Annotated in this window: 46 protein-coding genes and 1 pseudogene; 20 read left to right on the top strand and 27 right to left on the bottom strand. The window is 73.9% G+C overall.

Translation table 11 applies throughout. The features are described from left to right. The first annotated feature begins 78 nt into the window (after positions 1-78). The 7 genes from ACFYMP_RS09885 to ACFYMP_RS09855 all read left to right on the top strand — a co-directional run bounded on the left by ACFYMP_RS09885 (position 79) and on the right by ACFYMP_RS09855 (position 5,603). A complete protein-coding gene (locus tag ACFYMP_RS09885) occupies positions 79-972 on the top strand; it encodes a DMT family transporter (protein ID WP_388853446.1) in 894 nt (297 codons plus the stop codon). Positions 973-1,042: 70 nt separating this feature from the next. Beyond that, entirely contained in the window at positions 1,043-1,609 is a 567-nt protein-coding gene (locus tag ACFYMP_RS09880) for an NUDIX hydrolase (RefSeq protein ID WP_388853444.1), read from the top strand. Positions 1,610-1,703: 94 nt separating this feature from the next. Continuing rightward, positions 1,704-2,048, top strand: coding sequence for a YidH family protein (locus ACFYMP_RS09875; RefSeq protein ID WP_388854252.1), 345 nt, complete (start codon positions 1,704-1,706; stop codon positions 2,046-2,048). Then, the gene (locus ACFYMP_RS09870; RefSeq protein ID WP_388853441.1) at positions 2,045-2,350 is read left to right on the top strand and encodes a DUF202 domain-containing protein; all 306 of its coding nucleotides are present in this window, start codon (positions 2,045-2,047) and stop codon (positions 2,348-2,350) included. Before ACFYMP_RS09875 ends, ACFYMP_RS09870 begins: the two co-directional genes overlap by 4 nt. 4 nt (positions 2,351-2,354) lie before the next feature. Beyond that, on the top strand, positions 2,355-3,218 hold the full coding sequence (locus ACFYMP_RS09865; protein ID WP_388853438.1) for a phosphotransferase family protein: 864 nt from the start codon (positions 2,355-2,357) through the stop codon (positions 3,216-3,218). Between the two features lie 144 nt (positions 3,219-3,362). Then, entirely contained in the window at positions 3,363-4,385 is a 1,023-nt protein-coding gene (locus ACFYMP_RS09860) for a phosphotransferase family protein (protein ID WP_388853435.1), read from the top strand. A gap of 3 nt (positions 4,386-4,388) precedes the next feature. Then, positions 4,389-5,603 (top strand): acyl-CoA dehydrogenase family protein, encoded by a 1,215-nt coding sequence (locus ACFYMP_RS09855; RefSeq protein ID WP_388853432.1) that lies wholly within the window; start codon positions 4,389-4,391, stop codon positions 5,601-5,603. 53 nt (positions 5,604-5,656) lie between these two features. Here the strand turns inward: ACFYMP_RS09855 and ACFYMP_RS09850 are convergent, their stop codons facing one another. The 3 genes from ACFYMP_RS09850 to ACFYMP_RS09840 all read right to left on the bottom strand — a co-directional run bounded on the left by ACFYMP_RS09850 (position 5,657) and on the right by ACFYMP_RS09840 (position 8,821). Then, positions 5,657-6,250, bottom strand: a complete 594-nt coding sequence (locus ACFYMP_RS09850) for a TetR/AcrR family transcriptional regulator (protein ID WP_388853429.1) — start codon at positions 6,248-6,250, stop codon at positions 5,657-5,659. A gap of 82 nt (positions 6,251-6,332) precedes the next feature. Then, the gene (locus ACFYMP_RS09845) at positions 6,333-8,075 is read right to left on the bottom strand and encodes a class I adenylate-forming enzyme family protein (protein ID WP_388853426.1); all 1,743 of its coding nucleotides are present in this window, start codon (positions 8,073-8,075) and stop codon (positions 6,333-6,335) included. Continuing rightward, entirely contained in the window at positions 8,057-8,821 is a 765-nt protein-coding gene (locus ACFYMP_RS09840) for an SDR family oxidoreductase (RefSeq protein WP_388853422.1), read from the bottom strand. Before ACFYMP_RS09840 ends, ACFYMP_RS09845 begins: the two co-directional genes overlap by 19 nt. Before the next feature lie 222 nt (positions 8,822-9,043). On the opposite strand from ACFYMP_RS09840, the gene ACFYMP_RS09835 reads away from it, so the two are divergent. Then, positions 9,044-10,306: an exo-beta-N-acetylmuramidase NamZ domain-containing protein gene (locus ACFYMP_RS09835; protein ID WP_388853419.1), complete on the top strand. Its 1,263-nt coding sequence runs from the start codon at positions 9,044-9,046 to the stop codon at positions 10,304-10,306. 747 nt (positions 10,307-11,053) lie between these two features. Here the strand turns inward: ACFYMP_RS09835 and ACFYMP_RS09830 are convergent. Continuing rightward, positions 11,054-13,924 (bottom strand): penicillin acylase family protein, encoded by a 2,871-nt coding sequence (locus ACFYMP_RS09830; protein ID WP_388853417.1) that lies wholly within the window; start codon positions 13,922-13,924, stop codon positions 11,054-11,056. Between the two features lie 207 nt (positions 13,925-14,131). On the opposite strand from ACFYMP_RS09830, the gene ACFYMP_RS09825 reads away from it, so the two are divergent. After that, positions 14,132-14,737, top strand: a complete 606-nt coding sequence (locus ACFYMP_RS09825; RefSeq protein WP_388853414.1) for a hypothetical protein — start codon at positions 14,132-14,134, stop codon at positions 14,735-14,737. 173 nt (positions 14,738-14,910) lie between these two features. Here the strand turns inward: ACFYMP_RS09825 and ACFYMP_RS09820 are convergent, their stop codons facing one another. Next, the gene (locus tag ACFYMP_RS09820; RefSeq protein ID WP_388853411.1) at positions 14,911-15,297 is read right to left on the bottom strand and encodes a VOC family protein; all 387 of its coding nucleotides are present in this window, start codon (positions 15,295-15,297) and stop codon (positions 14,911-14,913) included. A gap of 311 nt (positions 15,298-15,608) precedes the next feature. Beyond that, positions 15,609-16,079 carry a redox-sensitive transcriptional activator SoxR gene (soxR, locus tag ACFYMP_RS09815; RefSeq protein ID WP_388853408.1) on the bottom strand — a complete coding sequence of 157 codons (471 nt, stop codon included), beginning with the start codon at positions 16,077-16,079 and terminating at the stop codon, positions 15,609-15,611. A 128-nt stretch (positions 16,080-16,207) separates the two neighbouring features. On the opposite strand from soxR, the gene ACFYMP_RS09810 reads away from it, so the two are divergent. Further along, positions 16,208-16,669 carry a MaoC family dehydratase gene (locus ACFYMP_RS09810; protein ID WP_388853405.1) on the top strand — a complete coding sequence of 154 codons (462 nt, stop codon included), beginning with the start codon at positions 16,208-16,210 and terminating at the stop codon, positions 16,667-16,669. A gap of 213 nt (positions 16,670-16,882) precedes the next feature. Here ACFYMP_RS09810 and ACFYMP_RS09805 read toward each other — a convergent pair whose 3' ends face one another. The 3 genes from ACFYMP_RS09805 to ACFYMP_RS09795 all read right to left on the bottom strand — a co-directional run bounded on the left by ACFYMP_RS09805 (position 16,883) and on the right by ACFYMP_RS09795 (position 19,383). After that, positions 16,883-17,551 (bottom strand): TetR/AcrR family transcriptional regulator, encoded by a 669-nt coding sequence (locus tag ACFYMP_RS09805; RefSeq protein ID WP_388853402.1) that lies wholly within the window; start codon positions 17,549-17,551, stop codon positions 16,883-16,885. 116 nt (positions 17,552-17,667) lie between these two features. Further along, a complete protein-coding gene (locus ACFYMP_RS09800; protein WP_388853399.1) occupies positions 17,668-17,967 on the bottom strand; it encodes a YiaA/YiaB family inner membrane protein in 300 nt (99 codons plus the stop codon). A gap of 264 nt (positions 17,968-18,231) precedes the next feature. Further along, on the bottom strand, positions 18,232-19,383 hold the full coding sequence (locus ACFYMP_RS09795; RefSeq protein ID WP_388853396.1) for an acyl-CoA dehydrogenase family protein: 1,152 nt from the start codon (positions 19,381-19,383) through the stop codon (positions 18,232-18,234). A 100-nt stretch (positions 19,384-19,483) separates the two neighbouring features. On the opposite strand from ACFYMP_RS09795, the gene ACFYMP_RS09790 reads away from it, so the two are divergent. Continuing rightward, entirely contained in the window at positions 19,484-20,152 is a 669-nt protein-coding gene (locus ACFYMP_RS09790) for a TetR/AcrR family transcriptional regulator (protein WP_388853393.1), read from the top strand. 160 nt (positions 20,153-20,312) lie between these two features. On the opposite strand, the gene ACFYMP_RS09785 is transcribed toward ACFYMP_RS09790, so the two are convergent. After that, a complete protein-coding gene (locus tag ACFYMP_RS09785; RefSeq protein ID WP_388853390.1) occupies positions 20,313-21,401 on the bottom strand; it encodes a Zn-dependent alcohol dehydrogenase in 1,089 nt (362 codons plus the stop codon). Positions 21,402-21,716: 315 nt separating this feature from the next. Here ACFYMP_RS09785 and ACFYMP_RS09780 point away from each other — a divergent pair, with 315 nt between their 5' ends. Further along, positions 21,717-22,901 (top strand): type ISP restriction/modification enzyme, encoded by a 1,185-nt coding sequence (locus tag ACFYMP_RS09780; protein WP_388854249.1) that lies wholly within the window; start codon positions 21,717-21,719, stop codon positions 22,899-22,901. Between the two features lie 420 nt (positions 22,902-23,321). On the opposite strand, the gene ACFYMP_RS09775 is transcribed toward ACFYMP_RS09780, so the two are convergent. Beyond that, positions 23,322-23,597: a hypothetical protein gene (locus ACFYMP_RS09775; protein WP_363148264.1), complete on the bottom strand. Its 276-nt coding sequence runs from the start codon at positions 23,595-23,597 to the stop codon at positions 23,322-23,324. 267 nt (positions 23,598-23,864) lie between these two features. Further along, positions 23,865-24,677 carry an SGNH/GDSL hydrolase family protein gene (locus ACFYMP_RS09770; RefSeq protein WP_388853386.1) on the bottom strand — a complete coding sequence of 271 codons (813 nt, stop codon included), beginning with the start codon at positions 24,675-24,677 and terminating at the stop codon, positions 23,865-23,867. Between the two features lie 546 nt (positions 24,678-25,223). Between ACFYMP_RS09770 and ACFYMP_RS09765 the strand changes: the two genes are divergently transcribed. Continuing rightward, entirely contained in the window at positions 25,224-26,330 is a 1,107-nt protein-coding gene (locus tag ACFYMP_RS09765) for a DUF5925 domain-containing protein (protein WP_388853383.1), read from the top strand. 31 nt (positions 26,331-26,361) lie between these two features. On the opposite strand, the gene ACFYMP_RS09760 is transcribed toward ACFYMP_RS09765, so the two are convergent. Then, positions 26,362-26,736, bottom strand: coding sequence for a GntR family transcriptional regulator (locus ACFYMP_RS09760; protein WP_388853380.1), 375 nt, complete (start codon positions 26,734-26,736; stop codon positions 26,362-26,364). 104 nt (positions 26,737-26,840) lie between these two features. On the opposite strand from ACFYMP_RS09760, the gene ACFYMP_RS09755 reads away from it, so the two are divergent. Both ACFYMP_RS09755 and ACFYMP_RS09750 read left to right on the top strand, forming a co-directional pair. Next, a complete protein-coding gene (locus ACFYMP_RS09755) occupies positions 26,841-27,776 on the top strand; it encodes a GNAT family N-acetyltransferase (protein WP_388853377.1) in 936 nt (311 codons plus the stop codon). Then, positions 27,757-28,278, top strand: coding sequence for a DUF402 domain-containing protein (locus ACFYMP_RS09750; protein ID WP_388853374.1), 522 nt, complete (start codon positions 27,757-27,759; stop codon positions 28,276-28,278). Before ACFYMP_RS09755 ends, ACFYMP_RS09750 begins: the two co-directional genes overlap by 20 nt. Positions 28,279-28,590: 312 nt before the next feature. Here the strand turns inward: ACFYMP_RS09750 and ACFYMP_RS09745 are convergent, their stop codons facing one another. The 3 genes from ACFYMP_RS09745 to ACFYMP_RS09735 form a co-directional block, all read right to left on the bottom strand. Continuing rightward, positions 28,591-29,805 (bottom strand): methyltransferase domain-containing protein, encoded by a 1,215-nt coding sequence (locus ACFYMP_RS09745; protein WP_388853371.1) that lies wholly within the window; start codon positions 29,803-29,805, stop codon positions 28,591-28,593. A 1,470-nt stretch (positions 29,806-31,275) separates the two neighbouring features. Beyond that, the gene (locus ACFYMP_RS09740; protein ID WP_388853368.1) at positions 31,276-32,244 is read right to left on the bottom strand and encodes a hypothetical protein; all 969 of its coding nucleotides are present in this window, start codon (positions 32,242-32,244) and stop codon (positions 31,276-31,278) included. A gap of 37 nt (positions 32,245-32,281) precedes the next feature. Next, a complete protein-coding gene (locus tag ACFYMP_RS09735; RefSeq protein WP_388853365.1) occupies positions 32,282-35,884 on the bottom strand; it encodes a DNA polymerase III subunit alpha in 3,603 nt (1,200 codons plus the stop codon). A 174-nt stretch (positions 35,885-36,058) separates the two neighbouring features. Between ACFYMP_RS09735 and ACFYMP_RS09730 the strand changes: the two genes are divergently transcribed. After that, on the top strand, positions 36,059-37,192 hold the full coding sequence (locus ACFYMP_RS09730) for a DUF3533 domain-containing protein (protein ID WP_388853362.1): 1,134 nt from the start codon (positions 36,059-36,061) through the stop codon (positions 37,190-37,192). Positions 37,193-37,290: 98 nt separating this feature from the next. On the opposite strand, the gene ACFYMP_RS09725 is transcribed toward ACFYMP_RS09730, so the two are convergent. Beyond that, a complete protein-coding gene (locus ACFYMP_RS09725) occupies positions 37,291-38,376 on the bottom strand; it encodes a S1 family peptidase (protein WP_388853359.1) in 1,086 nt (361 codons plus the stop codon). A 622-nt stretch (positions 38,377-38,998) separates the two neighbouring features. Between ACFYMP_RS09725 and ACFYMP_RS09720 the strand changes: the two are divergent. Further along, a pseudogene (locus ACFYMP_RS09720) lies at positions 38,999-39,658 on the top strand (aminoacyl--tRNA ligase-related protein); the annotation flags it as partial. A gap of 78 nt (positions 39,659-39,736) precedes the next feature. Here the strand turns inward: ACFYMP_RS09720 and ACFYMP_RS09715 are convergent. The 7 genes from ACFYMP_RS09715 to ACFYMP_RS09685 form a co-directional block, all read right to left on the bottom strand. Next, entirely contained in the window at positions 39,737-40,636 is a 900-nt protein-coding gene (locus tag ACFYMP_RS09715; protein ID WP_388853357.1) for a S1 family peptidase, read from the bottom strand. Positions 40,637-40,839: 203 nt separating this feature from the next. Further along, a complete protein-coding gene (locus tag ACFYMP_RS09710; RefSeq protein WP_388854246.1) occupies positions 40,840-41,643 on the bottom strand; it encodes a DUF1684 domain-containing protein in 804 nt (267 codons plus the stop codon). A 50-nt stretch (positions 41,644-41,693) separates the two neighbouring features. After that, positions 41,694-43,043 (bottom strand): NtaA/DmoA family FMN-dependent monooxygenase, encoded by a 1,350-nt coding sequence (locus tag ACFYMP_RS09705; RefSeq protein WP_388853354.1) that lies wholly within the window; start codon positions 43,041-43,043, stop codon positions 41,694-41,696. After that, the gene (locus ACFYMP_RS09700) at positions 43,040-44,119 is read right to left on the bottom strand and encodes an LLM class flavin-dependent oxidoreductase (RefSeq protein ID WP_388853351.1); all 1,080 of its coding nucleotides are present in this window, start codon (positions 44,117-44,119) and stop codon (positions 43,040-43,042) included. Before ACFYMP_RS09700 ends, ACFYMP_RS09705 begins: the two co-directional genes overlap by 4 nt. 147 nt (positions 44,120-44,266) lie before the next feature. Next, a complete protein-coding gene (locus tag ACFYMP_RS09695) occupies positions 44,267-45,088 on the bottom strand; it encodes an amino acid ABC transporter ATP-binding protein (protein ID WP_388853348.1) in 822 nt (273 codons plus the stop codon). Continuing rightward, on the bottom strand, positions 45,085-46,926 hold the full coding sequence (locus ACFYMP_RS09690; RefSeq protein WP_388853345.1) for an FAD/NAD(P)-binding protein: 1,842 nt from the start codon (positions 46,924-46,926) through the stop codon (positions 45,085-45,087). The genes ACFYMP_RS09695 and ACFYMP_RS09690 overlap by 4 nt, the downstream gene beginning before the upstream one ends. Then, positions 46,923-47,807 carry an amino acid ABC transporter permease gene (locus ACFYMP_RS09685; RefSeq protein ID WP_388853342.1) on the bottom strand — a complete coding sequence of 295 codons (885 nt, stop codon included), beginning with the start codon at positions 47,805-47,807 and terminating at the stop codon, positions 46,923-46,925. The genes ACFYMP_RS09690 and ACFYMP_RS09685 overlap by 4 nt, the downstream gene beginning before the upstream one ends. Positions 47,808-48,614: 807 nt before the next feature. On the opposite strand from ACFYMP_RS09685, the gene ACFYMP_RS09680 reads away from it, so the two are divergent. Beyond that, a complete protein-coding gene (locus ACFYMP_RS09680; protein WP_388853339.1) occupies positions 48,615-49,595 on the top strand; it encodes an ABC transporter substrate-binding protein in 981 nt (326 codons plus the stop codon). A gap of 94 nt (positions 49,596-49,689) precedes the next feature. Here the strand turns inward: ACFYMP_RS09680 and ACFYMP_RS09675 are convergent, their stop codons facing one another. Beyond that, entirely contained in the window at positions 49,690-50,901 is a 1,212-nt protein-coding gene (locus ACFYMP_RS09675) for a DUF5685 family protein (protein ID WP_388853336.1), read from the bottom strand. Positions 50,902-51,223: 322 nt separating this feature from the next. On the opposite strand from ACFYMP_RS09675, the gene ACFYMP_RS09670 reads away from it, so the two are divergent. Continuing rightward, the gene (locus ACFYMP_RS09670; protein WP_388853333.1) at positions 51,224-51,679 is read left to right on the top strand and encodes a cell division protein SepF; all 456 of its coding nucleotides are present in this window, start codon (positions 51,224-51,226) and stop codon (positions 51,677-51,679) included. 54 nt (positions 51,680-51,733) lie between these two features. Here the strand turns inward: ACFYMP_RS09670 and ACFYMP_RS09665 are convergent, their stop codons facing one another. Both ACFYMP_RS09665 and ACFYMP_RS09660 read right to left on the bottom strand, forming a co-directional pair. Next, a complete protein-coding gene (locus ACFYMP_RS09665; protein ID WP_388853330.1) occupies positions 51,734-52,927 on the bottom strand; it encodes an acyl-CoA dehydrogenase family protein in 1,194 nt (397 codons plus the stop codon). 125 nt (positions 52,928-53,052) lie between these two features. Beyond that, positions 53,053-54,648: an MFS transporter gene (locus ACFYMP_RS09660; protein WP_388853327.1), complete on the bottom strand. Its 1,596-nt coding sequence runs from the start codon at positions 54,646-54,648 to the stop codon at positions 53,053-53,055. A gap of 381 nt (positions 54,649-55,029) precedes the next feature. Between ACFYMP_RS09660 and ACFYMP_RS09655 the strand changes: the two genes are divergently transcribed. Next, positions 55,030-56,061 (top strand): phosphatase PAP2 family protein, encoded by a 1,032-nt coding sequence (locus ACFYMP_RS09655; RefSeq protein ID WP_388853324.1) that lies wholly within the window; start codon positions 55,030-55,032, stop codon positions 56,059-56,061. The last annotated feature ends 183 nt before the right edge of the window (positions 56,062-56,244 follow it).

Here is a 56,244-nt window from a genome sequence, read left to right as displayed (position 1 = left end):
TAGCCGGAGGGCAGGCGGGCCGTCGGGACGATATCGTCTGCCCAGTGGCCGCCCCCGCCAGGTCTTGAGGTGCGCTCCGTGTCCGTACTGGTTGTCGTCCTGGCCGTGACCGCGGCGTTCTGCCTCGGCACGGGCTTCGTCTTCCAGCAGAACGCCGCGCGCCACGCCCCGCTCAACGACTTCCTCTCGCCGCGCATCCTGCTGGACCTGATGCGCAAACCGCGCTGGCTGGCCGGGCTCGGGCTGATGGTCGTCGGCATGGTGCTCAGCGCCCTCGCCCTGGGCGACGGCGAGATCTCCCTCGTGGAGCCGCTCCTCGCGACGAACCTGCTGTTCGCGATGGCCCTGTCGCGCTGGCAGACCGGTCAGCCGCTCGGCCGTCAGGGCTGGGGCGGTCTCGCCCTGCTGACCGGCGGGGTGACCGCGTTCATCCTCGCGGGTCAGGCGCGCGGCGGGGACGCGATCACCGATCCGCTGCGCCGCTGGCTCATCATCGGCATCATGCTGGGCCTCGCCCTGCTGCTCGCCGCCTTCGCCGGCCGCTCCCGGCTCACGGCGGCGCCCGCCCTGCTGGCCACGGGCGCGGGTCTGCTCTACGGCGTCCAGGACGCGCTGACCCGGGTCAGCGGCGAGTACTTCGGCTCGGGCGGCTGGGCGGCGCTGCTGACCACCTGGGAGCCGTACGTCGTGCTGGCGCTGGGGATCTGCGGGCTCATCCTCGTGCAGAGCGCCTTCGAGGCGGGGCCGCTGCGCAACTCCCTGCCGGCGCTCTCGGCGACGCAGCCGCTGGCCGGGATCGTGTGCGGGGTCGGTTTCCTCGGCGACCGGCTGCGCATGGACACCGGCGCCCTGGCCTGGCAGGCGGTCGGACTGGCCGCGATCGTCCTGGGCATCGTGCTGCTGGGCCGCCACCCCGCGATGCCCTCGGGCTCCTCCCCGCCGCACGCCGCCGAGGACCTGCGGGCGGGCTGAGGGCCGGCACCGCTCCGCCCGGCCCACCGCCCCGCCGGGCGGCCCGGAGCGTCGGTGATTGGATGACGGTATGACTGCGAACCCCGCTGAGGAACTGCTCGACATCGTCGACGAACAGGACCGGGTGGTGACACAGGCCCGCCGGGGCGAGGCGTACGCGCGCGGACTGCGGCACCGGTGCGCCTTCGTCCAGGTCCGGGACGGGCAGGGCCGGCTGTTCGTGCACCGCCGCACCCCGGTCAAGCTCGCGTACCCCTCGATGTACGACATGTTCGTCGGCGGCGTGGTCGGTGCCGGGGAGAGCTACGACGACGCGGCGCTGCGCGAGGCCGAGGAGGAACTGGGCGTGTCCGGTCTCGACCGGCCCGTGCCCCTGTTCCGCTTCCTGTACGAGGAGCCGGCCGCTCCCGGCGAGGGGCCCGCGCGGTCCTGGTGGTCGGCGGTGTACGAGGTGCGCTGCACCCGGCCCGTGCGCCCGCAGCCGGAGGAGATCGACTGGTACGACTTCCTGCCCGAGGCCGAGGTAGACCGCCTGCTCGGTTCCTGGGACTGGGTGCCGGACGGCCTCGCCGCCTACCACCGGCTGCGCGCCCACCGGGAGTCGGCGGCCGGGGACGGCGGACACGGTGCCGTCTGAGCCCGGGGGCAAGGCGGAGCCGCCGGCCGAGACCGCCTGTGCCGCGCGCGCCGGGTCGGCCCGGCCGGTCGCCGGCTGGCTCGCCCCGGCACGGATCGCCGAGGAGGGCGAGACCCCGGACTACCGCTTCTCCCTGGCCAACGAGCGCACCTTCCTGGCCTGGGTGCGCACGGCGCTCGCGCTGATCGGCGGGGGCTTCGCCGTCGACCAGTTCCTGCCGGGCCTGCGGTGGGCCTGGCGGGCCGGGCTCGCGCTGGCGCTCCTCGCGTGCGGGGTGCTGTGCGCGCTGCGCGCCGTCCACCACTGGGTGCGCTGCGAGCGGGCGATGCGGCGCGGCGAGGACCTTCCGATGACCCGTTTCCCGGTGCTGCTGAGTCTCGTGGTGGCCGCCGTCGCGGTCGCCATGGTGGTGATCGTGCTGTTCGGCTGGGCGGGATGAGCGGCCCGGCCGGGGCCCGCGATCCCGGGCTCCAGCCCGAACGCACCCGGCTGGCCTGGCGCCGCACGAGCCTGTCCTGTGCGGTCGCCGCCGTGCTCGCGCTCAAGTCGGCGCTCGCCGGGGGCGGGGCATACGCGGCGGGGGGCTGCGCGCTGGCCTGGCTGGGTTTCCTCGCGCTCGCCCGGTACCGGTCGCGGGTCCTCGCGGCGCGCCGGCCACCGGCCCTGACCGTGTGGAGCGCGGCGGTGTGCGTGGGGTGCGTCCTCGCTATGGCGCTGTGTGCCGCCGCCGTGATCCTCTGATCCCGTGACGGTACTGACCCGGAAATCCGCGCCGCGCTGGCACACGCACGAGCTGAGACTCGGACCGCGGGAGGTCGGCAAGCGCTACCGGCACCCGCACCCGGGCGGGCCGGAGCGGGAGTGGCGGGCGCTGCGGCTGCTGGAGCGGCACGCCCCCGGGCTCGCGCCCCGCCCGCTGCGTTTCGATCCGGACGATCCCGACCCGTTCCTCGTGATGAGCCGGGTCCCCGGGTCCCCGCTGCGCGGTACGGAGGTGGGGCCGCGCCGGACGGCGGCGCTCGCCGAGGCGGTGACCCTGCTCCTGGGCTGCGTACCCGAACGGGCCGTCATCGCGCTTCCCGAGCGGCGTTCGGCGCGGACCGAGGTCACCGCGCGGATTCACCAGTGGTACGCCCGGCGCCCGGCCGCCCTGCGCGAGCCCGAAATCGCCCGGGTACTCGCGGAGGGCATGCGCTGGCTGGAGCGGCCCTGGCCGGACCTCGCGGAACAGGCGGGGCTGCGGCCGGTCCTCGGGCAGGGCGACGGGAACCTCGCGAACTTCCTGTGGGACGGCGAGCGGGTGCGGATCGTCGACTTCGAGGAGTCGGGGCGCAGCGACCTGGCGTACGAACTCGCCGAAATCACCGAGCACGTGGGCTCCTGGGTGGAGCGGGAGACGGTCTTCGACGCGGAGGCGTTCCTCTCGCTGTTCGCGCTGGACCGGGGGGAGCGGCTGCGGCTGCTGGAGTGCCGCAGACTCCTCGCGCTGCTGTGGCTGCTGCTGCTCGCGCGGGACGACGCGGGACGGCTGCGGAACCCGCGTGGCGCGGTGCGCGCGCAGGCCGGCCGGCTCGCCGCGCTGCTGGACCACCCGGCCGCGGAGGGCTGAACGGGGGGTGCGTACGGCCGCCGGACGTGGGAGGTTTCACGGCCCGGTCCGGTGCCACCCCCTGGACGACATACCGACTGGTCGGCATGATGCTCTTGCGGGTCCGTACGAGCACGGGCGCCGCGCCGATCGAGGGAGTCGCGCATGAGTGGGGAGCATCCGCCGGGACTGGACCCGGTGCGTCTGCGGGAGCATCTGGACCGGGAGCGCCCCGGTCTCGTGTCGGGGCCCTTGTCCGCCCGGCTCATCGAGGGCGGCCGGTCCAACCTGACGTACGCGGTGACGGACGGGACCGGCCGCTGGGTGGTGCGCAGACCGCCGCTGGGCCACGTCCTGGCGACCGCCCACGACATGCACCGCGAGCACCGGGTGATGACGGCGCTCGCGGACACGGCCGTACCGGTGCCGCGCACGCTCCTGCTGTGCGAGGACACCGAGGTGCTGGGTGCCCCCTTCTACGTCATGGACTTCGTGGACGGGACGCCGTACCGCACCGCCGGACAGCTCGGCGCGCTGGGCCCCGAGCGCACCCGCGCCACCGTCCTGTCCCTCGTCGACACGCTCGTGGACCTGCACGCGGTGGACCCCCGCGCGGCGGGTCTCGGGGACTTCGGGCGGCCGGAGGGCTTCCTCGACCGGCAGGTGCGCCGCTGGGGGAAGCAGCTCGCCGCCTCCCGCAGCCGGGAACTGGCCGGCGTCGACGCGCTTCAGGAGGGGCTGTCCGCCCGGCTGCCCGCCTCCCCCGCGCCCACCGTCGTGCACGGCGACTTCCGCCTCGACAACGTGCTGGTCGGCGGGGACGGCGCGATCACGGCCGTACTGGACTGGGAGATGTCCACGCTCGGCGACCCGCTGACCGACCTCGGGCTGCTGTCGATGTACAGCGTGCCGCTGGAGCTGCCCGGTTCGCCGATCAGCACGAGCGCGGCGGCGCCGGGGCATCCTTCGCCCGCCGAGCTGATCGAGCGGTACGCGGCACGCTCGGGCCGGGACGTGTCGGCGGTGTCCTGGTACACGGCCTTCGCGTGGTTCAAGCTCGCGGTGATCCTGGAGGGCATCCACTACCGGTACACCCTCGGGCAGACCGTCGGCGCGGGTTTCGACCGCATGGGGGACCTCGTCCCCGTCTTCGTCGAGCACGGACTCACCACCCTGAAGGAGGGCTGACCCATGGATTTCGCCTTCGACGCGCGCACCGAGGAGCTGCGCGCGAGGCTGCTCGCCTTCATGGACGAGCACGTCTACCCGGCCGAGCGGGTCGAACCGGGCCAGCGCGCGGCCCTCGACTCGCCGTGGCAGACGCCCGCGATCGTCCACGAGCTGAAGGACCAGGCGCGCCGGCGCGGGCTGTGGAACCTGTTCCTGCCGGACCCCCGGTACGGGGCGGGGCTGAGCAACCTCCAGTACGCGCCGCTCGCCGAGATCACCGGCCGCAGCCCGCATCTCGCGCCGATCGCGACGAACTGCGCGGCCCCGGACACCGGGAACATGGAGCTGCTCGCGCAGTTCGGTGACGAGCGGCAGCGCGAGCGGTGGCTGGAGCCGCTGCTCGCGGGTGAGATCCGCTCGGCCTTCGCGATGACGGAGCCCGAGGTCGCCTCCTCGGACGCCACGAACATCGAGACGCGCATCGAGCGGGACGGCGACGACTACGTCGTGACGGGCCGCAAGTGGTACATCTCCGGGGCGATGAACCCGGACTGCGCGATCTTCATCGTGATGGGCAAGACCGATCCCGGGGGCGCCGACCCGCGCCGCCAGCAGTCGATGGTGCTCGTGCCGCGCGACACCCCGGGCGTCGAGGTGCGGCGGGCGATGCGGGTGTACGGCTTCGAGGACCACACCCACGGCGGGCACGCCGAGGTCGTCTTCGACCACGTGCGCGTCCCGGTCTCGCACCTCGTCGGCGAGGAGGGCGGCGGTTTCGCCATCGCGCAGGCCCGGCTGGGTCCCGGCCGCATCCACCACTGCATGCGGCTGATCGGCATGGCGGAGCGGGCGATCGAGCTGATGGCGCGCCGCGCCGTCTCGCGTACGGCCTTCGGCAAACCGCTCGGTCAGCAGGGCGTCGTCCAGGAGTGGATCGCGGACTCCCGGGTGGCGGTGGAGCAGTTGCGGCTGCTCGTGCTGAAGACCGCGTGGCTCATGGACACGGTCGGCAACCGGGGCGCGCACACCGAGATCCAGGCCATCAAGATCGCCACGCCGCGCACGGTCGTGGACATCCTCGACAAGGCAGTGCAGCTGCACGGCGCGGGCGGGGTGAGCCAGGACTTCCCGCTCGCCGAACTGTGGGCGGCGGCGCGCACGCTGCGGCTCGCGGACGGCCCCGACGAGGTGCACCAGCGCTCGCTGGCCCGGCGGGAGCTGAAGAAGTACCGGTAGGCCCGCCGACGGTGGAGGCGACCCGCGGGGCCGGGTCCCGCGGGTCGCCTCCGTCAGGGCCGCAGCGCTCTGAGCAGCAGGTCGGCGAGGTGGTCGGCGACCTCCTGCGGGGCCAGCGGACCGCCGGGGCGGTACCACGTGGAGAGGTGATGGACCGAGCCGAAGTGGTAGTCGACCACGAGGTCGGCGGGTGTCGCGGCCGAGAAGACACCCTGGCGCTGCCCCTCCTCGATCAGCGCGCGGAACCGCTCGTGGTAGCGGCGGCGCTCGGCGCGCACCTCCTTGTTCTTCTCCGGGCTCAGGTGGTGCATCGAGCGGAAGAAGATCGCCGCGTCGTCGAGGTTGTCGATCGTGGTGACGACGACGTCGGCGGCGGCGGCGCGCAGCCGTTCCCCGACCGGTTCGGCGGAGCCGGCGAAGGCGTCGAGGCGTTCCTGCTGGAGGCGCAGCACCCGGGCGTACACCTCCTGGAGCAGGTCCTCCTTGGAGCCGAAGTAGTGGTACAGGGCCCCCTTGGTGACCCCCGCGGCCTCGACGATCTCCTGCACGGAGGTGCGGTCGTAGCCCTGCTCCGCGAAGAGGTGGGTGGCGGCGGCCAGCAGCCGCTGGGGCACGGGGGTGCCGTCCCCGTCCGTCGTCCTGGGCACTGCCGCCACCTGCCTTTCCGGTCGTTCGGGTCAGCGTCCGCGAGCCGGCGCGCCGGCCCGTCCACCGGACGCCGGACGTACGTCAGCTGGTACGGGAACGCAGTTCCCGTCGCAGGATCTTCCCACTCGTCGTCTTGGGCAGCTCGGGCAGGATCTCGATGTGCCGCGGGTACTTGTAGGCGGCGAGCCGTTCCCGGCAGTGCGCGACGAGGTCCTCGGCGCTCGCGGCGCCCGCCTCGCGCAGGCTCACGTACGCCTTGACCGACTCGCCCCGGTAGGAGTCGGGGACGCCGACCACGGCCGCCTCGCGGACGGCGGGGTGGCCGTAGAGCACGTCCTCGACCTCGCGCGGCCACACCTTGAAGCCGGAGGCGTTGATCATGTCCTTCTTGCGGTCCACGACGTAGAGCCAGCCCTCGGCGTCCATGATCCCGATGTCCCCGGTGCGCAGTTCGCCGTCCGGGAAGGACTCGGCGGTGGCCTCGGGGCGGCGCCAGTAGCCGGGCACGACCTGGGGGCCGCTGACGACGATCTCGCCCTGCTCGCCGAAGGGCTTGTCCCGGCCCTCTTCGTCCACGATCCGTACGACGGTCTCGGGTCCGGGCACGCCGACGGCGAGGGTGCCCGAGGTCTCGTCGACGGGGGCGCGCAGTCCCGGCGGGACGGAGGCGCAGGGGGCGGTGCACTCGGTGAGCCCGTACCCGTTGTGCAGGTAGGGGCCGAATCGGTCCTGGAACGTGTCGACCAGGGCCGGTGGCAGCGGGGCGCCGCCGGAGGAGATGAGGCGGAAGGACGCGAAGTGCTCGCGCGTGGCCTCGGGGCGGGCGGCGAGCGCCATGAACGCGGTGGCGGGGCCGACGGTGTAGGCGGGGCGGTGCTCGGCGAAGGCGTCGAGCACGGCGCCCGCCTCGAAGCGGTACGTGAGGGCCAGGGTGCCGCCGTTGAGGAGGCAGGCGCCGAGTTCGCACACCATGCCGGTGATGTGGAACAGCGGGGCGAGCGCGAAGTAGCAGGCCCCCTCGCCGATCCCCGAGCCGGTGCGCTGGCGTTCCGCGTTGTAGGTGATGTTCCCGTGGGTGTTGGTCGCGCCCTTGGGGGTGCCGCTGGTCCCCGAGGTGTAGCTGATGAGGGCGGTGTCGGCCGCCGCGGGCAGCGGTACGGCGGGGGCGGGGTGCCCGGTCCGGGCGATCTCCTCCAGGTCCTCCGTGTCCGCGGGCCGCCGCCCGCGCGGGAAGCCGAGGACGCGCGGGTCGTCCCGGGTCTGGAAGCCGTGTTCGTCGGCCGTGAACACCGTGTGGACGGTGGTGCCCGCCACGGCCTCGCGCAGGTACTTCTCCCAGGCCCGGTCGGAGCAGATGAGGGCGCCGGCCCCGGCGTCGGCCAGGACGTGCCGCACCTCGCCGGTCGTGTACATGGGGTTGACGGGGACGACGACGGCCCCCGCCTTCCAGGCGCCGAGCAGGGCCAGGACGAAGTGCGGGGTGTTCTGGAGCATGAGGGCGACCCGATCGCCGGGGGCGGTCCCGCGGGCGGCGAGCCGTGCGGCGACCGCGTCGGAGAGCGCGTCCGTGGTGGCGTAGTCGAGGCGGCCGTCGAAGTAGGCGAGGGCGGTGCGCCCGGGGTGGGCTTCGGCGTGGGCGCGGAATCCGTGCACGAGGGTGGCGGGCGGTTCGACGGGGGCCTTCTGGGCCTCGTTGAGCAGGGCCGTCCAGGGCCTGGCCGCGTAGATCGAGGAGGCGGCGGCGGAAGAGGAGGCGGAGGCGTCCGTCGCGGGCCGGCCGGGGGTCTGTGCGGGGTGCGGGGCGTTCACCGCATACCCTCCCATTTCTGCTGGAGGTGGTTCATTCCGGTCAGCCACCGGTCGGGGTCCTCGGCGCGGGCCCGGTAGTACGCGGCGGCCTCGGGGTGCGGGAGGATCAGGAAGCGGTCCTCGGCCATCCCGGCGAACAAGGCCTCGGCGACGTCCTCGGGTTCGACGGCGGTGGGCGCGAGCACGAGTTCCCCCGCGCTGCCGGCCGCGTCGAGCATCGCGGTGCGTACGCCCTGCGGGCAGATCGCGTGGACCCTCAGCCCCCGGTGCCGGTAGGTGAGCGACAGCCATTCGGCGAAGGCGTAGGCGCCGTGCTTGGTCACGGTGTAAGGGGCGGCGCCGATCATGGTGAGCAGTCCGGCGGCCGACACGGTCGACACGAAACGCCCGGTGCCGCGCTCCAGCCAGTCCGGGAGCAGGAGGTGGGCGGCGCGGACGTGGGCCATGACGTTGACGTCCCAGGCGTCGGCCCACACCTGTTCCGGTGCGGCCTCACTGCCCTCGGAGCCGAGTCCGGCGTTGGCGCAGTAGATGTCGACACTCCCGCCGAGCGCGGCGCGGGCCTCCTCCACGATCCGCGAGGCGTCACCGGGGACGGCTCGCGCGCCGATCTCCCGGGCGACCTCGTGGGCTCTGGCGGCGTCCCGGTCGTTGACCACGACCCGGGCCCCCTCGGCGGCGAACCGGCGGGCGAGCGCCGCCCCGATCCCGCCGCCGGCCCCGGTGACGACCACACCCGCACCCTGCACGGATTCCACCATCGGACTCCTTCGGCTCGACGACTGCCCTGGCAGACTAACCAGTCGGTATGTCGTCGGGAAAGGGGTCGGACGTGGCTCTTTCCCGACCCGCCGTCCCGCCGCGGTCGCCCCGTGCGGCCCCTCCCTCGCGGCACACGCGTCCCGTACGCCTCGTTCCCCTCGCGGGATGCGGGCGCTAGCGTGCGTGGCCATGACAGCGTCCGCGATCACGGAGGGCACCACATGAACCTGTCCAGGAGAGGGCTGCTCGCGGCGACGGGGGCGGCGGGCGCGCTCGCCGCCGGGTCCCTCGCCCCGGCCTCGGCGAGCGGCCACGGCGGCGGGGGCCCCGGCCGTGGTGGGCTGCGCACCGGTTTCGAGCGGCTGGCCGCCGAGGGCTACCGCCGGCTCGCGGGGCGCACGGTCGGGATCGTGACCAACCCGACCGGGGTGACCAGGGAGTTGCGGCACATCGTCGACGTCCTGCACGCCGAGGGCCGGGTGGACCTCAAGGCCGTGTTCGGCCCCGAGCACGGGTTCCGCGGCACGGCGCAGGCGGGCGGTTCCGAGGGCAGGAGCGAGGACCCGGCGACCGGGCTCCCGGTCTACGACACGTACCTGAAGTCGGGTCAGGACCTGGCGGACGTCTTCACCGCCTCCGGCGTGGACACGGTCGTCTTCGACATCCAGGACGCGGGCGCCCGCTTCTACACGTACATCTGGACGCTGTACGACTGCATGGAGGCGGCGGCGCTGGCGGGGAAGCGGTTCGTGGTGCTGGACCGGCCGAACCCGGTGACCGGGCGCGCGGCCCTGGGACCCGTGCTGCACGAGGAGTTCGCGACCTTCGTGGGGCGCAAGCCGATCGCCCAGCAGCACGGCATGACGGTCGCGGAACTGGCGCGGCTGTTCAACGGCGAGTTCCTGGCGAAGCCGGTGGAGCTGGAGACGGTGCTCATGTCGGGCTGGCGGCGCGCGGACTTCTTCGACGCCTCGGGCCTGCCGTGGGTGCCGCCGAGCCCGAACATGCCGACGCCGGACACCGCGCTCGTCTACCCGGGCACCTGCCTGTTCGAGGGCACCAACCTCTCGGAGGGGCGCGGCACCACGCGCCCCTTCGAACTCCTCGGTGCCGAGGGGATCGACGGCCGGTGGGCGGCGGCGGCCGAGGCGCTGAAGCTGCCGGGCGTGCGCTTCCGGGAGGCGTACTTCGCGCCGACCTTCTCGAAGTTCGCGAACAAGACCGTGGGCGGTGTGCAGATTTACGTGCACGACCGGGCCGCCTTCGACCCGGTGCGCACCGGGATCGGGCTGCTGGTGACGGCGCGGAAGGTGTGGAGCGGCTTCGCCTGGCGCGAGGACGACTGGATCGACAAACTGACCGGATCCACCTCGGTGCGCACGCTGATCGACGCGGGCGCGGACCTGGACCGGGTGACGGGCGCCTGGCGCGCCGAGCTGTCCGCCTTCCGCCGTACACGGGAGAAGTACCTGCTGTACCGGTGAGCCGTGTCTCCCGCGCGGCTTCCGTCCGGACGGCTCACGACGGGGATCTCTCGTCCCGGTGATTGGGTGCCCTGCGCACGCACCGGGACAGTGCGGGCGTGTTCAAGGACGATCACCTCCGCGTCCCCTGCCGTCGAGGCCCCCGCCGCCTTCGTGGCCCGGCCGCTGGGCTCCCTGGTCCTCGGGCACTTCGGGGACCGGGTGGGCCGCGCGTCGGTACTCGTGGCCTCGCTGTCGCCGACGGGCCTGTGCACGGCCCGCGTGGGACTGCTGCCGGGCTACGGCACGCTCGGCGTGTGGGCACCGGTGCCGCTTGGTCCTGCCGCGTTTCCCGCGGGGCGTGGGCCTGGGGGGGAGTGGGGCGGGCGGCGCTGCTCGCGGTGGAGCACGCCCCGCGCGGCCGGCGCGGGCTGTTCGCCGCCTTCCCCCAACTCGGCCTTCCGGTGGGCTTCTTCGCGGCGACCGGGATCTTCTGGGCACTGTCGGAGACGCTGGACGAAGCGGCGTTCGGGGCTGGGGCGGGTGCGTGCCCTTCCTGCTGCCCTTCCTCTGCGGTGCGGTGGCCCCGCTCGTCGCCACCCGCCCGCGGAGCGCCTTCGGCTCCGCCCCGGCGGGCTGGTACGTGCCGGCGATGGCGGTCGTCTCGCCGAGTCGCGTCCCGGCGCTGCCGGAGCCCCGGGGACGCGAGCCGGGGCGAGGAGGGCGGGGGCGCGCCCGAGGGACGCGCCCCCCTGTCGTCTTCCTCCTCTACCGGTGCTGCGGGAACTCCACGACCTGCTGGTACGTGGGGCGGTTCTGCCACTGGAAGGGCTTGTGCGTGATGCCGCCGAGGGCCCGGTGCACGATCGCGTCGGAGCACCACTGGTCGCCGGCCTGGCAGGTGTCGTCGCCGGGGTAGACCTGGCCGGCCGGGACGGCGGCGGCCTCGCCGAGGGTCTTCAGGAGGGTGGCGCGGCAGGCGGACAGGTCCCCGCCGCCGCAGTACTCCGCGCCGAGGGCGCCCTTGACGGGCTGTCCGAGCACCTTGCGCAGATCCTTGTCGACATATCCCCACCAGCCGTACTGGAAGGCGGAACCGGCGTGCGCCCCGGTCGGCCCGTGACCGGCGGAAGGCGATTCGTCGACAGTGAGCTGCGCGGTCAGCGAGGAGTACAGCGCGTCGCCGAGCCCCGGCCGGAACTCGGCCTCGACCAGGCGCGGCCACCACGCGTCCATGAGGCGTACGGCCTCGGAGTGCGCGTAGGTCTTCGAGCCCTTCGAGGTCTCCTTGCGCCGGGCCCCGTCGGCCTGCCAGGACTCCAGTTCTTGCAGGGCGGCGGCCTGGGCGGGGTCGGTGACGGGCGCGCTGCGCAGGACCTGGATCAGCTCGGGCAGGACCTGTTCGCCGCGCAGGTCGGTGACGGCCGCGTCGGCCATGGCCCGGGTCAGGGCGGCGCGGGTCACTCCGCCCTGCGCGACGAGCTTCTTGACGCGGTCGTCGAGCAGGTTGGCGCGGTGCACGGCGCCGAGGCTGAAGTTGGCCGCCGTGTAGCCCTTGGCCTGCTTGTTGTTCCAGGAGACGTAGTAGTCCTGGCCGACCGACTGCGGGTGTTGTTCGGGCGGGGTCTGCGCGGAGGTGTTGTCGGTGGGGTCGAAGTCCTGCCACTCGTTGGCGGGCTCGGCCTTGAGCGGCAGCGAGGGGTCCACGTCGGCGGGGCGTCGCGGGTTGGCGCCGCTGTTGTAGTAGGCGATGTCCGCGGCGTCGGCGTAGAACCAGTTGAAGGCGTAGCTGATGTGCTGCGCGGCCTGCTGGAAGCTCTTCGCGTCCTTGACGTAGCCGGGGTCGTTGAGCATCTGGAAGCCGACGATCGAGTCGGCCTCGTGGCGGTAGGTGGAGCGCAGCGCCGTGTAGGCGACCGGCTTGCCCTCGACGGTCGCGCGGTGGGTCACGACGCCGTACTCGGTGCGGTACACCTGCATCCGGTAGGAGCCCTTGGCCGTGGAGTCGGCGAGTGTGGGCTTCCAGGAGTTGACGCGCTCCAGCTTCTCCATCGGCTCGCAGGTGCCGTGGTAGCGGTAGTACGTGGCGTCCTTGGAAGGTGCGGAGCCGTCGGGGCTGCACAGTTCGACGGCGTACGTGTCGGTGATGTCCTGTCCGGCGCTGGTCGCCGACCACGCGTAGTCCTGGCCGCGGCCGAGCTGGACGTACATCCCGACGCCGGCGAAGGACACGCCGCGCGCGCTGATGCCGGGCCCCTGGAGTTCCTGCTGCATCAGGAGCTGGGGCGCGAAGTAGCCGGTCTGCGGGCCGAACACGGCGACCGGGTGGCCGCTCGCGGTGTGCTTCCCGGAGACCACGAGGGCGTTGGACATGCCCTTCTTCGCGGCGTCACCGCTGAACAGTCCGGCGGGCAGCACTCCGTCGTCGAAGACCCCCTGGAGCGGCTTGAGCGCCTTCGGCGCCTCGACCGGGTCCTTGGCGGGGGTCTTCTGGGCGGCCGAACCGGTGCGGTCGTACACGAGTTGCTCGGCGTTCACCGATCCGGGGTCGGGCATCGCGGCGCCGCGCGCCTTCGCCGGTTTGCCGGCGTACGGGAAGGAGGTGCCGTCGTGGACGGTGAGCACCGTCTCGGGGTCGTCGCGCTGGCGGAAGGACTCCCAGACCTCGGTGCCCTTCTGGACGCCGTACTTCTGCTGCGCGTCGAGGAGCGAGAGGGCCTGCTGGACCTCTCCCCCGCCCCCGTTGCCGAACAGCCCGCCGACCACGGAGGCCAGCGCGATCATGTCGGTGATCTTGAAGGGCTGGATGTCGCCCGCGTTGGTGATCGGGTCGATCTTCCCCGTGAGGTCGTACTCCCCGGGGAAGTAGCGGCCCTTCTTCGCCTTCTCGCGGTAGGAGTTGAGGCCGTCGATGTACGCCTGGGCGTCGTCCATCGCCTGCTCGCCGCGCTCCCCGTTGTGCGAGCGGATGTACGCGACCTGCTTCTGGAGGTCGTCCTCGGTGTACGGGGCCTGCGGCCAGAACTCCTGTTCCAGGCCCTGGTTGGCGAGGGCGCCGCCCGCGAAGGAGGTCAGCTCCCCGCGTCCGATGTGCCGGAACAGGTCGATGAGCCACAGCCGGTCCTGGCCCGCCGCGTAACCGGCGCCGAACTCGGTTCCGTAGCGCGTGGTGCCCTTGATGTGCGGGATGCCGTACTGCTTGTCCCGGGTGATCGTGACGTCCTCGCGCGGCTTGGTGACGGACTCCGTCTGCGCCGCGCTCACTCCGAAGGAGGCGTCGTCGAAGAAATCTCCGAGCCGTGCATCGGTGAGGGAGGGGTAGCCGGAGGACAGGGCGTCGTAGGGACCGAGCTGGTCCTCGGCGTGTCTGGGCTGGGTGCCGAGAGCCTTGTGGGCCAGGATCTCGGCGAGTGTCGCGCTTCCGTTGGCCCCCGGGGGCAGGATGTCCGAGCACTGCCCGGCGCAGTAGTCGGTCTGGTCCGCCGCCGGGGCCGCGGCGGCGTCCGGCCCCGGGGCCATCAGGCCCGCGGTGAGCGCGAGGACGGCTGTGGCGACGAAGGCGGTGGTGCGGGCGGTGGCACGGACGGTGGTGCGCATGCGGTGGACAGGGCGGCCGGTACGGGGGTGGCGGCTCCGCATTCTTGCTCCTCCCGACGATGGTGAGCGGGACGTTACCGTCGGTAGCGCGCGGGCAGAAGAGCCCGGGAGAACTGTTTTTCGCCTCCGTCGCGGCACCGCCGGGAGCGGCGGTCGCACCGTCGATGGAGCCGAACCGGGGGCCGATACGTCTATCCGGCGACGTCCCTTGGGACGACGCCGGGTACGGGTGACGGAGGTGCAGGGCTGATGGCCGGATTCCGGAGTCTCGCGAGACAGGCGCGCGATCCGCGCAACGATCTGGCACTGCGGCGGTATTCGCTGCGCAAGTGCCTGGAGAGGTTCGCCCCGTACGGGCACCGGGCGACCTGGGACCACCTGTGCGCCCGCTGGGGTTTCGGGCCGCAGGACCGCGCCCCGCAGCCGTGGCGGCTGTTGGGCGCGCTGGAGGAGCTGGAGGAGGCCAGGGAGGTCTGGCTGCGCTACGAGCGGGAGTTCGCGCAGCGCAGGCGGCGCGAGAAGCACGACGGGCTGCGCCGGCCCGGCACCGTGGACGACTGGCACCGGATGACCTGGGGCGGGTTCGGGGTGGCCTGGTGCGAGGACCCCGGCGTCCATCCCGGTCTGCCGCTCGCGGAGGTGCTGCGCCGCATCATCCGCGCGCTGGAGCGTGCGCCGGGCAGGTGCTGTCCGGTGTGCGCGGGTGAGTCGCTGCGGTGGCACGAGGGCCTGGACCACGAACCGTCCTCGGCGGCGCTGTGCGTGCACTGCGGGATCGCCGTACCGCGCCCGGTGCTCACGGAGGAGGCGGTGCGCCGGGCCAGGCGCGGCGGCCGGGCGCTCGTCGGCGTCTGAGACCGCTCGGGGTACGGCGGTGGCGCTCCCCGGCCCGCTGACCCGGACCGTCCGGAGCGGGGCTTCGGGCCGTCCCGCGGTGAGCCGTGCGCGGTGGGCGCGGGCCGGGGAGGGTCCCGCTCGGGCTCCCGGAGGGGATCGGGCTCCCCGGCGGAATCAGGCTCCTGGGGGAGTCAGGCTCCTGGGAGGAACACGCAGAACGGGTGGCCGACCGGGTCGAGCAGCACTCGGCAGTCCTCCTCGAACTGGTGCGGGGCGAGTTGGGCGCCGCACTCCACGGCGTGCGCGACGGCGGCCGCCAGATCGGCGACCTCGAAGTCCAGGTGCGACTGCGTCTGCTGCGCGCCGGGCGTGGCGGGCCACACGGGTGCGGTGAAGTGCGGTTCCGTCTGGAAGGAGATCCCGGTGCCGCCCGAACGCGGCACGATCTTCGCCCAGTCCTCCTCGTCCTGGACCCGGGGCCAGCCGAGCAGCCGCTCGTAGAAACCGGCCAGTTCGCGTGGGTCGGGACAGTCGAGCACCACACCGGAGAGGGTGAACGTAGGCGGGTCCTTCTGCATGGGTGACTCCTGTCGTCGGTTCGCCGGTCCTTCTCACACCGGACCGGTCGTTCTTCCACGGGTCCGGTCGTTGTCACACCGGACCGGTCGTCGGGGAGCACGTGTCGGCGCCGCCCCTGTGCCGCGCGCGGTCACGGTCACGGGAACTGTGCCCGTTCCCGGGGTCCCCGTGCCCTCCTCCGGGCGATCGCGTCCGTAGGGGCCCCGACAGGCCGCGCCCCCGTGCGGACCCCGCGGTGTGGCGGTGTTTCGTCCGCGTCGTTCGTCCGCATGTCCGGGCCCCCGGGTTCCGTGGGTCCACCCGGGCGGGGTCAGCCCTCGTTCTCCCGCCGGGCGGCCATCAGCCGGGAGCCGACGAGCCGGTCCCCGAAGACGTCGTCCGGGTTGGACAGGACACAGGTCTCCAGCGACAGGCAGCCGCAGCCGATGCAGTCCGTCAGGTGGTCGCGCAGCCGGTGCAGCTGCGTGATGCGCTGGTCGAGTTCGGAGCGCCACACCTCGGAGAGGCGGGCCCAGTCCTCCCGGGTGGGTGTGCGCTCCTCGGGCAGTTCGGACAGCGCCTCGCGGATCGTGGCCAGCGGGATGCCCACGCGCTGCGCGGCCCTGATGAAGGCGACGCGGCGCAGCGCGTCCCTCCCGTAGCGGCGCTGGTTGCCGGAGGTACGGCGGCTGCTGATCAGGCCCTTGGCCTCGTAGAAGTGCAGGGCGGAGACGGCGGCCCCACTGCGGGCGGACACCTGCCCGACGGTCAGCTCCTGCACGGTGTTCGGAATCTGCGGCACGCGACCGACCCTAGCCGTTCGTCCCGGGGGCCGTCCGTTGACAGCGGAACACCACCGGGGCAATGCTGAGCAAGCGCTTAGAATGCCCGGACGAAAGACGGGGACCCGTCCCCGGAGAGGCGGTTGTCATGGCGGAGCCGAAGGTCTACTCCTCGGTGGAGGAGCTGCGCGGGGCGGTCGGGGAACAGCTCGGGTACACCGACTGGACCGAGATCGACCAGCGCCGCATCGACCTGTTCGCGGAGGCCACCGGGGACCACCAGTGGATTCACGTGGACCCGGAGAAGGCGAAGGAGGGCCCCTTCGGGACGACGATCGCGCACGGCTATCTGACGCTCTCGCTGCTCCCGCTGTTCGCCCCGCAGCTCCTGGCCGTAGAGGGCGTGCGGATGGGCGTGAACTACGGCACCAACAAGGTGCGGTTCCCGGCACCGGTCCCGGTGGGCTCGCGACTGCGGTCGACCGCCCGGATCAGCGAGGTGACGGACGTGCCGGGCGGCGTGCAGGTCGCGATGGTCTTCACGGTGGAGCGCGAGGGCGGCGAGAAGCCGGTGTGCGTCGCGGAGTCGGTGAGCCGCTTCCATCTGTGAGCGGCCGGGCCTGTGGGCGGCTCGGCTCGGGAACCGCCCTGTCGTGACGGCGGCCCGCGCTCGCGGGCGGGTCCCGTCGTTTGAGCGGGTTCCCTCGGCGAGCGGGCCCGTCGTTTGAGCGGGTTCCCTCGGCGAGCGGGCCCCGGGCGGGGCCCCCGCAGGCCACCGCCACCGCGGCCGCCCACGGGCCCCCTCCGCCGGGCCCGCCTCCTCTCAGGCGTCTTCCGCCGACGCCCCCACCATCCGCAGTACGAGCCCGGCGTACAGCTCGCCGACCTCCTCGGGGGTGCGGCGGCCCGAGGCGCTGAACCAGCGGGCCACGTCGATGCAGAGCGACAGGACGGCGAGGGTCGTGCCGGGGACGTCGGGCACGTCGAACTCGCCCGAGCGCACCCCGTCCTCGACGACGCCCCGTACGACCGCCTCGGTACGGCGGCGCAGTCCGACGATCTCCGTGCGGTGCTCCTCGCCGAGCGCGTCGAGTTCGTACTGCACGACGCGGGCCGTCGTGTGGTGCTCGGCGTGCCAGCGGACGAAGGAGCGGACCGCGTCGGACAGGCGCGCCGAGGCGCTCCCCGGGGAGCCGGCCGCCTCGCTCAGCACGGACAGGGCCTTGTCGTGGCCGACCCGGCTGATGCGGTGCAGCAGCTCCTCCTTGGTCCGGTAGTGGATGTAGAGCGCGGCCGGGCTCATCCCGGCCCGGCTCGCGATGTCCCGCGTGGTGGTCGCGTGGTAGCCGCGTTCGGCGAACGCCTCGACAGCGGCGATCAGCAGCCGCCGGGCGGCCTCGGGCGCGACCTCGCCCCAGGGCTCGTCCCCCTCGGCCCCGGCGCCCCCGCCCGGGTTCCCCGCCTCGTCCGCAGACCGCTCCACCGCGCCCATCGCTCGCCCCTTCCGCCGTCCGCGTGTCACCGGACGGACACCCTATCCCCAAAACTGAGCGGGCGCTTAGACGTGCGGCCGCGGGCAGAGGGGCGGGACGCGGGCGGGCCGCCGGATCAGGGCCGCTCGGGCGCTTGGGCGTAGGGGTCGTGGGCGGCAAGCAGCTTGTCGAGGCGTGCCTGGTCGACGCGGCTGATGATCTGCCCGGCCTCCTCGCGGTCCCTGATCACCTTGGCCAGGGTGAAGGCCGAGGTCACGAGGAACAGCACGGCGATGCCCAGGAAGCCCCGGACCCAGGCGTCCGCGTCCAGCCGGGCGATGCCGAGCGCGGTGGCGCCCAGGGCGACGGCGAAGGAGGCGACGGCCTGGCCGTAGTACGCCCCGGTGGGCAGGCTCTTGACGGGTGTCTCACTCATAGGGAGAGGATGGGCGCCGCGCCGGCCCGGCGCCCATCCGTGCGCCTACTCATGCCGTACTCAGATCGCCCCCGGCACCCCCGGGCACCGAGCGGCCCGGAAGCCGTGACCGGCCCGGCCGACGAGCCGGAGCCCCACCGCCGCGCCCCGGCCACCCGAGCCGACGACGCGGCCGGACGCCCTCTCGGCGCAGGGGGACGGGCGGGGACGGGTCACGGGGCGGCGGCGGGCGCCGGGCGGGCACCGGCCGTGCCACACGCGCTCTCAGAAGGCGGAGACCCCGGTCAGCTCGCGGCCGATGACGAGCTTCTGGATCTGGCTCGTGCCCTCGTACAGCGTCATGACACGGGCGTCCCGCAGGAGCTTGCCGACCGGGTACTCGTCGATGTACCCGTAGCCGCCGAACACCTGGAGCGCGTTGTTGGCGGCCCGGACCGCGGCCTCGGAGGCGAACAGTTTGGCCTTGGACGAGGCGACGGCGAAGGGTTCGCCCCGGTCGACGAGGTCGGCGACGCGCCAGGTCAGCAGCCGGGCGGCGTCCACGTCCACGTCGATGTCGGCGAGGAGTTCCTGGACGAGCTGGTGGCGGGCGATCGGTTTGCCGAACTGCTCGCGCTCCTTCGCGTAGCCGACGGCGGCGTCCAGGGCGGCCTGGGCGATGCCCACACAGCCGGCCGCGACCGACATGCGCCCCTTCGCGAGCGCCGACATGGCGACGGAGAAGCCCTTCCCCTCGGGACCGAGCATCGCCGAGCCGGGGACCCGGACGTCCTCCAGGACGAGTTCGGCGGTGGCCTGTCCGCGCAGGCCCAGCTTCCCGTGCAGGGTGCGGCGGCCGAAACCGGGGCTGTCGGCCGGGACGAGGAAGGCGGAGACGCCCTTGTGGCCGGGGGCACCGCCGGTGCGGGCGAACACGAGGGCGAGATCGGCCCAGGTGCCGTTGGTGATGAACATCTTGGTGCCGCTCAGCAGCCAGTCGCCGCCGTCCCGTACCGCCCGGGTGGACAGGTTGCCCGCGTCCGAGCCGGTGCCGGGTTCGGTGAGCCCGAAGCAGCCGAGCCGCGCGCCCGAGGTGAGGCCGGGCAGCCAGCGCCGCTTCTGCTCCTCGTCCCCCCAGGCGGCGATCGTCTTCGCGACCAGCCCGAGGGAGACCGAGACGATCCCGCGCACCGAGGAGTCGGCCCGCCCCAGCTCCTCCGTCACCAGGCAGTACGCGAGGTGGTCGCCGCCCGAGCCGCCGTACTCCTCGTCGATGGTCAGACCGAGGAAGCCCAGCTCGCCGAGTTTGCCGACGACCGAGCGGTCCACGCTCTCGGCGCGGTCCCAGTCGGTCGCGTGCGGGACGATCTCGCGGTCCACGAAGTCCTTCGCGAGCCGGCGCACGGCCGACTGCTCCTCGCTCAGCTCAAGGTTCATGACGGGACACTCCCCGGTCCGCGCGCCGCCTGTCCCCTCAGGCCGGGCGGCTCGTTAATTAGCAGCGCTAGTTTTACTGGGCGGTTCTACTATGTGCCGCATGGCCCGACCACGCAAGCCCCTGCTGAGCACCGGCCGCATCGTGGAGACCGCGTGCGCGCTCGTGGACGCCGAGGGGCTCGGTGCCGTCTCCACGCGCCGGCTCGCGGCCGAGCTCGGGGTGAGCGGGCCCTCGCTCTACAACCACTTCCGCACCAAGGACGAGATCCTGGAGGCCGTCGCGGACGCGGTGAGCGCGCAGGTCGACCTGTCGATGTTCGAGGAGGGCTCCGGAACGGCCGGGGACTGGCGCGGGGCGCTGCACGACTGGGCGCTGTCCTACCGCGCGGCCCTCGCCCGGCATCCGCACATCGTGCCGGTGCTCGCGCGCGGGCCGGGCCGCAGACCGGCCGCGCTGCGCCTGGCGGACGCGGTGTTCGGGGCGATGACGACGGCCGGCTGGCCGCCCGCCCAGGCCACCTCGATCGGCGCGGTCCTGCGCTGGTACGTCCTGGGCGCCGCGCTCGGTTCCTTCGCGGGCGGCTTCGTCGACGACGCGCGGGCCTATGACCCGGCCGACTATCCGCATCTCGGTCAGGCCCATCTGCTCGCGGAGCGCGGGAGCGCGGTGGACGAGCGCGCCTTCGAGACCGGCTTGCGGGCGCTGCTGGACGGGCTGGAGACGCAGTACGCGGCCCTCTCGGCAGAAGCCGGGCGGACGCGGGACTGAACGGGCGGCCCGGCGGCCTTGACGGGGCCGGGAGCGGGGAGGGGCAGAGGGTGGAGGCCGGAGCGGTGGTGGGCGGGCGGCGCCCCCGGAAGAGGAAGCGCCCCGGCCCGCCCCGGAAGGGCACGCCGGACGCCCCCCCGGGACACCGTCCGGCCCCGGCTCACTCCTGGGGGAAGACGACCAGGGCGCGTCCGCCGCGTCCCGCCGTCATCTCCGCGAAGGCGGCCGGGATGCCGTCGAGCCCGATCCGGCCGGTCACGAGCGTCCCGAGGTCGAGGCGGCCGGCACGGATGTGCGCGCCGAGCACGGGGACGTCCGCTGCCGGGTCGCTGTTCCCGTAGACGCAGCCGCTCAGGGTGCGGCCCCAGTGGAAGATCTCCAGCGCGTTGAAACTCACCTGCTCGGTGACGGGCCCGATGCCGACGACCGTGGTGCGGCCGCCCCGCCGCGTCGACTCCCAGGCCGCGCGGATGGTCGCGGCCCGGCCCACGCACTCGACGGCGACGTCCGCGCCCCGGCCGCCGGTCAGCCGCCGTACGTCCTTCGCGGTCGTCTCGGAGGCGAGCACGAACTCGGTGGCGCCCGCCTTCCTGGCGAGTTCCTCCTTGGCGGGGGACGCGTCCACGGCGACAACCGTCTGCGCGCCGGCGATACGCGCCGACTGGAGCGCGGCGAGCCCGACCCCGCCCGCGCCGAACACCACGACGGACTCCTCCGCCCGGACCCGCGCCGAGTGGTGCACCGCGCCGTAACCGGTGAGCACCGCGCACCCCAGCAGCGCGGCCTGGTCGAGAGGGACGCCCTCGGGGGCGGGCAGCACGCAGTTCTCGGCGACCACGGTCTCCTCGGCGAAGGCGGCGACGTTCAGCCCGGGGTGCAGTTCCCTCCCGTCGGCGCCGTGCGCGTGGACGGCCGCCGCCCCACTCAGCGCCTGTTCGCACAACCACACCTCACCGATCGAACAGGAGTGGCACCGCCCGCACGAGGGGGCCCAGTTGAGGACCACCTCGTCGCCGGGCGCGACCCGGGTGACGCCCTCGCCGACCGCGAGGACCGTTCCGGAGCCCTCGTGGCCGAGCACGGCGGGCAGCGGGATGCGCAGGGTGCCGTTGGACAGCGAGAGGTCCGAATGGCACACCCCGGCGGCGGCGAGCCGGACGCGCACCCGGCCGGGTCCCGGCGCGGGCAGGTGGATGTCGCGGATCTCCAGTGGGGCACCCACGGCGGAAAGGACGGCTGCTCGGACCACGGTCTGACTCCCGACGTCGCTGAGGTGAACGGCGGGCGCGCGGACCGCCGCCCCGCCGTACGCGCCGCGCGGGCACCGGCCGGCGGGCCGCGCGCGGGCGGTACGGGCCGCCGGGGAACGGCCTCGTCACCCGTCACCAAACTAGCGGCGTTAGTTTTCCGGCACCAGGGGCCCTGCCCCGTCAGGGGGCGGGGAGCCGTTTCCCGACCGGACCGGGGCTCCGCTCCCCCGCCCTCGCGGCCCCTGGGCCCACCGTCGCGCGCTGCCTACGATGCTGGGGTGAGCGATGAAGCAGCGCCCCTCCTCGACGAGCTGATGCCGTGGTCGGTGGCGGCGCCGAGGGCCGGCCGGGACTGGCCGCTGGCGGCCGACGAGGCCAGTCTGCGCAGGCGGTGGTCCGCCTTCACGGCGGCGGGACCGGCGGAGCGCGAGCGGCTGCTGGTGCCGAGCCGGGCGCGGGGGCTGCACACCGCCGTGGCGCAGTTGCCCGGCGGTCCGGCGGGGACGGCGCGGCTGGCCAGGGAGAACGGCCCGTGCCCCGATCCGGTCCTGGTGGCGCACGGCCCCTTCGACGAACGGTTCCTGCTGCCCGATCACCGGCTGCTGGACGCGGCGCGGCCGGAGCTGTGGCGGGTCGCGGACGCGCGACAGTGGTTCCTGGTGGAGCGCGGGCGGTCCGCCGAGGGCGAGTTCCCCGCGCTGACGGTGAGCGGACGGCTGCCCTTCGGTGAGGACCGCCCAACCCGCGTACGCCCTCTGTACCGCAGGCCGGGTGGCGTGGAACCGAACCTCGCGCCGGGGCTGTTGGCGTTCCTGTCCGAGCGGTACGGGGCGGAGGTGACGGCGCGGGACTTCGCGGCCTGGGCGCTCGCCGCCGCACGGCCCGGACCGGGGGGCCTCGCGGTACCGCTGCCGGACGGGGCGCCGGTCTGGGAGCGGGGCGTGGCGCTGGGCCGTGCGCTGCGCGCGGCGCTCACGCGCGGGGCGGGCGGGGACCGGCCCCGGCTGCCCGGCGGGAGGCGCCCGTACGTGCGCCGGACGCTGCCCCTGACCGGGCGCGGACCCGTGCCCGCGCTCGCCTTCGACCCGCAGGAGGAGGCGCTGCTGGTCGGCGCGACCGGCCTGGTCTCCCCGGTGTCCCGGGCCGCCTGGGAGTTTCGCCTGCGCGGGGAGCGGGTGATCGAGCGCTGGTTCGCCGAGCGGCTCCCGGCGGACACCGGGCAGGGGTCCCCGGAGACGGCCGGTGGGCTGGCGGCGCTCGGTCCGGCCGACTGGCCCCAGTCCTGGACCTCACAACTGCTGGAACTGATCACCGTCCTGACCCTGGTGGCCGAAGCGCGCGAGGGGTGTGCGGCGCTGGCCGCCGCTCCGGGGCCCACGCTGGACGCACAGCGGCTGCGGGCGGCCGGGGTGCTGCCCGCCCCGGCGGCCGCGCGCAGGCCCGCCTCCGTCCTGGACCACCTGGAGGAGGGGCCGGAGGGGCAGTTCGCCCTGCTGTGAGCGCGGGAGGGGCGGCCCGCCCCGGCACGAGGACGAAGGACGCGGCCGAACCACCCGGTCAGGGCCCGCTGGGGCGCGGGTCCCGCACCGCCCCGTCCGTTCCGCCCCGTCCGTTCCGCCCCGTCCGGTTCCGCCCCGAACCCGTTCAGGACCCTCGGGACGAGCCGTTCGAACAGGGCTTCGGGGGCCTGTGGCTCCGCGCCCCCGGCGGACGCGGCCCGGCCGGTGGCGCGTCCGGTGGCGGGGAGCCTCGCGTGCCCGGGGCCGCTGATCGGGTGTGCCTGCCGCGCGCGGTACGGCAATACACCCGCAGGGGCCACTGACGTCCGTGGGGAGGCGGACGCGGGCCCGGCCGCGGGCGGACGCGCAGGCGGGGGTGGAGGAGCGGGGAGGGACCGCGGCGGACCGGGTCCGCCGCGGTCAGTGACCGCCGAAGAGTGTCCTGCGCAGTCGCTTCAACGGCGCGAACAGCGACACTCTGCGCAGACGCGCCCTGCTGTTCGTCGCGTTGGCCGGCGGCGCCGGCACGCGCGCGGTGACCTCGCGCATCAGCGAGGTCGCCTCGGCCACGTCGCGCTGCGCGACGGCAGGACCGCCGAGCACCGCGAGATGACGGTCGAGACGCGAACTGCTCGCACTGCTTCCGCAGGTGATCGCAGGCACTCGCGGCCTGCTGCGGACCGTTATCTGTTCCATTTCACTCCCCACCCGTACGACAGGCACCCGGCCCCGGGCAGAGTAACCCTATCGTCCTCGCGCGACACCCGTGCATCCGCGTCACAGGATTTACCTACCCCGTAAGGGGGTTGACGACTACTCATGAGGTGAGGAGCATTGCGGGGCAAGAAGGTCGAAAAGGGGCATGTCGGCTTGATTCCCCTCGGCGGCGGGCGCCCGCCGCCTCCCGCGGGCCCGGCCGGCCCGGCGTCCGCCGAGGACGCCCGGACCGGCCGGACCCGGGGGTCAGCGAGCGGCGGCGGTGAAGACCGGGAGGTATCCGCCGGACTGCCCGGCCGCCTTCGGGTGGTAGGACTCTCCGATGTTGAGCAGGTCGAGACTGTGCAGCCACGAGGCGCCCGAGCAGATCTCGTGCCCGGCGAAACTCGTGCGCACGTCCCCGAAGGCGAAGCCGTGGTCGGCGGCGCGTTTGGCGGTGACGCTGTTGAGCAGGTCCGAGGCCCCGTTGATCGCGGAGCGCTCGGTCTCGCTCAGCCCCGCGACGCAGGTGCCGTTGAGCTGGTAGAAGCGCGGGTAGCCGAGGACGACCACGCGGGCCTGCGGGGCCTTGGCGCGGATCGCGTCGTAGACCTTGTCGAGGGCGGCGGGCAGCGTCGAGTTGACGTAGGACCGTGCGGTGTTGACCCGGGCCACGCAGGTGTCCGTGGACTGGAGCACACAGGTCGTCATGACGTCGGCGAACCCGGCGTCGTTGCCGCCGATGCTGATGCTGACGGTGCCGGTGGAGGCGGACAGGGGAGCGAGCTGTTTGGCCAGCACATCGCCGGTCACGGCCCCGGAGCAGGCCGTGAAGCTGAAGCTCGACGGCGAGTGCGCGGCGGCCCAGAGGGCGGGGTACGCCTTGCTGCTGCGCTTGCAGTCGCCGCTCGCGCTGTCGTACGAGCCGGAACCGACGCCGGAGGAGTAGGAGTCACCGAGAGCCACATAGCCGGTAGGCGCTGCTTGTTCGGCGGCGTTCGCGAGCCCGGCCCCGGCGATCGAGGCGGTGGCGGCGAGCAGGAGCGAGGACATGTATGCCGTGAAACGGGACAATCTCATGGAACCTCCCTTAGCAGGATTTCTGCCAGGACTGTGGTACCACCGTCCGGAGGGTGTCGGGAGTGTCCATGCCAAGAAGTTACCGGGCGGAAAGTTTCACCGGAGCCGGGTTTCAACTCCCGTTCGATGGAGTCGAATCGATCTCTCCCCGCCGGAACCAGGGCTCTCACCGGCCGTCTTGACGGTCCGGTTGTTCGGCGCACCGTGGAGGCCCCGTACCGGCCCGGCCGTGTGCGGCGTGCGCCGCGGGCGGCGGAAGGCCCGCGAGGTTCACCCGAACCGGGGACCCCTCGGCTGCCCGGAGTTCACGCTCGCGCCGGGTGGTCGCCCCGGCGGGTCCGGTCCGCGGTGGCGCGCGGGAGGAGCGGGCCGGCCGCCGTCCCGCCCCTCGGGCGCGGCGTTTGGGCGGTGCCCCGCCGTCCTCCGGTCCGGGCGAAGTCGTCGACGGCCGGGGGGTGTCCGCCCGGCCGGAGGTGACCATCCGCCGAACCGGGGCGACGGTGGAAAAAGGGTGCGCGGGAGCGTCCCGTGCCGGATCATGGCGGCATGTCCGAGAACCCGTACGCCAGCCTCCCGGTCCGGCTCCACGTCGACGACAGCGATTCACCGACGGACGTGGTCGACGCGTTGTTCCTGGGCCGTTTCGCGACGGGGGAGCAGCCCTTCTCGGTGAGCCGCCATGTGGAGCGCGTGAAGAAGGGGGCGAGTCTGCTGCCCCCGGAGGCGAGAGTGCTGCGCAGCGCGAAGGACGAGGACCGCGGCGCGGTCCTCGCGGAGGGCACGGGCTGGACGCTGCTGGCCTCGCGGTGGAGCCGGGGCGCCGACGTCACGGTCACCGCGACCAGCGCCGAACTCGCGGAGGAGGTCGTCGCCTCGGCCACCAAGGACGTCGAGGACGAGCCGGAGCCCAAGCCCGAGAACGTCACGATGGGCTTCTGGCACCTGTCGCCGCGCCGGGGCCCGCACCGTACGACCCGGCAGATCTCGGCGGGCACCTGGGAGCAGGTGCGGGAGAACTACACGGCGCCGGTCGCGGACGCGATGGACTCGCTGATGAAGCTGACGCCCGAGGACATCTCGGGACGGCTGCTCCTGCTGCACGGTCCGCCGGGCACGGGCAAGACCTCGGCGCTGCGTACGCTGGCCCGTTCCTGGCGGGAGTGGTGCCAGGTGGACTGCGTCCTCGACCCGGAGCGGCTGTTCAACGACATCGGCTATCTCATGGACATCGCGATCGGGGAGGACGACGGGGCGGGCGGCCGGTGGCGGCTGCTGCTCCTGGAGGACTGCGACGAGCTGATCCGCGGCGAGGCCAAGCACGCGGCGGGCCAGGCCCTCTCGCGGCTGCTCAACCTCACGGACGGGCTGCTCGGGCAGGGCCGCAACGTCCTGGTCGGGGTCACGACCAACGAGGACCTGGAGCGGCTGCACCCGGCCGTGGTCCGCCCCGGCCGCTGCCTCGCGCGGATCGAGGTGGGCCCGCTGACCCGCTCGGAGTCCCTGGAGTGGCTGGACGGCGCGGCCCTGGAGACCGAGCACCGGGTGGGCCGGGAGGGCGCGACGCTCGCCGAGCTGTACGCCCTGCGCCGCGGCTCGGGCCCGGCCTCCGTGCCGGGGGCGCGGGAGAGCGCGGACGCGGGACTCTACCTGTGAGCGACGTCCCCCGGAATCCCCCCGCCCGGCCTCAGTTGCCGTAGGCGGCGCGCAGCGCGTTCTCGACGGCCGCGCGGGCCGCCGTCGCGTCGAGGCCGAGGTGCCGGGCCCGTTCCGCGTACGCGGCGGCGGCCTGGGCGGCCTCCTGGCTCGCGGCGTCCCCGGCGGCGGCGACGAAGGTGCCGTTGCGGCCCCGGGTCTCGATCACCCCGTCGCTCTCCAGCGCCCGGTACGCCTTGGCGACGGTGTTGGCGGCGAGCCCGAGCTCCTGGGCCAGGCCCCGGACCGTGGGCAGTTTGTAGCCCGTGGGCAGCGCGCCGGACAGCGCCTGCGCCAGGATCGTGGCCCGCACCTGCTCGTACGGCGCGAGGGCGGCGTCATGGTCGATGTCGATCTTCAGGTTCACGCGGCGATTGTCCCGCACGCGGGGCGCGCACGGGGCGGGACGAGCAGGAGGGGGCGGGAAAAAGGAGGGGTGCCCGACGCGGCACCTCCGGTACCTTCGCGGCGATGACTCCTCCCTTTTCCGTACGTGATCTCGACCCGGCCTCCCCCACCGACGCCGAGGGGGTGACGGCTGTCCTGCGGGCCGCGGTTCCGCCCCACCTGACCACCCCCGAGGCGGTCAGGTGGTCCGTCGGCCACGCCCCGGCGGCGCAGCGCTTCCGTCTCCTCGTCGCGCAGGACGAGGAGGGGCTGGTGCTCGGGCGGGCCCAGGTGGGCCTCGCCCACGAGAGCCCGACTCGGGGAGCCGCCTTCTGCAACGTCTACGTCCATCCGGAGCACCTCCGTCGGGGCGTGGGCTCGGCGCTCGTACGGGAGGCCGAGAAGCACCTCGTCGAGGTGGGCGGCAGGTCCGTCTACTCCTGGGTCCTGGAGGGGCCGGGAAACCGGGCCTTCGCGGCCTCGTTCGGCTACACGCCCTCGCGTTCCGCGCACTTCCTGCGCCTGGACCTGACGGCGGGGCTGCCAGAGGCGGGCGAAGTACCCGTCGGCGTCGAGCTGGTGCCCGCCTCCGCCTTCGACGGGGACCCGCGTCCGCTGTTCCTCCTCGACGCCGAGTGCACCAAGGACGAGCCGAGCGACATCGGCATCGAACTGGACGACTACGCGGACTGGCTGGAGTACACCTGGAACCATCCGCTGCTCGACCGGGAGCTGACCACGGTGGTCCTCGTGGACGGGGTGCCGGCCGCGTTCAGCGCCGCGCACTCGGACCGGGTGAGCCGGTACTCCTCGGCGATGACGGGCACCCTGCGCGCGTACCGGGGCCGGGGCCTCGCGAGCCTCGCGAAGGCCACGGCGCTGCGCCGGGCGAGGGCGGCGGGGCTGACGGAGGCGTTCACGGGCAACGACATGGAGAACGGCCCGATGCTCGCGATCAACCGCCGGCTCGGCTACGAGATCGTCGCGACGGAGGTGCGCCATGTCCACGAACTCGGCTGAACCCCGAGGGCGGAGCGAGGAGGTGACCGTGGTGCTCACCAAGGCGGGCCGCACCAAGAAGCGGTACCGGGCGCGGTGGCTGTCGGACGACGGGGAGCGCGCCACGGTGCGCGCCCCGTGGTCCTCCCCCGGGACCCGCGACTTCGGCTTCGTCCGCTTCGAGCCGGGCGACGTGTTCACCGAGCACTACTGGCGCTCCGCCTGGTACGCGGTGAAGGAGGTCCGGGCGGCGGACGGCCGGCTCAAGGGCTGGTACTGCGACATGACCCGCCCCGCCCGCGTGACGGACCGGGAACTGGTGGTCGAGGACCTGGAGCTGGACCTGTGGGTCTCGGCCGACGGCACGCGCGTACTGCGTCTGGACGAGGACGAGTTCACCGGGAGCGGCCTGCCGCGAAGCGACCCGGAGGCGGCCGGCGAGGCTCTGCGCGCCCTCGGTCGCCTGGAGAGACTGGCCCGCGAACGGGGACCGGCGGGGCTGCGGGAGCTGGTGGGGGGCTGAGCGGCCCGGCGCGGGTCCGTGGCGCGAACGCGTACGCCCCCGCACGGTCCACGCGTCGGGGTCGGTGTCCTCGTGGAAGCCGCCCAGGTGCGGGGGCGCGGGCCACACTCGCCGGTGTCGGCGGGCCCGGCCGGGTACTCGGGGCGGACGGTCCCGGCGGTCGTGGCCGGTTGCCCGGTCGTCCACCGCCGTGGCCGTACCGGGCGTGGGTCCCGTCCGCACAGCGGGAGGAGACGGTCGCGCTCGTCGACCAGGAGGACACGGGAGGTCCGCCGGCTCTTGCGTTCCACGGGCGCCGGCCCCGCCGGCCCGTCAGGACGCGCCCCTCCTGACAGTCGTCTGCGGCAGCACCCGCGCCCGGTTCGGCACCGCGGGGTCGGCGGCGACCGGGTCGGCCGCCTCGTGGCGGTGGAGGACGAAGCGGTGGCCCTCGCGGTAGGCGAGGAGGCCGGCCCTGCAGTAGGCGATCAGGTCGGGCGGGAGGTCGGACAGGGGGTACCAGTCCAGTGCGGAGCACTTGTGGGGCTCCGCGTTGAAGGGTTCCCCACCGGCGCCGTACTCCGCTTCGAAGAACCAGCCGACGCGCGGGTCCCCGGAGGGCGCGGCGTGCTGCATGACGGTCGCGACGCGGAGGTCCTCGGGGCGCAGCCGCAGGCCCACCTCCTCCTCGGCCTCCCGCAGCATCGCCTCCAGGACGTCCTCACCGTCCTCGACATGGCCGGAGGGCGCGTGCAGGAGGCCGTCCGCGTACCCGGTGTTCGCGCGGCGGGCGAGCAGGACCTCGTCCCCGCGCCGCAGGACGAGGTGGACGTCGACGATCTCCTTGTGCCGGCGGACGGGGGCGGGCACGGCGAGCGCCGCGTACCGCTCGTCGTCCACCGGGCGGCCCCACAACCGGGCGTCCTCGCTGAGGGATTCGGTGTGGACGCGTTCGCTGAGCGGGGCGAGCAGGGCGGTGAGGCGGGCGGCGGGGAGGCCGGTGCCGTTCCAGAAGCCCTCGACCAGGACGAGCCGGCCGCCGGGGCGCAGCAGCGCGCACCAGCGGCGCAGCGCGGCGGCCGGATCGGGCAGGACCCACAGCAGGTGCCGGACGAGGACGACGTCGAAGGAGCGGGGCGCGAACGGCGGGTGTCGCGCGTCGCCGGTCAGGACCCGGGCCGCGGCGTCGGCGTGGCCGGTCCCGGCCAGTTTGGCGCGGGCCCGCCCGGTCATGCGCGGGGAGCTGTCGACCGCCGTCACCCGGTGCCCCGCCTCGGCGGCGAGCAGCGCGAGACTTCCGGTGCCGCAGCCGAGGTCGAGCACGTCGGAGGGCGCCCGGGGCAGCCAGCGGCCCATCCGCCCGGCCCACGCGGCCCGCACCCCGGGGTCGCGCAGCCCGTGATCGGCCTCCTCGTCGAAGGTGTCGGCCACGGTGTCCCAGTCGGTGGCGTGGCCCCAACGGGCCCCGGGGGCCGGGGCGGTGGTGGGAGGCGTGCCTTCCGGTGTGCCCGTGCCGTGCTCGGCGCCCCTCGCTTCACGTGCCGTCATACGTGGTGCTCCCCGTCGTTCCTCGTACCTGGATGCCTCGTCCGGACCGCTGCTCTCACGAGATCGTGCCACCCGCCACTGACACCGAGCCCCGCGCACGTCACACCTCGCGCTCAAGCGCGGCCTCCAGGGGAGGACCGGACGTGCGCCCCCTCGTGACGGCGTGCGCTCGGCGTGCTTCAGTCCGGGCGAGAAGCCTCGTGGGGCGCGCGGGAGACAGGGAGGCCCGGCCGGCCTCAACTGCCCCGAGCCGCAGGGAAACCGTGGACATATGCCAAGGGCATGAGAAGGTAGCGCTACGTCGTGGTTCCGTGACCACATCGCAAGTGCCGTGAGTCACACGGCGGGTGCGACGCGCCCACGGACCTGAGTCCCGGTCAGGCACTCAGGCACATGATCGATCACGACATCTCCGCTGATCAGACGAATCCGCCGGATGACGTAACGAGCCTTCGAAAGCTACGCACCTGACCCCTGGCACCGAGTGCCGGAACCGGGGAAGCGGGAGGGGCCGGTGGCGCATCCCGCCCCGGCGCGCCGTGCCGGTAAAGTCTTCCCACCACCTCTCGGGCCCCAGGCTCTCGCGCCTTTCCGGAGGACCACGGCAGTCGTGGGTCCCGGACGAAGGAGGTGGTTACCGATGGCCGTTGCGCCGGAGGGGCACTGTCGTTGTTGCAGCAGGCGTGACCCGTACCGCTGGGCGCGCTGGCTGGGGCCGGCTTACGCGATCTACCGGATCGTGCGCGGCGTCTGGCCCCTGTAACGCGAAATCCCCGACCTGACAGGTCGGGGATCGCTGCGCACCGCGGTGTCGCTGGGACACGGAGGCTCCACCTCAAACCTTGGCCAGGCGCAAGGGTGGGGCCTTCGTGCTGCGCGCGCACAAGGCTACCGGCCAGTACCCGCATCAGCCGCCCGGTGGGCGTGACACAGGTCACTAAAGCACGGACCCCCTTATGGTGCCCTGAATCCGCGGGGTTTTCCATGGCTGACCGCTAGTGATTACGTGAGCGGCCGTCACCGGCCCGGAGAACGCGGGGTCCGGGTGGGCCGGACACGGCCTGACCTCGGACGACCGGCGGTGAACAGCACATCTGAACGGAAGAGCCGGTCCGGTGCGGAAAGGCGCGGACCCCGTTCACAGGCAATCAGTTGTGCGCCTTTTCCCGACAACGAGCGAAGAGAGACGCGGCCCGTCGGAGCGGGACCCGCTCCTCCCGCCGGAACCGGTCTCCGGTCCCCGCTCTCCGGTCCCCGCTCTCCGCTCTCCGCTCTCCGCTCTCCGGCCTCAGCGAACCGGGGCGGTCCTCACACCGCCTTGCGGTGGTGGACGCGGTCGTGGCGGCCGTCCGCCCGGCGGTCCGTCACCTCGTAGCCGGGCCGGGGGTGAAGGCGCTGGTTCTCGTGCAGGAGCGCGTCCGCGCGGAACCGGACCCCGACGGACGGCGGCGCTCTCCACGCGCGTCTCGTTCAGGCCGCGAGGGTGCCCGGGACGATCGCGTCGGGGCCGAAGCGGGCGCGGGCCCGGTCGGCGGCGGCCTCGATGCGACGGGCCCTGTCGTCGGCGGGGTCGAAGGTGAGCTGGTGGGCGGCGCGTTCGGCGGGGCCCAGGCCCTCGGCGCGCAGGGCGAGGCCGCGGACCCGGGCGCGTTGCAGGCCGAGCGCCTCGTACAGGGCGTACGCGGTGGTGGTCAGGTCGGTGGTGTGCGCGGTCGCCTCGGGGAGCCTGCGGGTGCGGGTGGTCGTGGTGCGGTCGGCGTAGCGGACGGTGAGGGTCAGGCAGGCGCACACCTGATCCTCCTCGCGCAGCCGGGCGCCGAGTTCCCCGGTGAGGGAGAGCAGGGCGCGGCGGTGCCGGAAGGGGTCGATCTCGTCGCGGTCGAAGGCGCGGTGCGCGCCGATGGAGCGGGCGAGGGCGTTCGGGGTGACGGGGGTGGGGTCGATGCCGTGGGCGCGGGTGCGCACCTCGCGTCCGGCACGGGCGCCGAGGATGCGCTGGAGGGTGCCGAGGGGCGCGGCGGCGACCCGGTCCACCGAGTCGAGGCCGTAGGAGCACAGCGCGCGGGCGGTGGCGGCGCCGACACCGGGGAGGGCGGCGACGGGTTTGCGGGCGAGGTAGTCGGCGAGGCCGTCCTCGGTGACGGTCACGGTGGCGCCGGTCCGCGCCTCGCGGGCCGCCATCCGGGCGATCAGCGGGGTGGGGCCGACGCCGATCGCGCACTCCACGCCGTGCAGGGCGAGGGCGCGCAGCCGTACGAGCGCGGCGAGTTCTCCGGCGTCCCGGCCGAAGTAGCGGTGGGCGCCGCGCACGTCGGCGAGCGCGGTGTCGGGGGGCAGCGCCTGGACGAGGGGGGTGATGCCCTCGACGGTGGCGATCAGCGCGGGCAGGGCGGCCTCGGTCTCGGGGGCGAGCCGGAACCGTACACAGATCACCGCCATCGTGGCCTGGCCGGGGGCGTTGGGGGGATGGGCGTCCTCATCCGGCGCTCCCCTGGCTCTGGTGCCACAGTTTCCCGCCGGCCAGGGTGCGGCCGGTCGCGGCGGTGTCGGCGCCCGCCGGTTTGAGGTCGGCCCACGGGTTGAGCGCGAAGCCGGTGGGCAGGGTGATGCGGCGGGCCGCCGAGGGGGGCTCCCCGGGGACCTCGGCGAGCGGTTCGGCGAGTTTCGCGGAGACCGCGGCGAGCCCGCCCTCGGCGCGCAGTTCGAGGAGTTCGGCGAGGTTCCAGGCGACGGTGCCGACGACGCTGAAGCTGCGCGGCCCCCGGCGTTGCACGGTGCCGCGCACGAGCAGCAGCCAGGAGTGGAAGACGGTGTGCGCGCAGCGTTCGTGGCTGTCGTCGAAGAAGGCGATGTCGACGAGGCCGCTGCCGTCGTCCAGGGTGGTGAAGACGACGCGTCTGCCGGAGCGGATGGGCGGGGTCTGGGTGGCCGCCTTCGCACCCGCGACCAGGACCGTCGTACCGTGCGGGACCTCGCGCAGGCGGCGCGCGGAGACCACGCCGAGTTCGTCGAGGAACGTCTGGTGGTCGCCCATGAGGTGGCGGGAGGTGTCCATGCCGAGGATGCCGAGTTCGGCGCTGAGCCGTTCGGTCTCGTCGAGGTCGGGCAGTCCGGCGGGCGCGGTGCGGCGGCCCCCGGACAGCGGGAGCTGGGCTCCGTGCGAGGCGGCGCCCCGGCCCATGCGGTGCAGCTCGGTCAGGTGCAGCAGCAGATCGCGGCGGTTGCCGCCGAAGGCGTCGAGCGCGCCGACCTGGGCGAGGCGTTCGGCGACGGGTTTCGAGGGGCGGGCGCGCTGCCAGAAGTCGAGCAGCGAGGTGAACGGCTGGGCGGCGACGAGGCGTTCGGCCTCGGTCTCGCTCATTCCGTGCACGTCGGCGAGGCCGAGCCGCACCCCCCAGCGCTCCCGGCCGCCGGCCGCGCGCTCCCGGTCGCCGGCCGCGCCCCGCTCCTGGTCGTCGGCCGCGCACTCAGTCTCCTCGGACACCAGTTCGATACGGTGGGCGACCGCCGAGCGGTTCACGTCCAGCGGCAGGATCGGCACCCCGCGCCTGCGGGCGTCCGCGAGCAGCAGCCGCTTGGGGTACATGCCGGGGTCGTGGGTGAGCAGACCCGCGTAGAAGGCGGCCGGGTGGTGGGCCTTGAGCCAGGCCGACTGGTAGGTCGGCACCGCGAACGCGACGGCGTGCGCCTTGCAGAAGCCGTAGGAGCCGAAGGCCTCCACGATCTCCCAGGTGCGGGTGACCGTGTCCGCGTCGTAGCCGCGCGCGGCGGCCCGCTGGGCGAACCAGAAGCGGATGCGGCCCTGCGACTCGGGGTCGGACAGCCCGCGCCGCACCCGGTCGGCCTCGTCCCGGCCGCAGCCGGTCATGATGTCCACGAGGTCGATGATCTGCTCGTGGAAGACGACCACCCCGTAGGTGTCGGCGAGCGGCGCTTCGAGGTCGGGGTGCGGGAAGCGGACCGGGGCCCGGCCGTGCCGGGCCTCGATGAAGGGGCGCACCATGTCGGCGGCGACCGGGCCGGGCCGGAACAGGGAGATGTCCACGACCAGATCGTGGAAGGTGGCGGGCTGGAGCCGGCCGACCAGATCGCGCTGTCCGGGCGACTCGATCTGGAAACAGCCCAGCGTCTCGGTGGACTGGATGAGCCGGTACGTCCTCGGGTCGCCCTCCGGGATCGCGTCGATGTCGGGCTCGGTTCCGGTGGCGCGGCCGATCTCGGCGACCGCGTGGGCCATCGCGGACTGCATCCGCACGCCCAGCACGTCGAGTTTGAGCAGGCCGAGGTCCTCGACGTCCTCCTTGTCGAACTGGGCCATGGGCAGCCCCTCGCCGCTCGTGGGCACGACGGGCGTACGGGAGAGCAGGGAGGCGTCCGAGAGCAGGACCCCGCACGGGTGCATCGCGATCCCGCGCGGCAGCGCGTCGAGCCCTTCGACCAGTTCCCAGAACTTCGCGTACTTCTCGCGCTCCCCGGCGATCTCGGCCAGCTCCGGGAGTTCGTCCATCGCGGCGCGCGCGTCCCTGGCCCGGATGTGCGGGAACGCCTTGGCGATGCGGTCGATGTCGGCCGGGTCCATGGACAGGGCGGCGCCCACGTCGCGGATCGCGTGCCGTACGCGGTAGGTCTCGGGCATCGCGACGGTCGCGACGCGTTCGGGGCCGAAGCGGTCGAGGATCGCGCGGTAGACCTCGATCCTGCGGGCCGACTCGACGTCGATGTCGATGTCGGGCAGCACCGGGCGCCGCTTGGACAGGAAGCGCTCCATGAGCAGCCCGTGCTCCAGCGGGTCGGCGTGCGCGATGCCGATCAGGTGGTTGACCAGGGAGCCGGCGCCCGAGCCGCGCGCGGCGACCCGGATGCCCAGGCCCCGTACGTCGTCGACGACCTGGGCGACGGTGAGGAAGTACGAGGCGAAGTCGTGGTGGGCGATGATGTCCAGCTCGTGGCGCGTGCGCTCCCAGTACTCCCCCGCTCTCGGGCCCCGGTCGTAGCCGCGCCGGACCATCCCGGCGACCGCGCGGGAGGCCAGGGCGCGCTGGGCGGTGCGGCGGCCCGCGCCGACGAGGTGGGCCTCGGGGAAGCGGACGGAGCCGATGCCGAGGTCGTCCTCGGGGTCGACCAGGCATTCGGCGGCGGTGCGGCGGGTCTGCTCCAGCAGCTGGTGGGCGGTGTGCGGCGGGAGCCCCGCGGCCGTCACGATCCGTCCGGCCTCGTGCAGCATCCGGTCGCCGTCCTTGAGCCAGCGCTCCCCGCTGTCGAGTTCCCCGCGCGGGTCGATCGGTACGAGCCTGCGGGCCGCGTCCAGGACGTCGGCGATCTGGCCCTGGCCCGGGTCGGCGTAGCGCACGGCGTTGGTGAGTACCGGCCGTACCCGCTGCTCGGCGGCGAAGCCCACGGTACGGGCGGCCAGGCGCAGCGAGCCCGGTCCGGTCCCGGTGCGGCCGTGGTGGACGGCTTCCAGGCGCAGGGCGTCCCCGTACCGTTCGCGCCAGGGCACGAGCAGCCGGGCGGCCCGGTCGGGGCGGCCCGCGGCGAGGGCGCGGCCCACGTCGGAGGCGGGGCCGAGCAGGACGGTGACGCCCTCCCCGTGGTTCTCCTCCCACGGCAGCAGCGGGGTCCCCTCCCCGGCGTGGGCGGCGGTGATCAGCCGGCACAGCGTGGCCCAGCCGCGCGCCCCGTCGCGGGCGAGAAAGGTCACCCGGGGCGCGGACTCGTCGAGGAAGGCGCCGCCGCGTACCGGGGCGCGCCGCCGCGCCGCCCCGGGGCCGCGCGGGCCCGCGGGCGCCGGTTCGGCCACCGCGAGGTCGACGCCGAACAGGGGCCGCACGCCCTCCTTCGCGCACGCCTTGGCGAACCGTACGGAACCGGCGAGGGTGTCGCGGTCGGTGAGGGCCACCGCGTCCATGCCGCGCCGCGCGGCGCGGGCGGCGAGCGTCTCGGGGTGCGAGGCGCCGTAGCGCAGCGAGTAGCCCGAGACGGTGTGCAGGTGGGTGAAGGGCTGGGGGCGCGCGGCCCCGCTCCCGGTCGGGTCCACGGCGGAAGCGCCCGCGCCCTCGGGGTGCGGAGAAAGCGTCATCCGTACCTCCTCGGACCAGTCGTTCCCACCCCCTCGCCACCACCATAGACCACTTTCGAACGCTCGTACGATTAGCGGGTGCGGGGCGGCCGGCGCCCCCGGCGAGGGGCGGCCCTCAGCCATTCGGCCCCCGCCCACCTGCGGGAACGGGGCGGAACACGGAGCGTGGTGGCTATGACGCAGACCGCCGACGCGCCGTCCGGACGCTTCCGGGACGAGGTGAGGAGTGCGGTCTCCCCGCGTGCCGCACTGCTCGTTCTCGGCGTCCTCGCGCTCCAGCTCCTGTTCATCGCCTCCTACGTGGGGGCCCTGCACCACCCCGACGCCACCGACGTCAAGGTGGCGCTGGTCGCCCAGGACGAGCGGATCGCGCAGCAGAGCGCCCGCAGGATCGAACGGCTGCCGGGCAGACCGCTCTCCCCCCGGGTCCTCGCCGACGAGTCCACCGCCCGGCACCAGATGCTGAACCGGGACATCGACGCGGCCCTGCTGGTCGATCCGCGCGGGGAACGCGACCGGCTGCTCGTCGCGACCGGACAGGGGGCCACCGAGACCCGGGTGATCCAGGAGATCTTCGGGGAACTGGTGCGCTCCCACGACCGTGCGCTGGCCGTCGAGGACGTCGCCCCGGCCGACCCCAAGGACGCGAACGGGCTGTCCTCGTTCTATCTCGTGGTCGGCTGGTGCGTGGGCGGCTACCTGTGCGCCGCGATCCTCGCGATCAGCGCGGGCGCCCGGCCCGCCAATCTCTCGCGGGCCGTGATCCGGCTCGCGGTGACGGCGCTGTACGCCGTGGTCTCCGGGATCGTCGGCGCGGTGATCGCCGGCCCGGTCCTCGGCGCGCTGCCCGGGAGCGTGCTCGGGCTGTGGGGGCTGGGGGCCCTCGTCGTGTTCGCGGTGGGCGCGGCGACCCTGGCCCTGCAGACGGTCTTCGGGATCGTCGGCATCGGCATCGCGATCCTGATCGTCGTGGTCGGGGGCAACCCGAGCGCGGGCGGGGCCTTCCCGGCGCCGTTGCTGCCGGACTTCTGGCGCGCGATCGGCCCGGCCCTGCCCCCGGGCGCCGGGACTTGGTCGGCCCGCTCGATCGCGTACTTCCGCGGCAACGCGCTCACCGGGCCGCTGCTGGTGCTGTCCGCGTGGGCCGTGGGCGGCGTCCTGGTCACCCTCCTGGGCACCGCCCTGAGAGGGCGCGGCACTTCGGCGGGGCGCCATTACGGGGTACGGCGACCGGTGCCGGAGGGGCCGGGACAGGGCCCGGCGGGACAGGGCCCGGCCGGGCCGGGCACCGGGGCGACGGCCTCCTGAAGACCCGGCCTCCCGGCCGCACGCGGAACGTCCCGGTCCCCGAGGTGCGGGGGCCGGGACGTCCGGGGTTCAGCTCCGGGGCACGGGGAGCCGGTCGGTCAGCCGATCTGGGCACCGGTGGCGGCGAGCGCCTCGGTCACCGGCTGGAAGAAGGTCTCGCCGCCGGAGGAGCAGTCACCGCTGCCGCCGGAGGTGAGGCCCACCGCGCTGGAGCCCGCGAAGAGCGAGCCGCCGCTGTCGCCGGGCTCGGCGCACACGGTGGTCTGGATCAGGCCCTCCACGATGTCGCCGCCGCCGTAGTTCACGGTCTGGTCCAGGCCGGTGACCTCGCCGTCGTGCACCCCGGTGGTGGAGCCGGAGCGGGTGACGGTCTGGCCGACCTGGGCGTCGGCCGCGCCGGTGATCTGCTGGCTGCTGCCGTTGTACAGGTCCACCTCACTCGGGTGCGAGACGCTTGAGCTGTACTTGACGAGGCCGAAGTCGTTGCCGGGGAACTCGGAGGCCGCGTTGCTGCCCAGCGCGTTGCCGTCCGCGTCGGTCCAGTTGTCGATGGCCTCGGTGCAGTGGCCCGCGGTGAGGAAGGCGGGCGCGCCGCCGACCGTCACGTTGAAGCCCAGGGAGCAGCGTCCGCCGGAGCCGTTGATGGCGTCCCCGCCGGAGATGAAGGGCTTGAACTCTCCCTTGCTCTGCTTGAGCGTGGCCTTCGAGCCGAGCTTCTCCACGGCCGCCGTCAGCCTGGCGAGCTTCGCGCCCTTGACGGTGCGGTCGGCGGTGACGACGACCTTGTTGGAGACCGGGTCCACGCCCCAGGCGGTGCCGGGTATCGCGGTGGTCTGCTCGGCCACGGCGGAGCGCGCGGACTTCAGCTCGGCCAGGGTGTGCTGGACGACTCTCGCCCGCGCCCCGGCGGCGCGGGCCGTCCGCGCGGCCTTCTCGCTCGTGACGTTGACGACGAGGTGTTCGGCCTTCGCGTCGTAGTAGGTTCCCGCCGCCTCCTTGCCGAGGTGTCCGGCGAGGGTCGCGGCGAGCTTTTCGGCCTTCGGCGCGGTGAGGGTGTGCGGGGCGGCGGTGGGGGTCGCCTCCGCCGCGTTCGCGGTCTGGAAGGTGAAACCGGCCGCGAGCAGTGCGGCCACTCCCGTGCCGGCGACGGCGGCACGCCGCCCGGTGGTGCGTCGGTGCGTCACTTCACGTCCTCCTGTGGGGGGTTGGTCCCGGAAGCTGTGGGGGGGGCCGGGACCGGAAGGCGTTCGCACACGTCGCCATGGCGCAGGAAAAGCCGCGTTCATGCCAACGTGTGACGCCCACTATTGCGACGGCTCACAGCCGCACACAAGGTCGAGATCCGGCCTCGGCTTCGAACGGAGCGAACGCCTCCGCTCGGTGCCGTGCTCGCCGGTCGCACCCGCTCTGTTCACGGAGCAAAGCCGGAAACCCGGCCCCGGGCCCCTGCCGGGTGACCGCGCGTAAGGAGCAGACCTGGCCGGTTCTCGCCCCTCCCGCCGCGAGGAGTCCGTGACCGGTGTGCCACCGGCATGAGCAGAAGCAAAGGCCCCGTGAAGGACCTGCGGACGGGTGGGGGACGCGGACCCGGGGCCCGTCCCGGGGCGCGTCCGGCCCGGCCCGGCCTCCTCCGCGGGGGCCCGCGGAAAACCGGGTGCCCTCCCCGCGGCCCCCTTGCTACGGTCCCGGCATGAAGCGCGCTGCCATGATCACGACGACGCCGGAGAGTGTCCCGGCGCGCTGACCGCTGATCCGAAGCGAAGCCCCGGGGCGGGTGCCCCGGGGCTTTTCCGTGCGGCCACCCGCTCCTCACCCGAACCGTTGTGGGAGCGGTCGGTCGCGGTGCTCACCGAGGCGCTGGAGCGCTCGGGCCTGCCGTACGAGGCGGTGGCCGGGGAGGCCGCGTTCTACGGGCCGAAGATCGACGTGCAGATCGCCGACCCGGCGGGCCGGGAGTCGACCCTCTCCACCGTGCAGGCCGACTTCCACCAGCCCGCGCGCTTCGGTCTGCGCTACGTCGCGCCGGACGGTTCGCGGCGGCGGCCGGTGATGATCCACCGCAGCGTCCTCGGCAGTCTGGAGCGGGTGGTGGCGCACCTCGTCGAGGTGCACGGGGGCGCGTTCCCCGCGTGGCTGGCCCCGGTCCAGGTCCGGGTCCTGCCGGTGTCGGCGTCCCAGGAGGCGCTCGCGGGGGAGTTCGTACGGCGCGCGGTTGCGGCGGGTCTGCGCGCGGAGCAGGTCCCCGCCGACCGGGGCGGCCTCGGCGCCCGGGTCCGCGCGGCCCGCCTCGCGCCGTACGTCGCGGTCCTCGGGAAGCAGGAGGCGCGGACCGGCGGGGTCGCCCTGCGGCCGCGCGGGGGCGGGCGGCCCGTGCCGATGGACGCGGAGGAGGCGCTGCGGACGATGTGCGAGCACAGCCGTCCGGGCGCGCGACAGGAGCGGGGGCCCGGTGACGCGGGCGTCTGAGGACAGGGGTGCGGGGGTGCCGGTGGCCGCCGCGGACAGCTACCGGCACCCCGCCCGGACGGGCCGGTGTCAAGGGGTTCAGTAGATACTGACGCCGTACGCGCTCAGCGCCTCGGTGACCGGCTGGAAGTACGTCGTACCGCCCGAGGAGCAGTTGCCGCTGCCGCCCGAGGTCAGGCCGATCGCCTTGTTGCCGGAGTACAGCGGGCCGCCGGAGTCGCCGGGCTCGGCGCACACGTTGGTGCGGATCAGCCCGGTGACGATGCCGTCGGCGCCGTAGTTCACCGTCGCGTTGAGGGCGGAGACGGTGCCGCTGTGGATGCCGGTGGTGGAACCGCGCCGGGTCACGCTCAGTCCGACGGTGGCGTTCGCGGCGCTCGTGATGTCCACGCTGCCCACGGTCCCGTCCTTGGCGACGGAGGCGTTGGTGTAGCGCACGAGCCCGTAGTCGTTGCCCGGGAAGCTCGATCCGGCGGTGGTGCCCAGGGTGGTGGTGTGGGCGGAGTTCGACCACCAAGTGCCGGCGCCGTTGGTGCAGTGACCGGCGGTCAGGAAGTAGTAGGTGCTGCCGCTGCGGACGTTGAAGCCCAGGGAACAGCGCCAGGAGGAGGCGTAGATGGCGTCGCCGCCGGAGATGAGCTTGCTCAGGGTGCCGGGGGTGCGTTCGATGGTCAGGGCGCCCGCGTTGGCCCCGGCCGCGTCCTTGATCTTCTGGATCTCGGCCTCGCTGACCGTGCTGTCCGCGGTGACCTGGACCTTCTTGGTCTTCGGGTCGATGTTCCAGGCGGTACCGCCGATGTCGGCGGCGAGCACGGCGTCGCTCGCGGAGGTGAGCTGCGCCGTGGAGTACGTGGTCTCCTGTCCGGCCTGCGCGGCGGGGATCGCGAGTCCGGCCGCCGCGACGAGTCCGGTCGCCACGGCGATCAGCCGGGTCCGTCTCGTCACGCCGCTGCGGGGGGTGGTGCGCTTGATCCTCACGTGGTTCCTCCCAATTGGGGAATCGGGGGCCCGTCTGTGGGGTCGGGCCCGTGAGGCGCAGCCGGGGCCGCCGCTCCCGGGTTCCGGAAGGCGGCGGCCCTGACAAGCGCTGCTCGGGAGTTTCTGTGACCACGCTGTGCACGCACAAGGGCGGCTTTCGGCCGCCGCCCGGGAGGGTCAACCCACGTACGCCGTAAGAGAGTTCACCCTTCCACGAGGTTTCGTTCGCCGGCTTGGACGGCGACCGGCAGGGTGTTGCCCGCGGGCGGGAAGGGGCACAGGAAGTGGTCGGCGAGGGCGCAGGGCGGCAGCACCGCGCGGTTGAAGTCGACCCGGACGCGCCCCTCGGCGTCGGGGGCCTGCGTGTGCAGGAAGCGGAACCGGAAGCTGCCCGATCCGCTCGTGGCGTCCGCGAAGACCGCCCACAGCCCGCCGTCCGCCTCGACGGCGACCCGCAGCCGGTGCTCGTGTCCCTCCAGACGGAAGTCCAGGTCACCGCCGAGACCGAGCCCGCGCTCGCGCCCGTCGGCGTTCGCGACCCGCTCGGTGCGGGTGGACTCGTACGGGGTGAAGCGGCCGGCCACGCTCCAGCGCGCCTCCCAGGGGCTGACGGTGAGTCCGGGGAAGGCGGTACGGGCGGGTGCGGCCGGGTCGTGAATCCGTACCGCCCACTCCCCCTCGCGGCGCAGGACGAGCAGCCGCCGGCGGCCGGCGGCGACCCGTGAGGCGGCGGGCGCCCCGGTGTCGGGGCCCAGCAGCGCCTCCCCCGCGTACGGTCTGCCGTCGACGGTGAGGCCGGTGCCGCGGGTCAGGGACAGGCTCTCCCCGGCGGGCCGCCAGCGCCCGGGAATGTCCGGAAGCAGGCCGTCCGGGTGGTCGGCGAGCCAGTGGGTGCCGGTCACGGAGAGGGGTCCGAGGGGAGCGGTGAGCGCCTCGGACCTGCGGGCACGCCACTCCTGCCACGCCCGCGTCTCCTGTGTCTCCTGCGCCTCCTGGCCGTCCTGCACCTGTGGTGTCCGTGGTGCCTGCGGCTCGGCGGGGGCCGGGGTCTCGGTGGTCACGCGGGTTCCTTTCGCGGGGCGCGGCGCGCGGCGGGCTCGCGCAGCCCCAGGTGGGAGCGGAGGGTGGTGCCGGTGTACGCGGTGCGGAAGACGCCGCGTTCCTGGAGCAGCGGGACGACCCGGTCCACGAAGGGGTCGAGCCCACCGGGGGTGAGGTGCGGGACGAGGATGAATCCGTCGGCGGCCCCGGCGTCGACGTACCGCCGCATCGCGGCGGCGACGGTGGCGGGGGTGCCGACGAAGGACTGGCGGCTCGTCGTCTCGATGACGGTCTGGCGGATGGACAGGCCCTTGGCGCGGGAGAGGGCCCGCCACTTCTCGGCGACCGCGAAGGGGTCGCCGTGCCGTACCCGGCCCTGGACCAGTGCGGAGTCGGGGACCGGGTCGATGTCGGGCAGCGGCCCGTCCGGGTCGTAGGAGGAGAGGTCGACGCCCCAGACCAGTTCGAGGGCGAGCAGGGCGTTCTGCGGGGAGACCTGCTGGCGGCGGATCTCGGCGGCGTTCTCCTGGGCCTCGGCGTCGGTGTCGCCGAGCACGTAGGTGACCCCCGGCATGATCACGAGGTCCTCGGGCCGCCTGCCGTACCGGGCGAGCCGGCCCTTGACGTCGGCGTGGAAGGCGCGGCCGGCCTCCAGGGTGCCGTGCCGGGTGAAGACGACGTCGGCGGCGCTCGCGGCGAACTCCCGCCCCTCCGGGGAGTCCCCGGCCTGGATGACGACGGGGTGACCCTGCGGCGAGCGGGGCACCTGCCACACCCCCTCCACCGAGAACTGCGGGCCGTGGTGGGAGAAGGACCCGGTGCCGTTCTCGCCCGGCGCGTCCCACAGGGTGCGCGCGGTGTCGAGGAACTCGGCGGCGCGGGTGTAGCGGTCGGCCCGGTCGAGGTAGCCGCCGCGCCGGAAGTTCTCCCCCGTGAAGGCGTCGGAGGAGGTCACGACGTTCCAGGCGGCGCGGCCCCCGCTGAGGTGGTCGAGGGAGGCGAGGCGGCGGGCGAGTTCGTAGGGCTCGTTGAAGGTCGTGTTGACGGTCGCGGCCAGGCCGAGCCGTTCGGTGACGGCGGCGAGCGCGTTCAGTACGGTGATCGACTCGGGCCGGCCGACGACGTCGAGGTCGTGGATGCGGCCGTTGTGCTCGCGCAGCCGCAGCCCCTCGGCGAGGAAGAAGAAGTCGAACAGCCCGCGCTCGGCGGTGCGTGCGAGGTGGGTGAAGGAGCTGAAGTCGATCTGCGAGCCGGAGAGCGGATCGGCCCATACGGTCGTGCTGTTGACGCCGGGGAAGTGCGCGGCGAGACGGATCTGCCGGGGGCGGCCGGCGGTGGGCGCTTCGGTGGACGCGTCGGTGCTCATACGGGCTCCCCGGCGTGGACGTGGAGGTTGGCGGGGCGGGCGAGCCCGAGGTGCTCGCGCAGGGTCGCGCCCGGGTAGAAGGTGCGGAACAGCCCCCGGTGCTGGAGCAGGGCGACCGTGCCGTTGACGAGGCGTTCGAGGTCGGGCAGGGGTTCGGCGGGGGTGAGGTGGAAGCCGTCGACGGCGCCGGAGGAGTGCCAGTCGACGAGGAGTTCGGCGAGGTCGACGGGTCCGCCCCGGTAGAAGGGCCCGCGCGGTCCGGGGCGGGGCCCGCCGCCGCCGTGTCCGGGGCGCGCGGCCCCCTCCCCGTCGCACAGGTCCACGGTGAGCGCGGCGAGGACCCGCAGCGTGTCGGGGTCGCGGCCGGACTCGGCGGCCCGCTCGCGCAGTTCGCGGCGGAGTGTGGCGGCCTCGGCGCGCCCGGAGACCCGGACGAGGGCGACGTCGGCGTAGCGCGCGGCGGTCCGCCGGGGCAGTTCCTCGGTGGCGTCCACGACGATCACCGGGTGGCCCTGCGGGGGGCGCGGCACGATGGAGGGGCCGCGGACCGAGAAGGTGGTGCCCTGGTAGTCCGTGTAGTGCAGTTTCTCGCGGTCGACGAAGCGGCCGGTGGACAGGTCGCGGATCTCCGCGTCGTCCTCCCAGCTGTCCCACAGCAGGCGCGCCACCTCGGCGACCTCTCCCGCCTCCTGCCACAGCGCGGTGGCGGGGGCGGCGGGCCTGCGGCCGAACAGCCGGGCCTCGGCGACGGTCGTGGACACGTCGACGCCCCAGCCGGCCCGGCCGTGGCTGACCCAGTCGAGGGTCGCGAGGGCGGCCTGGACGTGGAAGGGCTCGGTGTGGGTCGTGGTCACGGTCGGGACGAGCCCCACCCGGTCGGTGAGGGGCGCGAGCCGGGACAGCACCGCGAGGGCGTCGAGTCCGGGCCGGGCGAAGGAGTCGCCGAGCGTGACGAAGTCGAGGGCGCCCTGCTCGGCGAGGGCGGCCAGACGCCGGAAGTCCTCGGCGCGGGTGGCGCCGGGCAGGTCGATGGCCGCGGCGAGGTGGAATCGCCCGGGGCCGTGCGCGACGGTCATGGTGGGGGTGCCTTTCTCAGGGACTCAGGGACTCGGGGACTCGGGGACTCGGGACTCGGGACTCGGGACTCGGGGACTCGGGACTTGGGGACCCGCAGACCCGGGGGCGGTGCGGGCCCGCGGCCCCGGGCTGAGGAACCTCGGGGCTCACAGGACCTTGGAGAGGAAGGCGCGGGTGCGCTCGTGGGCCGGCCGGTCGAGCACCTGCCCGGGTGGGCCCTGTTCGAGGACCCGGCCCTCGTCCATGAAGACCACGGTGTCCGCGACCTCGCGGGCGAAGCCGATCTCGTGGGTGACGACGATCATGGTGGTGCCCTGGCGGGCCACGTCCTTGATGACGTCGAGCACCTCCCCGACGAGTTCCGGGTCGAGGGCCGAGGTCGGCTCGTCGAACAGCAGCAGCCTCGGTTCGAGCGCGAGGGCGCGGGCGATGGCGACGCGCTGCTGCTGGCCGCCGGAGAGACTGCGCGGATAGGCGCCGGCCTTGTCGGTGAGGCCGACCCGCTCCAGCAGCCGCCGCGCGCTCGCGTGCGCCTCGGCGCGCGGCCTGCGCAGCGCGGAGACGGGGGCCTCGACGATGTTCTCCTCGACCGTGAGGTGCGGGAAGAGGTGGAAGTTCTGGAACACGAAGCCGATCGCGGTGCGCTGCCGCAGGATCTCCCGCTCGCGCAGTTCGTACAGCTTGTCGCCGGAGCGCCGGTAGCCGACGAGCGACCCGCCGACCGTGATGGTGCCCCGGTCCACCTTCTCCAGGTGGTTGATGGTGCGCAGCAGCGTGGACTTCCCGGAGCCGGAGGGGCCGAGGATCACGGTGACCTCCCCGGGGCGTACCGCGAGGTCGATGCCGCGCAGTACCTCCAGGGCGCCGAAGCTCTTGTGCACGCCCCGGATCTCGACCAGCGGTGTGTCGCGGGGGCCCGCGTCGGCGGGCGCGGAACCGCTCCCGGTGGTGGCTGCGGTGACGCTCATCGCGTGGTCTCCCTCTCGGTCGTGGTGGGCGCTTCGGGCAGGCCCGCGGGCCTGCCCCGGCCGCCGGACCCGGTCTCCCGCGCGCTCTCGCGCACCGCGTCGAGCAGGGCGCGGGCCGTCGCGTCGTTCTGCCGGAACGCCGGGCTGTTGGTACGGGGCCGGGTGAAGGCCCCGGCGCCGCGCGCGTCGGTGTGCGGGCCGAGCGCGAACAGCCGGGCGTGCGTGGACCCGTCGGCGTAGCGCACCCGTCCGTCCTCGGGCCGTACGGCGAGCAGCCCGTCGGAGGTGGCGGCGGCGCCCTCCGCGAACAGGGCGCGCAGCAGGGGGTCGCGGACCCGGTCGGCGGTGGGCTGCGGCAGCCGGGCCTCGACGAGGGCGCGCGCGGTGACCGTGTGCCCCGGTACGGTCGCCGAGCGCGCGCTGAACCCGTCGGGGACGGCGGTCACGGTGGTGTCCGCGCCGAGGAAGCGCACGATCCCGGCCTCCGACAGGGCCCGCAGTTGCCGTAGTCGCGGTCCGGGCGGGCCGGAGGCGAGGTAGCTGAAGAACCCGTGCCACCAGGGGCCGATGTCGCCGAGCCGCATGATCTGTCCGTAGACGGAGAGCAGCGCGAAGAACACCGCGAGGTCCTCGTCGTGCCCGGGGTCGTGGCGGCGGGCGAGATCCGCGTCGATATGGCCGCGCAGCCGTTCCTGGAGCGCGTCGAAGCTGTCGAGGCGCAGCCCGTCGAGCGGCCGGTCCAGGGCTTCGAGGTCGAGCCGGTCGGCCGGTTCGGGCACGGCGGAGCGCACGAGGGCGTCGAGTCCGGGCCCGAGCGGGTCGGCGCGCGCGTACCGCTCCTCGAACTTCGCCCAGTCCATGGTGGTGCTCTCGGGCCGCGCGGTGAACAGCCGGTGGTAGTGGGCGAAGCCGAGTTCCTTGACGACGAGCGGCCACACGTCGCGCCGGAAGTCCGGCGGCACCGGGCGGGAGCGCAGCTCCTCGGTCTGCTCGGGCCCGAAGAACCGTGGCAGCGGCGGGCGTTGGCCACTCCACTGATAGCCGATCTTCGAGTGGTAGGGCACTCCGCGGCGCGAGCCGACGTACAGGACGGGTTCCCGTCCCGAGGGCAGGTAGCGGCCGTGCTCGTCGTAGCGGCCGCCGCGCCCCTCGGTCAGCAGCACCATGAGGTCGACGAAGGCGAGCCCGAAGCCGCGTACCAGGACGGGTTCCCCGGGGGCGAGTTCGGACAGGTCGCTGTCGGCGGTGTAGTCGGGCGGCAGGTAGGTGAGCCCGTGGCGCCGGGCGTGTGCGCTCAACGCCCGCTGTTCGGCGTCCGGTTCGGCGTCCTGGTGGCCGAGGGTGAGCACGACGAGGTCCGCGCGCAGCGGCTCCGCGACCCCCTCCAGCCACACTTCCTGCACTCCGCCGGAGCGTGGTCCCGTCACCCGCAGGGCGCGCCGCCGGTGCTCGTGGACGGCGACCCCGGGAGGCAGGGCCTCGACGGCCGACTCGTAGGCCCAGCGCAGGTATCCGCCCTGGGTGCGCCGGTCGGCGAAGGCGGCGCCCTCGATCCCGGCCCATTCGTGCAGGGTGGGCCCGGGGACGACGGGCCCCTCGATCTCCACGCTGTCGTCGGTGTACAGGGTGACGTCCTCGGCCATGGAGTTCATCCACAGCAGCGGGGACTGCGCGCGCCGCCAGATCCGCCCGGGGCCGGCCGGATAGGGGTCCACGAGGTGCACGTCGAGCCCGCCGAACCCGTACGGGGAGGGGGCGTTGGCGGCGATCCGCTCCAGCAGGCCGGTGGCGCGCGGGCCGGCGCCGACGAGGACGAGGCTGCGTCTGCGGCGGCTCACGAGCGCCCCGTTCCGCGCGCGTAGCGCTTCTCGACGTAGTGCTGGCCGATGCTGAGGAGGGTCGTGACGAGGGCGTACCAGACCGTCGCGACGAGCAGCAGCGGGATGACCTGATAGGTGCGGTGGTAGACGAGCTGCACGGAGTAGAGCAGGTCCTGGACCGCGATGACGCTGACGATGGAGGTGCCCTTGAGCGCGCCGATCAGCATGTTCCCGGCCGGGGGCACGATGGCGCGCATGGCCTGCGGGAGCACGATCCGGCGCAGCCTGCGTCCGGGGCTCAGCCCGAGGGACTGCGCGGCCTCGATCTGGCCCCGGTCCACGGACAGCAGTCCGCCGCGCACGACCTCGGCGGCGTAGGCGGCCTCGTGCAGGGTGAGGCCGATGATCGCGACGGTGACGGGGCCGAGCAGGTCGACGGTCTTGACGGTCAGGAACTCGGGCCCGAAGGGGATACCGAGGCCGAGCCGGGGGTAGAGGGCGCCGATGTTGAACCAGAACAGCAGCTGCACGAGGATCGGCGTGGAGCGGAAGAACCAGATGTAGCCGTAACTCACCCAGGCCAGCACCGGGTTGGACGAGAGCCTGCCGAGGGCCAGCAGGGTGCCGAGCGCGAAGCCGAGGACCATCACGACGGCGGTGAGCCACAGGGTCAGGCCCAGCCCGCGCAGGACGGCGGTGGTGGCGAAGTAGTCGGCGACGACGCCCCACTGGAACGCGTCGTTGCGCACGACGGAGTTGACCACCATGGCCAGCAGCAGGAGGACGACGAGCGCGGCGACCCACTGACCGGTCCTGCGCACGGGCACGACACGGGGCTGTGTCTCAGGCGGTTCCTTGGCCGGGGCCGAGGCTTTGACGAGTGTGTCGGAGGACGACATGCGGGGGCTCCGTGGATGCGATGAGCGACACGGTCCCGCCTTCACACGGCCCGCGCCCCTCAGCACGTACCGCCCCAAGAGCGTACGGCCGGACGCACCGCCACGGTCAAGTCCCGTCGTGTGAACGCTGTATGACAAGGCGCGGCGCGCTCCAGGACGGGGCCCGCCGCCGCGCCGCGGGGCAGCTCACAGCCGTGCGTCCACATGCTGAGCCCGGCGTCTCAAATCGTTGACGGAGCACCGCTCGCCTGTTCAACTGGTCCGCATGCATCTGCGGCAGCGGCTCGTCACGCGGTCCCACATCGACTTCGGTCGCGTGTGGTCGGCCTCCTGTCGCCTGCCCGGTGCCCGCGCGGCCTGTTGTTGACCCACCCCCGCCGCCACCTCCGGCGCGGCCGGTCCCGGCGCCCCCTTCTCCCCCGCGAACTCCGCCAACTCCGTGACTTTCGCGGACACCGCTGTCTTCGCGGACGCCGCTGCCCTCGCGCTCTCCGCGACTTTCGCGAACTCCGCGACTCCGGCGGACTGCGCGGACTCCGTGATCACCGCGCCGTCCGCGCCGTCCGCGTCTGACTCGCCTGTTCGCGACCGCTCACGCGGCCGCGCCCCTCCGTCCGCCCCACCCGCCGGTGGGGCGCCTCGTCACGCCGTAAGCGGCGCCGACGCCTCCTTCACACCCTCAGCTCTCAGCCCGCCACCGCCCTCCAGTACTCCTCAGCCCTTCAGTCCTTCCTGCCTTCACGCGCGACCCCCTCCCCTCCGTCGCCCTTCTTCCCCACTCCCGATCTCCCTGGAGCACCGAAGACCATGCGCGCTCATCTGACGACGACCCCGGCTGCCCGGCGCCGGGGCGCCGCGTTCGCCCTGATCACCGCCGCCGCCCTGGCGCTCTCCGCCTGCGGTGACCCCGATCCGGCCGGCGGGGAGGGCGGCAGTACCGCCGCCGGCCGGCCCGCCGCGAAGGCGCACGGGAAGATCCCCACCGAGGACGTGGTCTCGGACGTGCACAAGGTCGCGAAGGTGGCGAAGCTGTTGCCGCCCCAGGTCGCGAAGGCCGGGACGCTGACCCTCGCCAACTCGGTGGGGACGCCGCCCTCGTCCACGTACCTGGAGGACGGCAAGACCGTCGCGGGTCTCGACGTGGACCTCTCGAACGCCGTCGCGAAGGTGCTCGGTCTGCGCCTGAAGCGGGAGTCGGCGAGCTTCGAGGCGATCCTCCCGGCGCTGGACAGCGGCAAGTACGACATCGGGACCGGCAACTTCGGCGTGACCGACGAACGCCGCAAGACGATCGACTTCGTGACCTACATCAACGACGGGCAGGGCTTCGCGGCCCGCGCGGACTCGGAACTGAGGAAGGTGACCGATCTGAAGCAGCTGTGCGGGCTGTCGATCGGCACGGGCGCCGGCACCACCTTCGAGGTGACGCTGGAGGACAACAAGCACGTGTGCGCGGACGCGGGCAAGAAGCCGTACAGCGTCAAGACGTACGCGGACCAGGGCGCGACCTGGGGAGCGCTCCAGCAGGGCCGTACCGATGTCGTCATGTCGACGATCAACGGACTGCGTTACGCGGTGGACCAGCAGCCCGGACTGAAGTTCCTCAACGAGTACCACCGCCTCGACGTGGGTTTCGCGTTCAAGAAGGGCACGAAGCTCGCCCCCGCCTTCCGGGCGGCGGTCGACTCGCTCATCGAGGACGGCACCTACGCCCGCGTCCTCAAGAAGTGGGGCGTGACGCACTCCGCGATCAGGGCCTCCCGGATATCGCCGCCCGAGATCAAGTGACCCGCACGGCCGCGCCGCCCGGATCGCGGGGGCCCGCACGGGACGCCGTCCGCGGTCCCGGCGCGGCCGGCGGGCCGCGCGCCGCGCCCGCCGCTCAGCCGCAGCCCCCGCAGCACTCGCAGATCTCGCAGACCTCGCACGCCTCGCAGCACTCGCAGCACTCGCAGTAGCCGCAGCATCCCGTGCGTGTCCTCCTCGACCAGGGCCCCTCGTACTCCTCGGCGCAGCACATCCGGCACGTGCAGCAGACGCCCAGGAACGCTCCGCACCCGGCCCAGAATCCGCGTCCGCCCGGCCTGGGCGGGGGCTCGGGCCGCCCGTCGCCCTGGCCCTCGCCCTCGCCTTCGCGGTCGCGGTCGCGGTCGCGGTCGCGGTCGCGGTCGAAGGAGCGCAGGCCGCCCCCGTCCGCGTACGGGTTCCCGCCTCCGTGGGCCCCCTGGTGCGCGCGGTGCGCCGTACCGAAGGCGCGGTCCACGGAGCGCGGGAGTTCGTGGACGAGCAGCCGGTGGGCGAGGGCCCCGTCCGTGAAGTCCACCTCGCGCAGGGCGAGCCGGATGCCGTGCAGCGCGTCCTCGGCGAGCCGGCGGGCCTCGGCGCGCGGGGTACCGGTCGCGGTGAGCGGGTTCCAGGCCCCTCGCTCCGCGTCCGCCGTCTGGTCCTCGACGGCGTCGAGGAGATGGGCGAGCCGCCCGAAGAGCCGTCCCGCCTCGGCGAGCGCGGCGGCGTTGCCGGGGCGGCCGGCGAGGTGGGCGGTGTGGGCGAAGGCGGCGGCGGTGGCCGTCTCGGTGGGCTCGGTCACGACGGTGAGCGGGGTGCCGGGGCCGGCCAGGGCCTCGATCGCGCCCTGCCGTTCGGCGGAGTCGACCAGCACCGCGGTGTCGAATCCCAGTCCCTCGCCCGAGCGCCGGGCGGCCCCCGCCCAGCCGGCCGCGACCCGGCGCGCGGCGCCCGCGACCGGACGGCGCGCCAGCAATCCGTCGCCGTCGGCGACATGGTCGTGAATCCTGCTCGCGGCCAGCACGAGGGACACGGCACCGGCGAGGTGGGCCCCTTGCCCGCGACTGACGGAGGCCGTCCGCATCCCGCGCAGGGGGCAGGGCCCGGCCGTCCCGCGCCGCACGGCCGCAGGGGGACTCTGAGCCTCCGTCAGGACGGATATCACGATGCCGTCGTAGTTCGTGACGATACGGGCGAACTGGCCGTGATCGGCGCGCAGCGCAAGGCACAATCCGCACAGATGCGCCGCCCACTGGCCTCTCAGTTTCTCCCCGAGGCTGTGCGCACAGGGCCTGACCATTCCGAACATGCCGAGAATTCCCCCACGAAGCGACGGCCTTGACGTTACGATCGGCCGCATCGTACCGGCGGCCCCGGAGCGCTCCGGAGACTCCCACCCGTCACCCGTACGCCCCACGCGTCACCCATAGGCACCCAAAGGGCGCGAAGAAACGTTTTTCACTCGCCGTCAGCACAACTGCCCCGCAGCCGTCTTGGCAGGACACGGGGCACTCTGCACCAGTACCGTCACGAAAACACCGAACGGCGCCCATCCCCTTGGCGCACTCTTCCCCTCATGAACGACGATGGAGGAGCGGCCAACAGGGAAACCGCTGTGAGAGGAGGCGTCCATGGGATCGGTGCGCAAGGCAAGTGCCTGGCTTGGCCTCGTCGACGACAACGACACCGGGGCTGAGCGTTATTACGACGGATACGCGGACGAACCGGCCGAGGGGCCCGAGCCCGGCGAGAGCTGGGTGACGGACCCGCGGGTGCGGGTCGCGGCGCGGGCCGCCGAGGAGAGAGAACGGCGGATCGGCACGGTGACCCCGGACAGCTTCCGGGACGCGCGGGCCATCGGCGAGCTGTTCCGTGAGGGGGTACCGGTCATCGTCAACCTGACGGCGATGGACCCCTCCGACGCGAAGCGCGTCGTCGACTTCGCCGCCGGGCTGATCTTCGGCCTGCGCGGCTCGATCGAGCGGGTGGCCACCCGGGTCTTCCTGCTCACCCCGGCCGACACCGAGATCGTGGCCGGGGAGGCCGCGGGCTCGCGGCCGCGCGACGGTTTCTTCAACCAGAGCTGATCCCGGCCGGGGCCCCCACCCCGACCGGGACGTCTCCCGCCGGGCGGGCCCTTCTCACCGGAAGGCGTCGAACCCGGTGAGCGCCTTGCCGAGAATGAGCTGGTGCATCTCGACGGTGCCCTCGTAGGTGAGCACCGACTCCAGGTTCGTCGCGTGCCGCATCACCGGGTACTCCAGGGAGATCCCGTTGGCACCGAGGATCGTGCGCGCCGTGCGGCAGATCCCGATGGCCTCGCGCACGTTGTTGAGCTTCCCGAAGCTGATCTGCTCGGGGCGCACCCGTCCCGCGTCCATCCGGCCGCCGAGATGGTGGGCGAGCAGGATGCCCTTGTGCAGTTCCACCGCCATGTCGGCGAGTTTGGCCTGCGTCAGCTGGAAGGCGGCGATGGGCCGCCCGAACTGTTCCCGCTCGCGCGCGTAGTCGAGCGCCGCCTCGAAACTGGCCCGCGCCGCGCCCATCGCGCCCCACACGATGCCGTACCGCGCGTGGCTCAGGCAGCTCAGCGGTCCGCGCAACCCGGTGACCTCGGGCAGGACGGCGTCGGCGGGCAGCCGCACCCCGTCCAGCACCAGTTCGCTGGTGACCGAGGCGCGCAGGCTCCACTTGTGCTTGATCTCCGGGGCGCTGAAGCCCGGGGTGTCGGTGGGCACGACGAAGCCGCGTACGCCTTCCTCGGTGGCCGCCCAGACGACGGCGACCGAGGCGACGGAGCCGTTGGTGATCCACATCTTGCGGCCGTCGAGCACCCAGTCGCCACCGTCCCGGACGGCGCGGGTGCGCATCCCGGCCGGGTCGGAGCCGTGGTCGGGCTCGGTCAGCCCGAAGCAGCCGATCGCCTCGCCGGCCGCCATCGCGGGCAGCCATCGCCGCTTCTGCTCCTCGGAGCCGTAGCGGTGGATCGCGTACATCGCGAGCGAGCCCTGCACCGACACGAGGGAGCGGATGCCCGAGTCGGCCGCCTCCAGCTCCAGGCAGGCCAGGCCGTACTGGACCGCGCTGGCCCCCGCGCAGCCGTAGCCGGTGAGGGACATGCCGAGGGCGCCCAGCGAGCCCAGCTCCTTGGCCAGTTCCCTGATCCCGGGCAGTTCGCCGCGCTCGTACCAGTCGGCGACGTACGGCAGGACGCGGTCGCGGGCCCAGGAGCGCACGGTGTCGCGTACGGCGAGGTCCTCGGGCTCCAGCAGGTCGTCGAGGCCGAGCGGGTCGGCGGGGTCGAAGGGGGGCTTTTTCCCGGGTACTGCGGGCATGACGCCTCCGGCTCATCAAAACTAGCGCTGTTAGTTATCGGGGGCCTCCGACGCTACGGCGCGCGCACGCCGCCGTCCAGGGTTCCCGCGTCGGGGGCCGGCGCCAGGTGTCCGCTCCCCCGCGCTCACGGCCGTTCGCGCGCGTCGGAGCACTCCGTCCGGCGCGGCAGACGCAGCCCGGCGAGCGCGCCGAGCAGCAGCAGGCCGGCGCTGACCAGCAGGGTCACGTGCAGTCCGTGGACGAAGGCGGTGCGGGCGGCCGTCCGCAGCGCCTCCCCGGGCGCGCCGCCGAGCCTGGCCGCGATGTCGTACGCCTCCCCCAGCGAGTGCCCGGCCGCGTCCCTGAACGGTTCGGGGACCGCGTGCACCGCGCGCGGGCCGGGGGCGTAGGCGGCGTTCATGACGGTGCCGAGCAGGGCGATGCCGAGGCCCGCGCCCAGTTGGTAGGAGGTCTCGCCGATCGCGGCCGCCCCGCCGGCCTGTTCGTGCGGGGCCTCGCCGAGCATCGACTCGTAGGCGGCGAACAGCGTCGTCTCCAGACCGAGTCCGAGCAGTACGAATCCGCCCGCGAGCAGGGGCGCGTCGTCGCTCTCCCCCATGCCGGTGAGCAGCAGTACGGCGGCGGCGGTCAGGCAGAAGCCGGTGACGACCATGGCGCGGGGACCGAAACGGCGCAGCAGCCGGGCCCCGGCGAGCCCCGCGGCCATCGCGGCGAAGGTCAGCGGCAGCAGCCGCAGCCCCGTCCGCAGGGGGCTGAGGCCGAGCACGAGCTGAAGGTACTGGGCGGCGATCAGCTCCAGGCCGACGAGGGCGAGCATCGCGAGCACGATGCAGCCCACCGAGGTCGCGAAGGCCGGCCGGGTGAACAGCCGCAGGTCGACGAGCGGGTACGACCGGGTGCGCTGGCGCCGCACGAAGAGCCACAGGAGGACGGCGCCGAGCACGAGCGGGACGAGGGTGACGGTACTCAGCACCTCTTCGCCGCCGCCGATCCGCTGGACCCCGTAGACCACGCCGAACAGTCCGGCGGCGGCCAGGACGGCGCCGAGCACGTCCCAGGGACCGCGCCCGTCACCGGAGGACTCGGGCAGCAGCAGCCGGGCGAGCGGCAGCGCGGCCAGCATGAGCGGCACGTTGACGAGGAAGACCGAGCCCCACCAGAAGTGCTCCAGCAGAAGGCCCCCGAGCAGCGGGCCGACGGCCGCCCCGACCGCCGCGACCGCGCTCCACACCCCGATCGCGAAGGCCCGCTCGCGCCGGTCGGGGAAGACGGCGCGCAGCAGGGACAGCGTCGCGGGCATGATCATCGCGCCGCCCGCCCCGAGCAGGGCGCGGGCGGCGACGAGCATCCCCGGATTGTGCGCGAGGGCGGCCAGCGCGGAGGCGGCGCCGAACAGGGCGTAACCGCACAGCAGGACCCGGCGGCGCCCCACGCGGTCGCCGAGGGTGCCGAACAGGATGAGCAGCGAGGCGCACACGAGCGGGTAGCTGTCCACGATCCACAGCAGCTGCGGGGCGCTCGGCCGCAGGTCCTCGGTGACCGCGGGCACCGCGACGTGCAGGACGGTGGCGTCGACGGCGACCAGGAGCAGGCTCACGCACAGCACGACGAGGACGGTCCACCGGTTCGCCCCGCCCGGGGCGAAGGGCCGGCCGGCGAGTCGGGGGAGGCGGGAGAGGCCCCCGGCACGCCGCGAGGCCGCCGTGGTGGTCCCCGGCATCCGCGTACCTCCCGAGTGCTGCCTGCGCGTGCGGACGGAGCGCGACGGCCGCCGCCCGGTCCGGTCCTGGGGCCGGTGGTGCGCAAGGTTACGCGAGAGCCACCAGTGACACGGGGGACGACGCCGCACGTCCCTGGGGTGCTGTTGCCCGGTTCCCCCGGCCCCATTCCCGGGGCTTGCGCGTGAACGAAAGGAGAAGCGCGGGAAAAGCGCGCCGGAATCCCCGGACCCCGCGCATCCGCAATGCCCGCCGGGCACGCGGCGGTCTTTATGGATTCCCGCGCGATAAACCTCTGACGGCCGGGAAAGCCACATCACATGGTCATCACGAAGCCGTCGTTTCGTTCGGCTTCCCCACTCACTCGCTGTAACGTCGATCGGGTGCGTACCGAACCAACCCCCGGCCGCCTCGCGCGGCTCTTCGCGCGGCTCGACCGCGAGCCGGAGCGGCCGGCCAGTCTGCACGTACCGGTGATGAGTCGGCACAGGCTCGTTCTGCTCCTCGCGACACTCGGCTTCTACATGGCGATCGTCGTCGCGGTGGCGGCCACCACGGTGCTGGTGCGGTTCGACTGGCAGCTCATGTTCTTCCGCCCCTACCAGCAGTGGCCCGAGGTGCACGCCTTCCTCGACTATCTGGTGGTCCTGGGACAGCGCGGGCCCACCGCGGTGATGGTGCTGGCCTGGCTGGGCTGGCGCTCGTGGCGTCAGCACACCCTGCGCCCCCTGCTGGTCCTCGGCGCCTCGCTGCTGCTGCTCAACATCACGGTGGGCGCCGCGAAGATCGGCATGGGGCGCCTGGGCCCGCACTACGCGACCCTGATCGGCTCGAACGAGATGGGCAAGGGCGGGGACATATTTCCCTCGGGTCACACCGCCAACGCGGTCGTGACCTGGGGAATCCTCGCGTATCTGGCGGCCACGCCGCGCGCCCGCCGCTACCTGTCGGCGGGCTCGGCGATCGTCTCGCTCAGCGTGGGCCTGACCACCGTCTACCTCGGTACGCACTGGCTGAGCGACGTCGTGCTGGGCTGGGCGGCGGGGCTCCTGGTGCTGCTGGCCCTGCCCTGGTGCGAGCCGCTGATCGCGCGTGCGGAGGTGCTCCTGTTCCGGCTGCGGGACGCGTGGCGCGCCCGGCGCTCGACCGTCGTGGACGCCGCGGGGGCGCCCGTCGCCCCGGTATCGCAGCTCGTCGAGCCCTCCGCTCCCACCGCGCGGCCCGCCCCGGCGCCGGGCACGGCGGTCCGCAAGGACACGTCGGCGGCCTCACCCGGGCACGGTCCGGGCCGTGGTGCGGGCCGGGTCCGCCCGGAGCGGGCCCCCGGGACGGCCGGCGGGGTGCGGCGACCGCCCTCGACGGACCGCGCCGTGCCGCGCGGCCAGAACCCGGCGAGGCCGGTCGCGGGAGGCTGACCCGACCGCCCCGGAGCCCGCGAGGACGTACGCACACCGCCTCGCGGACCGACTGGAGACGGGGGGGGGCCCCGCCCCCCCCCCGGGGGGGGGCCCGGGGGGGGCCGGCCCCCCGCCCCCGGGGGCGGGGCCCCGCCCCCCCCCGGCCGCCGGCCCCCCCCCCCCCCCGCCCACCCCCCCCCG

Origin of the sequence: Streptomyces sp. NPDC007088 (assembly GCF_042869355.1) — a bacterium.
Classification (GTDB): Bacteria; Actinomycetota; Actinomycetes; order Streptomycetales; family Streptomycetaceae; genus Streptomyces.
This window is presented reverse-complemented; position numbering and strand designations above follow the sequence as displayed.

Excerpts from the sequence above, each read along its gene's own strand:
- ACFYMP_RS09880 (WP_388853444.1), top strand. The coding sequence starts at position 1,043 with ATGACTGCGAACCCCGCTGAGGAACTGCTCGACATCGTCGACGAACAG.
- ACFYMP_RS09870 (WP_388853441.1), top strand. The coding sequence starts at position 2,045 with ATGAGCGGCCCGGCCGGGGCCCGCGATCCCGGGCTCCAGCCCGAACGC.
- ACFYMP_RS09860 (WP_388853435.1), top strand. The coding sequence starts at position 3,363 with ATGAGTGGGGAGCATCCGCCGGGACTGGACCCGGTGCGTCTGCGGGAG.
- ACFYMP_RS09855 (WP_388853432.1), top strand. The coding sequence starts at position 4,389 with ATGGATTTCGCCTTCGACGCGCGCACCGAGGAGCTGCGCGCGAGGCTG.
- ACFYMP_RS09845 (WP_388853426.1), bottom strand. The coding sequence starts at position 8,075 with ATGGGAGGGTATGCGGTGAACGCCCCGCACCCCGCACAGACCCCCGGC.
- ACFYMP_RS09840 (WP_388853422.1), bottom strand. The coding sequence starts at position 8,821 with ATGGTGGAATCCGTGCAGGGTGCGGGTGTGGTCGTCACCGGGGCCGGC.
- ACFYMP_RS09835 (WP_388853419.1), top strand. The coding sequence starts at position 9,044 with ATGAACCTGTCCAGGAGAGGGCTGCTCGCGGCGACGGGGGCGGCGGGC.
- ACFYMP_RS09830 (WP_388853417.1), bottom strand. The coding sequence starts at position 13,924 with ATGCGGAGCCGCCACCCCCGTACCGGCCGCCCTGTCCACCGCATGCGC.
- ACFYMP_RS09825 (WP_388853414.1), top strand. The coding sequence starts at position 14,132 with ATGGCCGGATTCCGGAGTCTCGCGAGACAGGCGCGCGATCCGCGCAAC.
- ACFYMP_RS09820 (WP_388853411.1), bottom strand. The coding sequence starts at position 15,297 with ATGCAGAAGGACCCGCCTACGTTCACCCTCTCCGGTGTGGTGCTCGAC.
- ACFYMP_RS09810 (WP_388853405.1), top strand. The coding sequence starts at position 16,208 with ATGGCGGAGCCGAAGGTCTACTCCTCGGTGGAGGAGCTGCGCGGGGCG.
- ACFYMP_RS09805 (WP_388853402.1), bottom strand. The coding sequence starts at position 17,551 with ATGGGCGCGGTGGAGCGGTCTGCGGACGAGGCGGGGAACCCGGGCGGG.
- ACFYMP_RS09800 (WP_388853399.1), bottom strand. The coding sequence starts at position 17,967 with ATGAGTGAGACACCCGTCAAGAGCCTGCCCACCGGGGCGTACTACGGC.
- ACFYMP_RS09795 (WP_388853396.1), bottom strand. The coding sequence starts at position 19,383 with ATGAACCTTGAGCTGAGCGAGGAGCAGTCGGCCGTGCGCCGGCTCGCG.
- ACFYMP_RS09790 (WP_388853393.1), top strand. The coding sequence starts at position 19,484 with ATGGCCCGACCACGCAAGCCCCTGCTGAGCACCGGCCGCATCGTGGAG.
- ACFYMP_RS09780 (WP_388854249.1), top strand. The coding sequence starts at position 21,717 with ATGCCGTGGTCGGTGGCGGCGCCGAGGGCCGGCCGGGACTGGCCGCTG.
- ACFYMP_RS09775 (WP_363148264.1), bottom strand. The coding sequence starts at position 23,597 with ATGGAACAGATAACGGTCCGCAGCAGGCCGCGAGTGCCTGCGATCACC.
- ACFYMP_RS09770 (WP_388853386.1), bottom strand. The coding sequence starts at position 24,677 with ATGAGATTGTCCCGTTTCACGGCATACATGTCCTCGCTCCTGCTCGCC.
- ACFYMP_RS09765 (WP_388853383.1), top strand. The coding sequence starts at position 25,224 with ATGTCCGAGAACCCGTACGCCAGCCTCCCGGTCCGGCTCCACGTCGAC.
- ACFYMP_RS09755 (WP_388853377.1), top strand. The coding sequence starts at position 26,841 with ATGACTCCTCCCTTTTCCGTACGTGATCTCGACCCGGCCTCCCCCACC.
- ACFYMP_RS09750 (WP_388853374.1), top strand. The coding sequence starts at position 27,757 with ATGTCCACGAACTCGGCTGAACCCCGAGGGCGGAGCGAGGAGGTGACC.
- ACFYMP_RS09745 (WP_388853371.1), bottom strand. The coding sequence starts at position 29,805 with ATGACGGCACGTGAAGCGAGGGGCGCCGAGCACGGCACGGGCACACCG.
- ACFYMP_RS09740 (WP_388853368.1), bottom strand. The coding sequence starts at position 32,244 with ATGGCGGTGATCTGTGTACGGTTCCGGCTCGCCCCCGAGACCGAGGCC.
- ACFYMP_RS09735 (WP_388853365.1), bottom strand. The coding sequence starts at position 35,884 with ATGACGCTTTCTCCGCACCCCGAGGGCGCGGGCGCTTCCGCCGTGGAC.
- ACFYMP_RS09730 (WP_388853362.1), top strand. The coding sequence starts at position 36,059 with ATGACGCAGACCGCCGACGCGCCGTCCGGACGCTTCCGGGACGAGGTG.
- ACFYMP_RS09705 (WP_388853354.1), bottom strand. The coding sequence starts at position 43,043 with ATGAGCACCGACGCGTCCACCGAAGCGCCCACCGCCGGCCGCCCCCGG.
- ACFYMP_RS09700 (WP_388853351.1), bottom strand. The coding sequence starts at position 44,119 with ATGACCGTCGCGCACGGCCCCGGGCGATTCCACCTCGCCGCGGCCATC.
- ACFYMP_RS09695 (WP_388853348.1), bottom strand. The coding sequence starts at position 45,088 with ATGAGCGTCACCGCAGCCACCACCGGGAGCGGTTCCGCGCCCGCCGAC.
- ACFYMP_RS09685 (WP_388853342.1), bottom strand. The coding sequence starts at position 47,807 with ATGTCGTCCTCCGACACACTCGTCAAAGCCTCGGCCCCGGCCAAGGAA.
- ACFYMP_RS09680 (WP_388853339.1), top strand. The coding sequence starts at position 48,615 with ATGCGCGCTCATCTGACGACGACCCCGGCTGCCCGGCGCCGGGGCGCC.
- ACFYMP_RS09675 (WP_388853336.1), bottom strand. The coding sequence starts at position 50,901 with ATGTTCGGAATGGTCAGGCCCTGTGCGCACAGCCTCGGGGAGAAACTG.
- ACFYMP_RS09670 (WP_388853333.1), top strand. The coding sequence starts at position 51,224 with ATGGGATCGGTGCGCAAGGCAAGTGCCTGGCTTGGCCTCGTCGACGAC.
- ACFYMP_RS09665 (WP_388853330.1), bottom strand. The coding sequence starts at position 52,927 with ATGCCCGCAGTACCCGGGAAAAAGCCCCCCTTCGACCCCGCCGACCCG.
- ACFYMP_RS09660 (WP_388853327.1), bottom strand. The coding sequence starts at position 54,648 with ATGCCGGGGACCACCACGGCGGCCTCGCGGCGTGCCGGGGGCCTCTCC.